Origin of the sequence: Novosphingobium sp. 1529, assembly GCF_040544855.1 — a bacterium.
GTDB classification, from domain to species: domain Bacteria; phylum Pseudomonadota; class Alphaproteobacteria; order Sphingomonadales; family Sphingomonadaceae; genus Novosphingobium; species Novosphingobium capsulatum.
Window position 1 is genome coordinate 112,709 of the sequence record NZ_JBEPKW010000011.1, and the last position, 45,968, is coordinate 158,676.

A 45,968-nucleotide genomic window follows, 5' to 3' on the forward strand; every position below is an offset into this window, starting at 1 on the left:
GCGCGGCGCCTGGTCCTGCTTGATGAGAGTGGGCGCCCTTTGCGCGTCTTCACCGGCATCCAGCTGGGCCCGGCGCCATCCGGCCCCAAGCATTTCGAGGGCGATGGCCGCACGCCCGAGGGGCACTACACCATCGACCACGGCAATCCGGCGAGCGCCTATCATCTCTCGCTGCACATCTCCTATCCCGATGCCGCCGACCGCGCCTATGCCGCGGCGGCCGGCCGCGCGCCGGGCGGGCAGATTTTCCTGCATGGCCAGCCCAACGGCTTTGGCCCCCTGCGCGCGCCGGGCGATTGGACCGAAGGCTGTATCGCGCTCAAAAACTCCGAAATCGAGGAAATCTGGCAGCGCGTGGGCGATGGAACGCCCATAGATATCCTGCCCTGAGTAGCTCTCTCTGGCTCTCTCGCTCCAAAACCGAGGCATCTGGCGTTGACCTGATCCTGCTTTGTTCCGCAAGTGTTCGCATACGCGATTTTACGGAGTGGGGACAATGGGGCAGGCGGCGGCGCGTTTTGACTATGGGTTTTCCGGCGAAAGCGGGGCAACGGGCGACCGGGTGCAAGAGCGTTCTTTCGGCTGGGGCGCCGGGGAAGGGCGCGGGGTTCAGCCGCTTGCCGTGTCGATCTTTGCCGATCGCGGTTATCTGCGCGCTGAAATGGCCGAAGACGCCGCCGCCGCCGGCCTGCGCGTGGCGCAGACCAGCGATCTCGAACGGCTGGTATCCGATGCGGCTGCCCCAGGGCTGGGCGATGTCGTGCTGGTCGATTGCCCGGTGATCGACGGGCTGGAACTGGCCGCGCTGTCGCGGCTCGATAGCTGCGCGGCGCAAAGCGGTTCGCAACTGGTGGTATCCACCAGCATCGGCTCGCTCGATGATGTCTTTGGCTGCCTTGACCAGTCAGAAGCGCAAATCCTGGTCACCCCCAGCCGGGCCGAGCGGGTGATTGCCATGGGCCGGGTGCTCGCTCGCACGGGCAACCGCGTGCGCGAACTGGGTGAGGAAGACCGCCTTACGCTGCTCCGCCTCACCGAGCAGGTCACCAACATCGCCGCTCGACTCGAACAGCTCTCGCCCGGCAACGCGGCCGACGTGGAAAGCGCCTCCGCGTTTCGCTTCAACGGAGAGGGTGGGGAAGCCGGCCCGGCCAAGCTTGATGACGGTACCGATCGCCTGGTGCGCACCGCCCGCCCGCCGCTGCCCGATCCGCGCCTGGTGCGCAAGATCATCCGCCAACGCCAGCTGCGCGCCCGCTTTTTCGAGGGCGACCTGTTCGCCGATCCGGCATGGGACATGCTGCTCGATCTCACCGCCGCGCGCGTCGAACACGTGCGCGTCTCGGTCACTTCGCTGTGCATTGCCTCGGGCGTGCCCCCCACCACCGCGCTGCGCTGGATCGGCCAGATGACCGATGCTGGCTTGCTCCAGCGCGTGGACGACGAAACCGACCGCCGCCGCGCTTTCATCACCCTTACCGACAAGGCCGCCGATGCCATGGCCCGCTACTTCGCCGAACTCGGCTCATCAGCCAACGCGCTGGTCTGATCCCGCCGGCGTTCGTCGCGCGGTGTTGCGATGGCGGCTGAGGCATGCCTCCCGGGCGCCAGCCGCACACCAGTGTTTAGTGACAAGGGCACGTTTCGGCGCTTTGCCGAGAACCTGATGAGTACGTGACAGATTGCGCCACTTTATGGGTAAAACAGTGTTGTCCACGCCGCCTAGTCGCGTCGGCGCACATGGCAGCTGCAACCGCGCTGCCTCCCGCATGATATTGCGAAATGTGATCAATGAATGCTGAATGATGGCATTAACGATCGATGCTTTTCTACCGTTGCGGCGTAACGTTTCGAACAGCAGCAGCTTTCGCTAAACATCTGATATCCTGAAATTCCCCCGCTGGCCGCTGAGCGCGACCGGCTCGGCTTGCTAAATCGCCTGACAGCGCACTCGCCGCTTGCTCCGATCCCGCATCGCCTCCACAAGCCTTCTATCAGCTATGCGGAGAGAGAAATTGCTGTTCCACACAATGGTAGGCTCCAACGACATCGAGCGCTCGCGGCGGTTCTATGACGCGGTTTTGGGTGTTCTCGGCGTGCCAGAGCCGATGATCAACATCGCGGGAAGCGGACATACGCGCCTTTTCTACCCGAACCAGGGCGGAACCAACTTCATCGTCACCCAGCCGATCAACGATGAGCCCGCCACCGTCGCGAACGGGGCCACCGTCGCATTCTCGTGCAATTCGCCCGAGCAAGTTCAACAATTTCATGACGTCGCGGTGGCCAACGGCGGAACGTCAATCGAAGACGCCCCTGGTCCGCGAGCGTCCGCGATGGGGACTATCCACCTGACGTATGTGCGCGATCCAGACGGCAACAAGCTTTGCGGGATTCACATCCCCGGATAACGTGTTCGTATCCGTATCTGCACCGGCCCAACGAGCGATTAGGCGCTCCGCAGGGCCGGGCAGCCCTGTCCCGGCCCGCGCGCGACACGTCGCCATCGGCTTTTCGGCAAGGTGGCATGGCCGGCTCAGACGCATCCAGACGTTCGATCTGGCAATCGTGAACGACTGGTGGTGATCGCAAACTGCCTCCCCGATTACCAGCCGCAGATGATGACTATTTCGCGCAGACGCGCCAAACCTGACGGCGGCAAGCTAGGGTCTGTGGGGATTTAGGCCAGGGTGGCGCGAGAATGGCGGATTTTCAGGGCCCGGAGCGCAGCGTACTTTTGGTACGTGAACCGGAAGCGCGAAAAGCGACCGTTCGCAGCCCGCCATCGGCTCAATCCCCACACACCCTAGGGCATGGGTAAAACGGTAGCAGACGCCCCAACCGCCGGCGTCGCGCATTCATGCCCTGGCAACACGGCCCCGTGTGCAAATCAAGTCCGGGATGAGCGCAAGGCGCGCGCAAATGGAGCTTGGCCTTGGTCCGCCGGCGCCGTCTTGGTGTGGCGGCGGCGTTCGGCGCGGCGTAGCCAGGCCTGGACCGGTGCATCGAACCAGCGGTTGGCGGCCCAGGCGACGGCTATGACGGCCACTGCTTGCACCAGGGCGAGGGCTGCGGCGGGCAGCGGCGCGTGCCGGCCCAGTTCCACGCCGAGGCGCAGCACCGGGCCTTGCAGGATATAGATCGGATAGCTGAGCAGACCGAGCCAGTGCGCCGCGCGCGCCACGCGGCCGTCGAGCGGCACTGCGGCAGCCAGCCAGACCAGCAGCGGAAAGCCGATCAGCGCCAATGCGCCGTCATAGATCGCCGGATCGAGGCCGATCATGCGTTCCGGGACGATGAGCAGCGCGGCGGCAAGGCCGGTGCACAGGGCAATAGCGAGCACGGGGCGGCGGCGCGCGGGTTCGCGGCGCCAGCGGAAGATCAGGATGCCGGCAAAGAACGGATAGACCACCCGCGCCGCGCCAAACGCGAAATCGGCTTTGTCCGTGCCGCCCATCAGGCGGCCGAAATGGGCGATGTCTGTCACCACCAGCACGGCGCCCAGGCCGACCAGCGCCAGCAGCACCCGCTGCGACAGGAAGCGGGCGATAAGGGCATAGGCCAGGTTCACATAGGCTTCGAACGCGAGGGACCATGCCGCCATGTTGAGCGGAAAGGCAGTGGGCCATTGTGGAAACAACGGGCAGGGCAGCAGGGCGAGGGCAAAGCCCAGCGCGAGCAGGGCATCGCGCAACGACACGCTGTGGCGCAGGAACACCGCGCCCAGAAACACGCCGAAGCCCATTACCGTGCCCAGCGCCAGCAGGGGATAGAGCCGCCGCGCCCGCGCCCGGGCAAAGCCGGCCCGCGACAAGCGCCCGTCGCGCACCTGCGCGTCATAGGCAAAGGCGATGACGAAGCCCGACAGCGTGTAGAAGAAGTCGACCGCCAGCCCGGCATGGGGCAGGGCCGAAAGGCTGTGCTGCTGCACCAGGTGATAGGCCAGCACGACCAGCGCCGCCACGCCGCGCAAGGCATCGAGCAGGCCAAACCGCTGTGTAACGTGCTGGCTTTCGCCGATATCCGTCGCGCCAGCGCGCGTGCCATCTGTCATTTGCCAGCGCCCCCTTGCGTCCGCTTCCGGGCAGCCAGGTTGCGGCGCGCCGGGTGTGGCATGGGATCGTGGTTTTGCATCGGCATCGCAACGCGTGGTGGATCGGAAACCGAGCCATTGCCGTGGCGCCGCGCGCCAAGGGGGTTGATGTTGACGCAGGGTCAACCGCTAGATCGCGGTCGTGGATGATTCGCTTGCCATCGATGACGTGGCCCGCCGTACGGGGCTGACTGCCCGCGCCTTGCGCTTTTACGAGGCGCGCGGGCTCTTGGCGCCGCTGCGCACCCAATCCGGGCGGCGCTGGTACGGCCCGGCCGACCTTGAGCGCATCCACCGCATCGTGGCGTTGAAGAAGGCCGGGTTGAGCCTTGCTGAGATCAAGCGCCTGTTCGATCGCAAGCCGATCGATCTGGCCGCCCTGCTGTCGGCGCAGCGCGTGCGCCTGGCGCAGCAGGCCGCCGAGATCACCGAGGCTTTGACGCTGATCGATTCCGCATTGTCGCGCGTCGGCCGAGGCGAGCCGCTCGATGCCGCGACGCTCTGCTCGCTGATCCGCAAGGGAGATACGATGATGACCGATGGAAAGCAGGCGTGGAAAGCGATGCTCGATCGCTACTATACGGCAGAAGAGCAGTCCCACTGGCAGGCGGCGATGCCCGGGGCGGCCGCGTTTGACCAAGCAGCCTATCAGGCGCAGTGGCAGGCAATGGGGCGTCGCATCGCGGCCAAGTTGCCACTTGATCCTGCCAGCGATGCCGCATTGGCGCTGGTGCGGGAATGGCTGGCGTTGCTCGAACCGTTCACGCGCCAGGCCAGCCCGATGATGTGGGAAGGGGCGAGCCGCCTCTATGCCGACATGGACAACTGGCAGGGCGAGGCCGATCCCGGCTTCAGCAAGCAGGTTTGGGATTTCATCGCCGCCGCGGCTGCGGCCGCACGCAAGGCGGGCAAGGATATCGGCCCCTTGCCCGCGTTCATGGCGCCGCCGGCCTGATCAGCAGCCCCATGCGCAAGAGCCTCGCCCCGTGCACGGCGCACGGGACGAGGCTCTCGTTGGCGTGAGGCCTATGCCCTGTTCGGGGCCTTATTCGGCAGCGATGCCGGCCGCGCCGAACATGTCGACGTCTTCTTCGGTCGGTTCTTCAAGCGTGTTGGCTGCCTTGGCGTTGCGGCGGTTGTCGAAGTTCGACCACACATCGTTCCAGTTGCCGCGCGTGGCCGCCTTGGAATATTCGGTGGCGCGCGTTTCGAAGAAGTTGGCGTGTTCCACCCCGTTGAGCAGCGGCGTGAGCCAGGGCAGCGGGTGTTCCTCGATCATGTAGATCGGATCAAAGCCCAGCTGGCCCAGGCGCCAATCGGCGATATAGCGGATGTAGCGCTTGATTTCCTTGGGGCTCATCCCCGGAACGGGGCCCTGCTCGAACGCCAGGTCGATGAAGGCATCTTCCAGGCGCACGGTCTTCTGGCAGCAATCGAGGATGTCTTCCTTCACCGCCTTGGTCAGGCACTGGCGCTCGTTGCAGAATTCCTTGAACAGGCGGGTAATGCCTTCGCAGTGCAGCGATTCATCGCGCACCGACCACGAGACGATCTGCCCCATGCCCTTCATCTTGTTGAAGCGCGGGAAGTTCATCAGCATCGCGAACGAGGCGAACAGCTGCAGGCCTTCGGTGAAGCCGCCGAACATCGCCAGGGTGCGGGCAATGTCTTCGTCGCTGTCCACGCCGAAGTTCTGCATGTAATCATGCTTGTCCTTCATTTCGGCGTATTCGAGGAACATGCCGTATTCGCTTTCCGGCATGCCGATCGTGTCGAGCAGGTGCGAATAGGCCGCGATGTGAATCGTTTCCATGTTGGAGAACGAGGCCAGCATCATCTTCACTTCGGTGGGCTTGAACACCCGGCCATACTTTTCGTGGTAGCAATCCTGCACTTCCACGTCGGCCTGGGTGAAGAAGCGGAAAATCTGGGTGAGCAGGTTGCGCTCGTGGTCCGACAGCTTCTGCGCCCAGTCGCGGCAATCCTCGCCCAGCGGCACTTCTTCCGGCATCCAGTGAATCTGTTGCTGACGCTTCCAGTATTCATAGGCCCAGGGATATTCGAAGGGCTTGTAGGTCTTGCGGGCTTCAAGAAGGGACATGGGTGGCAATCCTGTTGGAATTCGAAAGAATATGGGCTGTTTCAGGCGGCAAGAAAAGCCGGCTTGGAGGGCATGGGCATGGGCATGGGCATGGGCAAGGGGCCAGGGCGGTTTCGCCATCGGCCCGAACGAAGCGGCGGAGCGCCGGCGCGGCGGCACTGCGCAGCGCGGCGGGCGCATTCCGGTTTGCGCCAACCTGCGGTGTCTGCCCATTTGGGCGCGGCATGCGATCGCAGGGTATAATGCCGGGAACGGCCGGCCCGGCGCGGCATTGTGGGCACAGGGGCAGACGGGCGAACAAGGCCCGCATCCCTCATACCACCACACAATGCAGGAGGCTGGGCATGACCGGCAACGACAGCAATCCCATCGCAAGCCAGATTCGCGAGCACATGGCCGTCATCGGCGCAGACGGTGCCCCGGTTGGCACGGTCGATCATGTCGATGGACATCGCATCAAGCTGACCAAGGCCAAGAGCGGGGCCCACGAAGGGCACCACCACTACCTGTCGCTCGGCCTGGTGGCCGGCGTCGAGGGCGAAACGGTGCGTCTTTCGGCCAACGCCGATGTCGCCCTGACCTTTGAGGAAGAGGAAAAGTAGGTTTCCGCTTCCCATATAGGCTGAAGTTTCTCGAAAAGCCGCGTCCCCTTCGCGGCTAGGTCGTCCCTGGCGACCGGAAGGCGCCTCGCTCCACGTCGTAAGTGGCGAGGCGCTTTTTCCGTGGTCACCTACTTCCAGAACCAGCCCGGCTTGAGGTTGCGATCCTTGCGGTTGCGCCACATCTGGATGTACATCCACAGCCCTGAAAAGCTGAAGAAAATCATCGCAAAGCCCGACAGTGTGCTGATCAGCACACCGGCCGGCCCAAAGCTTTCGCCCGAATGCAGATGGTGCAGCAACCCGACGATCGACTTGCCGCCCTTGGGCTTGGGCCGGCACATATAGTCCGGCGGGCAGACGAACGCCGGCTTGGCCGGGGTTGCATCCGCCATGGTCTTGGCCGGCCGGTCGCCGTCCCCGCCGCTGAGCAGCGGAACAACCTGACTGAGCGTGCCCGTCACGGCGATCCACAAAAGGAAGACTCCGAAAAACACCGAAATCCAGCGGTGCCACTTGCGCATTGAACGATCCCCTATGGTCCTGTGGCCCGCTGCCGATACCGGCATTGGCATCGCCGGGCCGTGCCGCCTTGTGACGGTGTGTTGCCGGCCGGGGCAAGCAGCGAAATGTCGCCATCTGTAACATCGGCAGGGTCTTGGCGTGGTCCGGCATGGGTGACGCTCACTGGGTAACGATCACGGGCAGGATAGCGAATGGCGCGATTCCGGCGGGTGGGACCGCTGGGTGGGGCCGGAAGGGGCGATCGTGCCATGCTGGCCGATCGCCCCCTCGTTTCCCAAATGGCCTCGGTGAAGCGCCTCGAGCGATAAATACCTATCGCCAAGCGGTCAGCGGTTGGCCCTTATTGGCAAGCCCTTATTGGCAGGCCAGGCATTCCTCGTAATCGGTCTGCTTGACGTCAAGCTCGATCCGGCGCGCTTCGGCGGTGTTGTCCGCTTCCACGCCACCTGCAAAACCGGCGCGCTGCACCGACTTGGAGCGCAGGTAATAGAGCGACTTGATGCCCTTTTCCCAAGCCTGGAAGTGGAGCATCAGCAAGTCCCACTTGTCGACATCGGCCGGGATATAGAGGTTCAGCGACTGCGCCTGGTCGATATAGGGCGTGCGGTCGGCCGAGAATTCGAGCAGCCAGCGCTGGTCGATTTCGAAGCTGGTCTTGTAGACCGCCTTCTCGTCGGCCGAGAGGAATTCGAGGTGCTGGACCGAGCCGCCGCGTTCCAGGATCGAGTTCCACACATTGGTGGAATCCTTGGACTTTTCGCGCAGCAGCTTTTCCAGGTACGGGTTCTTGACCACGAACGAGCCCGACAGCGTCTTGTGCGTGTAGATGTTCGCCGGGATCGGCTCGATGCAGGCCGAGGTACCGCCGCAGATGATCGAGATCGACGCGGTCGGCGCGATGGCCATCTTGCACGAGAAGCGCTGCATCACGCCCATGTCGGCCGCGTCAGGGCAAGGCCCACGTTCCTGGGCCAGCAGCAGCGAGGCTTCGTCGGCCTTGGCGGCGATATGGCGGAACATCTTGAGATTCCACGCCTTGGCCATGGCGGATTCGAAGGCAATTCCCTTCTTCTGCAGGAACGAGTGGAAGCCCATCACGCCCATGCCGACCGAACGCTCGCGCGCGGCGGAATACTTGGCGCGGGCCATCTCGTCGGGCGCGCGGTCGATGAAGTCCTGCAGCACGTTGTCGAGGAAGCGCAGCACGTCTTCCACGAAGTGCTTGTCTCCCTGCCACTCGTCCCAGGTTTCCAGGTTGAGCGAGGAGAGGCAGCACACCGCGGTGCGATCGTTGCCCAGGTGATCGATCCCGGTGGGCAGCGTGATTTCCGAGCAGAGGTTCGAGGTGGAAACCTTCAGCCCCAGATCGCGGTGATGCTTGGGCATCATGCGGTTCACGGTGTCGGAGAACACGATATAGGGTTCGCCGGTGGCCAGGCGCACTTCGACCAGCTTCTGGAACAGCGAGCGGGCATCGACCTTGCCGCGCACCGACTTGTCCTTGGGGCTCCGCAGCGCGAATTCGGCGCCATCCCGCACGGCTTCCATGAACTCGTCGGTGAGCAGCACGCCGTGGTGCAGGTTCAGCGCCTTGCGGTTGAAATCGCCCGAAGACTTGCGGATTTCGAGGAATTCCTCGATCTCGGGGTGCGAGATGTCGAGATAGCACGCGGCCGAGCCACGGCGCAGCGAGCCCTGGCTGATCGCCAGAGTCAGGCTGTCCATCACGCGGACGAAGGGGATGATCCCGCTGGTCTTGCCGTTGAGGCCGACATTTTCGCCGATCCCGCGCACGTTGCCCCAATAGGTGCCGATGCCGCCCCCGCGCGAGGCGAGCCAGACGTTCTCGTTCCAGGTCTTGACGATGCCTTCCAGGCTGTCTTCCACCGAGTTGAGATAGCACGAGATCGGCAGGCCGCGGCCAGTGCCGCCGTTCGACAGCACGGGCGTGGCGGGCATGAACCACAGCTTGGAGATGTAGTCATAGAGCCGCTGGGCGTGGTCCTGGTCGTCGGCATAGGCATCGGCCACGCGCGCGAACAGATCCTGGTAGGTTTCACCGGGCAGCAGATAGCGATCGTCGAGCGTGTCCTTGCCGAAGATCGTCAGCTTGGCGTCGCGCGCGGCATCGGTGACGATGGTAAAGCGGCGCGGGTTGACCGACTTGGAATCGATTGGCTGGGCCTTTGCGGCATCGCTCGTCGCGCTGGCCATGATCGCGGCCGCGGCCGAAACCAGATCCGCGCTGCCCTTGTCGTCTGCCTGCATGTCCACTGCCTTTGCTTCCGCCGGTTGCGCAGCCTTGCGCGTGGCCTTGGTTGCGGTTGCCGGAGTCTCCGGCGCGGCGTCGCGTTCGAGGGTGGCCAGGCCACCTTCCAGTCCCAGTTCGTCCTGCGCCATCACAGCCGTTCCATCGTTCATTTCCCCGGTCCTGAAATTCACGTTCCATTCCCCGCTTGCACGAGGCCCGCCGCGAGTGACGGACCGGATATTGCTGACACTGCCAATGGCCGCGCGATCCAGCATGTGCTGGCCCTTGCAGCCTGGCTTCGGTGGCAGAACGAGAGACGACTCAACGCGCTCGCGATCATGCCATAAATCGAAACAGAAAGGGAACAAAATCCCTGTCTGCCATGCCGCGACGCCGAAAACCCAAGCAACGTCAAAGGCTCCGCCACGGTGGACGAGCCACATGCACCCTATATGGGGTGCATCCTGACATATAACTAGGTTTGGTTGCCCTCCGTGGCCACGACCACAACCCATAGTGCTTGAACCGGGTCTGGCAGGCAAGTGGCACATGCCCTCAAGGGCTACGCGATTCGTCGCAAGTACGATTCGCTTCGTCGCTGCCCCACTCATGCTGCAGTGCAGCGACGCGCGGGCTTTCCAAGGCTTCAAGGGAAAAATGACGGGTCCGAAATATTTTTCGTACCCGCTGGCTTTGCTGTGGAAAATACGATGTCCAGAGGCACTGGCACGATATCCCCAGCCGCACTACCCATAGGGGGTGTGCCAAGTGGAGGACCCCAGGGCTGGGCGGCACGCCGCTGCCGGGCGCGGCGCCTTCGCACAGGAGGAACGAGTAATGCGCGATATCCTTTCGATGCTGCTGTCGGGGCTGCTGGTCGGCATTGCCGCCCGCTTTCTCTATCCCGGCGCAGTGGAGATTGGCCTTGCCCGCACGATCGCGCTGGGCATCGGCGGCGCGCTGGTGGCCGGCCTGGCATCGAGCCTGGCGGGACGCGGGAGCGTGAGCGAAGGGTTCAACCGCGCCGGTTGCCTCGCCTCGGTGCTGGGCGCGATGCTGTTGATCTATCTGGGCCGCCACTTCTGGTAATAGCGGCGTGATGATGGCGGGGCCGGGCAGGGGCCCCGCCGCCGGTCAGCCCGCCGCCGGTCAGCCGGGCACCAGGATCGTCTCGCGCGCGGCGGGCTGCGCCTGGGGGAAATCCTGGTTGTAATGCAGTCCGCGGCTCTCGCGCCGCGCCCGCGCGCTCTGCACGATCAGGTCTGCGGCCTGAAGCAGGTTGCGCAACTCGATCAGATCGGCCGTGACGCGCACATTGCCATAGTATTCGTTGATCTCGCTCTGCAGCAGGGCAATGCGATGGGCGGCGCGCTCCAGGCGCTTGTTGGTGCGCACGATGCCGACATAGTTCCACATGAACCGGCGCAGCTCGGTCCAGTTCTGCTTGATCACCACGTCTTCGTCGGAATCGGCCACGCGGCTTTCGTCCCAGCCGCGCACTTCGGGCGGGGGGGAAAACTCGTCCCAGCAATCGAGAATGTTGCGCGCGGCAGCATCGCCGAACACGAAGCATTCGAGCAGGCTGTTCGATGCCAGGCGGTTGGCGCCGTGCAGCCCGCTTTCCGAGCATTCGCCGACGGCATAGAGCCCGGTGAGATCGGTGCGCCCGGACAGGTCCACCAGCACGCCGCCGCAGGTATAGTGCTGCGCCGGCACCACCGGGATCGGCTCGCGCGTCATGTCGATGCCCAGACCCAGCAGCCGCTCATAGATATTGGGGAAGTGGCCGCGGACGAATTCGGGGTCCTTGTGGCTGATGTCGAGATGGACATAGTCCAGCCCCAGCCGCTTGATCTCGTGGTCGATGGCGCGGGCCACCACGTCACGCGGGGCCAGTTCCTCGCGCGGGTCGAAGCGCGGCATGAAGCGCTCGCCACCGCCGGGGAAGCCGGGCGGGATCTTGAGGTGCCCACCTTCGCCGCGCACCGCCTCGGTGATCAGGAAGTTCTTGACCTCCAGATTATAAAGGCAGGTGGGGTGGAACTGCATGAATTCCATGTTGGACACGCGGCAGCCCGCGCGCCAGGCCATGGCAATGCCATCGCCGGTTGCCCCGCGCGGGGCGGTGCTGAACAGATAGGTGCGCCCGGCGCCGCCGGTGGCCAGGATCGTGGCGCGCGCGGTCAGGCATTCGACCTTGCCGCTGGCGGTGTTGAGGGCATAGCAGCCCCACACGCGGCGATCGCCCTTGGGGTGGGCGCGGTGCCGGTCGGTCACCAGGTCGATCGCCACCATATCGGGCTTGAGCGTGATATTGGGGTGCGCCATCGCCGCGCGGATCAGCGCCTGCTGCACGGCCGCGCCGGTGGCATCATCGACGTGGACGATGCGGCGGTGCGAATGGCCGCCTTCGCGCGTCAGGTGCAGGCTGCCGGCCTCTTCGTTGAACGGCACGCCGATTTCGCCCAAGCGGGCAATCGCCTCGGGCGCATGCTCCACCACGTATTCCACGGTTTCCCGCCGGTTGAGGCCACATCCCGCGATCATCGTGTCGCGCACGTGATCCTCGAAAGTGTCACCTTCGTCCAATACGGCGGCAATGCCACCCTGGGCCCACGCGGTTGAACCCCCGTCGAGTCGGCCCTTGGCCAGCACCATCACGCGGCAGCGTTCGGCCAGAACCAGCGCGGCGGTAAGCCCGGCTGCGCCCGAGCCGATGATGAGAACGTCGTGCCCGCTCATGGCTGGGCCGTGCGAGGAAAAGGGGTCAGGGTGTTCACGCGCGCCTCTTTGCCCGCGCGGGCCCGGTTTGAAAAGTGATTTGCCGCTGGGTGGGCCGTGCCGATAGCGGGCCTGGACGGGAGATATATAACTTAAGATATAGAAATCTTATAATTTCGCTTCATTTTCATCAGATGGAATGTTAAGAATGCGGCATCTGAAAAGTGCCTTCGGAGTCAGGCGGAAAATGATGTTCGGTCGTGTCCTGTGCCTGTTCAACCGCCATCGCCCGCAGCGGGATAAAGTCGCATGGGATGGCTTCAACTACAATTCCGAATGTGTCGATTGCGGTAAGCGGATCTATCGTCGACAAGGCGGCGGCTGGCGCGCCATGCGGGCGCCAGCGCTGGACGAAAAGGGCGCTGAGGCCCAGTAACGACGGGGTTTTCCCGATGCAAAAAAGGGCGCGCGGCCACAATGGCTGCACCCCCTTTTTGCTGGGCGCACATGGCGCTGCGGCGGCTTCTCAGGCGCCGGCGGTCAGGCTCACGAACACGTCTTCCAGATCGGCCTCGCGGGTCGATACGTCGAGGATCTGCACGCCCATGGCCTGGACCAGGGCCATGACTTCGCCCGCGTTGCTGCGGTCCTTGTCATAGGTGATTTCCACCTGTCTTTCGTTAAGGGTCGCCTTGATGAAGGCGGGATGCTGCGGCGCCTGTGCCAGCGGCTTGTCCAGCGTCAGCACCACGACCTTTTCCCGTGCCATGCCAACCAGTTCGCGCGTCGGCTTGTTGGTGATCAACCGGCCGTGGTTGATGATCGCGATGCGGTCGCACAGCTGCTCGGCCTCTTCCAGGTAATGCGTGGTCAAGACCACGGTCACGCCGCCGGCATTGAGTTCGCCCACCAGTTCCCACAGCTGGCGGCGCAGTTCCACGTCCACCCCCGCGGTCGGTTCGTCCAGCACCAGCACGGGCGGGGTGTGGACCATGGCCTTGGCAATCAACAGGCGGCGCTTCATGCCGCCCGACAGCGAGCGGGAATAGGCCTTGGCCTTGTCGGCCAGGTGCACCGCGCGCAGCAGTTCCATCGAGCGGCGCAAGTGCTTGGGCACGCCATAGAGGCCGGCCTGGATATCGAGCACTTCGATCGGCGTGAAGAACGGGTCGAACACGATTTCCTGCGGCACAATGCCGATCGCCGCCTTGGCATTGCGCCGGTCGGCATCGATATCGTGGCCCCAGATTTCCACCGTGCCCGAGGTTTTCAGCACCAGGCCCGCCAGCGTGTTGATCAGCGTGGACTTGCCCGCGCCATTGGGGCCGAGCAGGCCGAAGATTTCCCCGCGCGGCACATCGAAGCTGACGCCTTCGAGCGCGAGCTTGGCCGGCGCCTTGCCGGTTGCGGCATAGCGCTTGACCAGGTCGCGGATGCGGATGGCGGGTTCGGCGGCGGTTTCGGGGATGGAGGCGGGGGCGTTCATGCCGCGCTTCCTGCCTCCACTTGACGGCAAGGTAAAGGCTTCAATGGGGCAAAACGGCAATTGTGCGGCGCGGTGGCATTTGCTAGGCGGCGGGGCATGATCCAGCCTCCCGAAACGATCTTCACCGATGCCACCCGCGTCAGCTGCGACGGGTCGAGCGGCATCCGCACGACCGGCGCATTCAAGCCTTCCGCTCTTGGCCACCCGCGCGTGTGGCTCGAGATCGACGAGAAGGGCTATGTCGAATGCGGCTATTGCGACAAGCGCTTCGTGCTCAAGGGCGGCCCGGCCGACACCGGCGCCACGCAGGCCGCCTGAACCGGCGCTAACCGGTTGCGCCGCACCAATTGTGGCGCACCGGCAGGTCGCCGCTGGCCAGCGGCCCTGCGCGTGCCTATATCGGCGGGATGACGCTTTCTGCCGACACCCGCTCGCTGCTCTATCGCCCCGGCCTGCTCACCCCCGATGACGCGCAACGCCTGGTGCGCGGCGCGCTGGGCGCGTGCGATGATGGCGAGCTGTTCCTGCAATTCGTGGCCAGCGAAAGCTTTGGCTTTGACGACGGGCGCCTGAAGACGGCCGACTATTCGCGCGATGCCGGCTTTGGCCTGCGCGGCGTTTCGGGCGAGATGACCGGCTTTGCCCATGCCAACGAGGTGTCGGCGGCCGCGATCGCTCGGGCGGGCGAAACGCTCAAGTTGCTCGATCCGGCCAAGGGCCAGCCGGCGCCGCCACCGCGCAACAACAACCGCCATCTCTACACCGATGCCTCGCCGCTCGATGGCGTGCCGTTCGAGGCCAAGGTGCGTCTGCTCGAACAGATCGATGCCGCCGCGCGCGCCCGCGATCCCCGCGTGGTGCAGGTCTCTGCCTCGCTCTCAGGCTCGTGGTCGGTGGTCGAGGTGGTGCGCGCCGACGGCTTTGTCGCGCATGACGTGCGACCGCTGGTGCGGCTCAACGTGTCTGTCGTGGTCGAAGAGCATGGCCGCCGCGAAACCGGCTCGTTCGGGATCGGTGGGCGGCGGCTCTATGACGATCTGTTCCTGCCTGAAACCTGGAACCGCGGTATCGACCAGGCGCTGCACCAGGCGCTGACCAACCTTTCAGCCGTGGCCGCACCGGCGGGCGAGATGACCGTGCTGGTCGGCCCGGGCTGGCCTGGCGTGCTGCTGCACGAGGCGGTCGGCCATGGCCTGGAAGGCGATTTCAACCGCAAGGGCACCAGCGCCTTTTCCGGGCGAATCGGCCAGCGCGTGGCGGCGCCCGGCGTGACCGTGGTGGACGATGGCACGCTGCTCGGCCTGAGCGGTCAAGGCCGGCGCGGCTCGCTCTCGATCGACGATGAAGGCACGCCGACCCAGGAAAACGTGCTGATCGAGGATGGTATTCTCAAGGGCTATATCCAGGATCGGCTCAACGCCCGGCTGATGGGCGTGGCGCCCACCGGCAATGGCCGGCGCGAAAGCTATGCCCATGCGCCGATGCCGCGCATGACCAACACCTTCATGCGCGGCGGCAACGATGATCCGGCCGAACTGCTGTCGCGCGTCAAGGACGGCATCTTTGCTAAGTCGTTCGGTGGCGGCCAGGTGGATATCACCAGCGGCAAGTTCGTGTTTACCTGCACCGAGGCCTATCGCGTCAAGAACGGCAAGCTGGGCGATCCGATCAAGGGTGCCACGCTGATCGGTGATGGCCCCACCGTGCTGACGCGGGTGACCGGGATCGGCAACGATTTCGCGCTGGACGAAGGCGTTGGGGTGTGTGGCAAGGGCGGCCAGAGCGTGCCGGCCGGCGTGGGCCAGCCCACTGTGCTGGTCGATGGGCTGACCGTGGGGGGCACGGCCTGACCTTCCGCATTTTTCAGGTGGAGTTCAGCGCCGGCATGGTATTCTGACTGTCAGCAATTAGAGACACGCAAGACCAAGAGGCGAATCATGATGAAGCAGGCAAAAATGCTGGCTCTTTCGCTCGCCGTGGGCAGCATGGCGCTGGCCGGAACCATGGCCGAAGCCAAGCCGCGGCTGACCCCGCAACAGGAACTGGACAAGCGCCTGGAAGGGCGCGTGCCGGGCAAGCCGGTGGATTGCATCTACATGCCCACCGTTGCCGGATCGCAGGTCTTTGACAAGACCGCGATCGTCTATGATTCGGGCCGCACGCTCTATGTCCAGAAGCCGCGCACCGGCGCCGAATCGCTGCGCAGCGATGATATCCTGGTCACCCGGCTGACCGGTTCGGAACTCTGCGCGATCGACACCGTGCAACTGCGCGATCGCACCAGCGGTTTCTGGCGCGGGTTTGTCGGGCTCGACAAGTTCATTCCCTATACCAAGCCCGACAAAGTGGCGCAGGCGAACTGACGGATAGGCCAATCGATGGTGACGACGCCGCGTTTCTGGGCGCAGGATCTGCTGCATTTCTGGTTCCGTGCGTTGTCACCCCAGGCCCGTTTTGCCAACGATCCCGCAATCGACGCGGCGATCGCCGATCGTTTCGCGCCCCTGCTGGGCCCGATCGCGGCGCAGCCGCTCACCGAATTGGCCAAGGACCGTGACACGCTGCGCGCGGCGGTGCTGCTGTTCGACCAGGTGCCGCGCAATGCCTTTCGCGATAGCGCCCAGGCCTTTGCCTATGACGATCTGGCCCTGGCGCTCACCCGCGTTGCCCTGCACCGGGGCTGGGACCGCGGGCTGGACCGGGATGCGCGGCAATTCCTGCTGATGCCCCTGATGCACAGCGAAGACCGCGTGGTGCAGCGCGAAAGCGTCGCCCGCTTCACCGCGCTGGGTAGCAGCTATATCCGCAGCTTTGCCGTGGCGCACGCGCGCATGGTCTGGCGCTTTGGCCGCTTTCCTCACCGCAACGCCGTGCTCGGCCGGGTGAGTTCGGCGGCGGAAAAGCGCGCCGTGGCAGCAGGCAACCATTGGTAGCAATTGCCGCGCCAGGCCATTATGCAGCCTGGCATGACCACGCTGCGCCTTGCCACCCCCGCTGATGCCCTGCCGCTGGCCGACCTTGCCCGCCGTGCGATTTCGGCCAAGTTCGAGCATCTCTACAAGCCCGAAGACTTTGCCGCTTTCATGGAAGAGGCGCACAGCGATGCCGTCACCGCGCGGCAGATCGCCGATCCGGGCATGCGCATCGCCGTGATCGAGGATGATGGCCGGCTGGTCGCGTTCTGCAAGCTGGTGCTCGATAGCACGCTGCCGCGGGACTATACGCACCCGCAAAGGCCGCTGGAATTGAAGCAGCTCTACACCGATCCCGCCTGCATCGGCGGCGGTTTGGGGCGGCAGCTGATGGATTGGGCGATGGGCACCGCGCGCGATCGTGGCGCCGACGAGATTCAGCTCACGGTCTATAGCGACAACCCCGATGCGCAGCGCTTTTACCATCGCTTTGGCTTTGAAAAGATTGCCGATATCGAATTCTGGGTGGGCACCCACTGCGACCCGGAATTTCTTTACGCCTGCAAGCTCTGATCACCCTTCATGCCGGGTGGCCATGGCGCGGGGCACACGGTATAAGCCGGCAGCATGAGCGAGATCCGTCCCTGGCGCACCATCGTGCGCCGCCAAAGCCGCCAGATCATGGTGGGCAGCGTGCCGGTCGGGGGCGATGCCCCTATCACCGTCCAGACCATGACCAACACGCCCACGGAAGATGCCGTGGCGACGATAGACCAGATCCGCCGCTGCGAGGATGCCGGGGCGGACCTGATCCGCGTGTCCTGCCCCGACGTGGCGAGCACGGCGGCGCTGGGCAAGATCGTGAAGGCATCGCGCATTCCGATCATCGCCGACATCCATTTCCACTACAAGCGCGCGCTCGAAGCGGCTGACGCGGGCGCTGCCTGCCTGCGCATCAACCCCGGCAACATCGGCTCGGCCGATCGCGTGGCCGAAGTGGTGCGCGCGGCCAAGGCCAATGGCTGTGCCATCCGCATCGGCGTCAATGGTGGCAGCCTGGAACGGCACCTGCTGGAAAAGTATGGCGAGCCGTGCCCGGAAGCGCTGGTCGAATCCGCGCTTGATCATATCAAGCTGCTGCAAGACCACGACTTCCACGAATACAAGGTGGCGGTGAAGGCCTCTGACGTGTTCCTGGCGGTATCGGCCTATATGGGCCTGGCTGAAGCGGTCGATTGCCCGCTGCACCTGGGCATTACCGAGGCTGGTGGCTTGATCGGCGGCACGGTCAAATCGGCGATCGGCATCGGCAACCTGCTGTGGGCCGGGATCGGTGACACCCTGCGCGTTTCGCTGTCGGCCGAGCCGGAAGAGGAAGTGCGCGTCGGCTTTGAAATCCTCAAGAGCCTGGGCCTGCGGACCCGCGGCGTGCGCGTGGTCTCGTGCCCCAGCTGCGCGCGCCAGGGCTTTGACGTGATCCGCACGGTCGAGGCGCTGGAAGCCCGGCTGCAGCATATCAAGACGCCGATTTCGCTCTCGGTGCTGGGCTGCGTGGTCAATGGCCCGGGCGAAGCGCGCGAAACCGATATCGGCCTGACCGGCGGCGGCAATGGCAAGCACATGGTCTATCTCTCGGGCGTGACCGATCACACCGTGCAGTCCGAAGAGATGCTCGATCATATCGTCGCCCTGGTCGAGGCCAAGGCGGCCGAGATGGAAGCGGCGGCCGATGCGGCTGCGGCCAAAGTGGGCGAGCCGGCAGAGTGAAGCCGGCCATGGTGCTGCTGGCTGCGCCGCTGATCATCGCGGCCGGGCCAGCCTTGGCGCAGGACGCGTTTCAGGCCGGCCTGGCGCGGTTCGAGCAGGGCGATGCCAGCGTGGATGCACGCGCGCTGCGCTGGCAGAACCGTGCCCGTCTGGGCGGCACCGTGCCCGAATGGGACCAGGCGCAATCGGCCTGGGCCACGATCGAGCGTGATCCCGCGCGCAGCCTGGCCATGGCGCAGGCGCAACGCGCGATCGATCCGCTCAATCTCAATGCGCTCTATCTGGAAGAGCAGGCCCTGCCACGCCTGGGCCGCGCCGATGAGGCGCGCCTGCGCCACGCCCAGATCCTGATCCTCCTGCGCGGCATCACCGGCGGCCAGGACGGCGCAACGCGCGAGCGCGCCTGGAATGTGGTGAGCGCGGCGGAAAAGGACACCGCGCTGGCCCTGCTGGGCTTTACCGTGACGAAGGAAACGACGTTGCGCGACAGTGGCCATGCCTATGCCGTGATCACCGCGACGCCGCCTATGGGCGGCCAGCCAATGACGATCTGGATCGGCGTGGATGCCTTGGTGCCGGCGCCATGACCAGTCTCGTGCGCCCGGCCACCCGCGCTGATCTGCCGCTGGTGGCGCAGCTCATTCGCGATCTGGCCGCCTATGAAAAGCTCTCGCATGCGGTGCGCTTTGACGAAGCCACGCTGGGCGAGCATCTTTTCGGGCCGCGCCCGATGGCCGAAGTGCTGGTGGCCGAGCAGGACGGCGTGGGGCAGGGCTTTGCCTTGTTCTTTCACAACTTTTCCACGTTCGAAGGCAAGCCGGGAATTTATCTGGAAGACCTTTATGTGCGGCCCGAGGCGCGGGGCGCCGGGCTGGGCAAGGCCCTGCTCCAGGCGCTTGCCGGCCTGGCCATCGCGCGCGGCTGTGCGCGGCTGGAATGGTCGGTGCTCGATTGGAATGCGCCGTCGATCGCGTTCTACCGGTCACTGGGCGCACGCATGATGGACGAATGGCGGATCATGCGGGTAGATAGTGCTGCGTTGCAGCAACTGGGGGCTGTGAGCCAAGGTTGATCCGTGGTAACCTTGTTCAGCTTTCACCCATGAAAACCATGGCATGATCGGAATATGAAGCAGCATCTGGCAGACAAGACCGGCACCGCAGCCGGCAGTGCGCGCGCCGAAGGCACGTCACGGCGCGGCCTGCTGCGCGGCATGGTGGCCGCCGGTGGTGCGCTTGCCGGCGTGGCCAGCGCACCGCGCGTGTTTGCTCAGGCATGGTCGATGTCGCAGCAGCATCGCCGCGTGCTCGATGTGGCGGCCCAGCAGCGCGATCGCGTGGCCAATCTCTTGTGGCACACCGATGTGGTCGGCATTGCCGATTTCTCGCTGCCCTCTTCGCTGCCGCGCTTCCACTTTGCCGATCTGCAGGCTGGCCGGGTCGATTCGATCCTGGTAGCCCATGGCCGTGGCTCCGATCCCGAGCACGATGGCTTTCTCAAGTTCTTCTCGAACCAGATCAACAGCCTGGCGACCTCGCGAGGGGCATTCGTGACCAACGAATGGTATCGCGGCAAATATGGCAGCTCGATCCGGCTTACCGGGGTCGATCCCGATAACAACATGGCGCAGGACCGCGCGATCGTGGTGCACCCGGCGTGGTATGCCAACCCGGACATGCTGGCCAAATGGGGCAAGCTCGGGCGCAGTGATGGCTGCTTTGCGCTGCCCGAGGCGGATTTCACCCAGGCGCTGTGGCGTCTGGCCGCCGGTCGGCTGATCTATGCTGATCGCCTGGGCCTGGCCTGAGGCGGCCCGACACTCCGTTCAGAAGTCGATCGCAATCCCGTTCTTTTCCCAATCGCCATAGCGGGTTGGGTCAAGGCCGTCAGGGTCTTGCGTGGGCTCGGCCACGCGCGGCGGCGGGGCCGGCGCATCGGTCCAGTGGGCGGGCTTGGCAAAGGGCGCGGGGCGCTGCGTCGCGCGCTGCCGGTTGGCGGGAAGCGGCTTGTCCATGCCAAGGCCATGCGCCTTTGCGCCCCCGCGCGCAATTGCCAAATGGGGCATAAGGCGCGATAGGCGCGGGGATGGCCCCTAACCGACAGACCGATGAGACCCCCGGCGTGCCCGCACGCCGCGCCGCGCTGCGCCTGCTTGATGCCGTGTTGCGCCGTGGCGACCCGCTCGACCAGGCCGCGCCCCCTGTGCTGCGCGCGATCGAGCGTGGCGATGACCGCGCGCTGGCCATGGCTATCGTGCAAGAGGCGCTGCGCTGGCTGCCCGATCTCGATGCCCTGATCGACAGCGCAACGCAGACCGTGCTGCCCGACGATGCCAAGGCACGCGCGGTGCTGCAACTGATGCTGGCGCAGGCGCTGCGCCTGGGCCTGCCGCCGCATGCGGTGATCGCCACGGGCCTGCCGCTGCTGATGGGCGGTCCGCGCCGCCTGGCCCATGGGGTGTTTTCCGCGCTGCTCAAGCGTGGGGCGGCGCTGCCTGATGCGCCCACCCTGCCGCCGGCCGTGGCCGCGCGCTGGGATCAGGCCTGGCCCGGCCGTACCGCCGCGATCGCCGCCGGCATCGCCACGCCGCCGCCGCTCGATCTCAGCCTGCGCGACGCAGGCGAAACCGCGCGTTGGGTGGAGGAGCTGGGCGGGCTGTCGCTGTTGCCCGGCCATGTTCGCCTGCCGCGCGGCCAGGCGGTGGAGAGCCTGCCCGGTTTTGCCGAGGGCGCGTGGTGGGTGCAGGACCTGGCGGCGAGCCTGCCGGCGCGGCTGCTCGGCGCAGGCGAGGGGCGGCGCGTGCTCGATCTCTGTGCCGCGCCTGGCGGCAAAACCATGCAACTGGCCGCCGCCGGCTGGACCGTCACCGCGCTCGACAAGTCGGCGCGCCGGCTGGAGCGGCTGTCGGCCAACCTGGCGCGCACCAGCTTGACGGCCACGGTGGTGCAGGCCGATGCGCTGAAATGGCAGCCCGATGAACCGTTCGATGCCGTGCTGCTCGATGCGCCGTGCAGCGCCACGGGCACCTGCCGCCGCCATCCCGATGTGCTGCATCGCCTGGCCGCGATGGACGAATTGACCGCGTTGCAGGCGCAGATGCTGGCTCGCAGCGCTGCCTGGCTGCGGCCGGGCGGCACGCTGGTCTATGCCACCTGCTCGCTCGAACCGGCCGAGGGCGAGGCGCAGGCTGCCGCCTTTGCCGGTCTCGATCCGGCGCCGATCCAGGATGGCGAATTGCCTGCGGGTATCGCGCCCACGCCGCAGGGATGGCTGCGCAGCGACCCCGGTATGCTGGCGAGCGAAGGCGGGATCGACGGGTTCTTTGCCGCGCGGTGGCGCCAGGGGTGACGCAAATGGCCGGCAATTCATTTTGCCGGCGCGATTTTTGTGGCTAAGCCGGCGCCATGTCTGCCGGCCATCACCACGATCACCACCACGCCCATGCTCATGACCACGGGCACGACCACGGCCACCACCATGGCCCAGGGCACAGCCATGCGCCGGCCAGTTTCGGCCGCGCCTTTGCCCTGGGGATTGCGCTCAACACCGCGTTCGTGGTGGTCGAGGGTGGCTATGGCATCGTCAGCGGCTCGATGGCGCTGGTCGCCGATGCCGGGCACAACCTGTCCGACGTGCTGAGCCTGTTCATGGCCTGGGGCGCCAGCGTGCTCTCGGCGCGGCCGCCGCAGGGCCGCTTCACCTATGGCTTCAAGTCCAGCTCGATCCTGGCCGCGCTCGGCAATGCCGCGCTGCTGCTGGTGGCGCTGGGCGCGATCCTGGTCGAAAGCGTGCGCCGTCTGATGGAGCCAGAGGCGGTGTCGCCCGGCCCGGTGATGATCGTCGCGGCGATCGGCATCGTCATCAATACCTTCACCGCGCTGCTGTTCATGCGCGGCAGCAAGCACGATATCAACTTGCGCGGCGCCTATCTGCACATGGCCGCCGACGCGGCGGTTTCAGCAGGTGTCGTGCTGGCGGGCCTCGCCATGGCGATGACCGGCTGGACCTGGATCGACCCGCTGACCAGCCTGGTCATCGTGGTGGTGATTGCCGTGGGCACCTGGGGTCTGGCGCGCGACTCGCTCAAGCTGGGTCTTCAGGCCGTGCCCCCGGGGATCGATCCGAACAAGGTCAGTGCCGCGCTGGCCGCCATGCCGGGCGTGGCGCGGGTGCACGATCTGCACATCTGGCCGATGAGCACCACCGAAACCGCGCTGACCGCGCACCTGATCATGCCGCAGGGCCACCCAGGCGACGCATTCCTGGCCCATGTGGCACACGATCTGGAGCATGATTTCGGCATCGGCCACACCACGATCCAGGTCGAAACCGACGATTGCGGCGGTTGCTCGCTGGAGGTTTAAGCGATTTGTCGGTGAGGCGATCCGCACCGACGCAGTTAGCTGGAATTGATGACTGGCGGTTGTTGGCGCGGTGACGACAGACATGGCGCGCGTCATCAAGCTGGACCCCGGATCAAGTCCGGGGTGACGAGAAAATACAGATGAAGTAAAAACTCATCGTCACCCCGGACTTGATCCGGGGTCCAGCTGTTCTGGTTGCGCAAAATGCGAGAACTTACTCGAGCGGGCAATTTCAGACGCATTATTGTTCGCGCGGAGGCGCTGAGGCGCAGAGATAATGGAAATCTCTGCGCCTCAGCGCCTCTGCGCGAAACATCTTCCTAAGGCGTCGCTGATGCCGCGTCGGCCGGTACGGTGGCATCGACCAGCGGCGGCGGGGCCGGGCGGCTGTCGAGCATGGTGGCGGCTTCATCGAGCGCGCGGGCTTCGCCGCGGGTCACGCCGCCGGGGCCGGGGTCGCTGTCTTGCTGGCAGGCCGCCAGCGGCAGCATGAGGGCAAGGGCCAGAAATGCGCGCATGGTCAGATCAGGGGCAGGCTGGCACGAAGGGTGTGAGGCACCGCTTCGCGCCGTTGGCCTGTTACATCTTGGGGTTGCTGTTGGCGCCACCGTTGGCGCCAGCGTCGCCCGCTTCGGCTGCTGCGGCGGCTGCCTTGGCAGCGTCGGCTGCGGCGGCGGCATTGTCGGCGGCGCTGCGTGCGGCGTCTTCGGCGGTTTGCGCGGCCGCGCTGGGATCGGCGGCGGGGGCATCGACCGGGGCCGGGGCGGCAGCCGAAACGTCGGTGGCGGGCAGTTCGTCAGCCGGCATTTCCACGTTGTCGGGCGAGGCTTCCGTCGAGGCATCGTCCGAGCGGCCGCAGGCGGAGAGCGACAGCGCGGCGGCAACCAGGGCAGCGCCAGCAATGGCCGTCGGGAAGAGCTTCTTCATCGTGGGGGCTTCCTTGTTCGTTCCTGTCGGCGCATGGCCGAAACTTGCCCTATGGGTATTACCGGCGCGCCAGTGTCAAGCCAATGGCAAACTTGGCTGGGCATCCTTGGTGGATCAGCGCCGTTCGTAAGGCTTGCTTACGGATATAAAGAACTCTTTATATGGATTGACCGATATAAAGGTTGCTTTATATGGCACTGCTCATGAACCTGCTCGAATCCTTGCGCGCCCTGGCCGATCCCACGCGCCTGCGCATCATGCGCCTCCTGGCCAGCATGGAACTGGCCGTGGGCGAACTCGCGCAGGTCTTGGGGCAAAGCCAGCCGCGCGTTTCGCGCCATGTAAAAATCCTGTGCGATGCGGGCTTGGCCGAGCGGCGGCGCGAGGGTGGCTGGGTGTTCCTGCGCGCGGCCATTGCCGAGGAAACCGCGCGGCGCGGGGCGCCCTCCGCGCTTGGCACGGCACTGGCCCGCGTGCTTGCCGCGGCCGAGGCGGAGGACGCTGATTTCGCCCGCGAAGTGCGCGAGGATCGCCAGCATCTCGACGCGATCCGCGCCACGCGCGAGGCCAGCGCGGCCGAATACTTTGCTCGCCACGCCGCCGATTGGGACCAGCTGCGCAGCCTGCACATCGCCGATGGCCCGGTGGAAGCCGCGCTGATCGGCTTGCTTGATGCGGCCGGCGCGGGCCAGCCGCTCGGCCACCTGCTCGACGTTGGCACCGGCACCGGGCGCATGGCGCAATTGCTCGCCCCGCGTGCTAGCCATGTCACTGCGCTCGACAAGAGCCCGGAAATGCTGCGCTTGGCGCGCACGCGGCTGCAGGGCCTGCCGGCCGGACAGGTCGATCTGGTGCAGGGCGATTTCCTGTCGCTGCCGTTTGCCGATGGCGGGTTCGACACGGTGCTGTTCCACCAGGTGCTGCACTATGCCCTGGCACCCGAGGCCGTGCTGGCCGAGGCCGCGCGCGTCACCGCCCCGGGCGGGCGCATTGCCGTGGTCGATTTTGCCGCGCACGATCGCGAGGAATTGCGCCTGGCCCATGCCCATGCCCGCCTGGGCTTTTCCGATGCGCAGATGGCCAAGCTGCTGGGCGATGCCGGGTTTACCCCGCTCGCCGAACAGGCGCTGGCCGGGCACGAACTGATCGTCAAGCTGTGGACCGCCCGGCGCCGCGATCCCGCTGCCGCTGCGGCGCCCCCCTCTTCCGCCTTTACCAAGAGCTGAGACCCATGACCCGCTACGACCAGCTGCGCGAGGCGCGCACCGCGCTCGATACCCCGCTGTTTGCCGGCCTGCCCGGCGATATCCGGGTGAGCTTCGAATTCTTTCCGCCCAAGACCGATGCGCTGATGGCACAGCTGTGGGACGTGGTGCAGACCCTGGCGCCGCTGCAGCCCGAATTCGTCTCGGTGACGTATGGCGCTGGCGGCTCCACCCGCGATCGCACGCATGACACGGTGGCGCGCATCATCCGCGAGGCGCGCCTGCCGGCCGCCGCGCATCTTACCTGCGTCGATGCCAGCAAGGCCGAGATCCGCGCCGTGGCCGAAGCCTATTGGGAAGCGGGCGTGCGCCATATTGTCGCCCTGCGCGGTGACATGGGCGCGCCTGGCGTGCCGTTTACCCCGCACCCCGATGGCTATGCCAATGCCGCCGAACTGGTGGCCGGGCTCAAGACGATTGCCCCGTTCGATATTTCGGTGGCGGCCTATCCCGAATGCCACCCGGATTCGCCCAGCCAGGAAGCGGATATCGACAATCTCAAGCGCAAGCTGGATGCCGGTGCGAGCCGCGCGATCAGCCAGTTCTTCTTCGAGCCGGAAACCTTCTTCCGTTTCCAGGACAAGCTGGCTGCGGCCGGGATCGATGCGCCGGTACTGCCGGGCATTCTGCCGGTGTCCAACTTTGCCCAGACGCGCAAGTTTGCCGCTGCCTGTGGCGCGGCACTGCCAGCCTGGTTGGAAAGCCTGTTCGCAGGGCTCGACACCCACCCGGCCTCGCGCCAGCTGGTGGCGGCCACGGTTTCGGCCGAGTTCTGCCGCCGCCTCTATGCCGGTGGCGTGCGCGATTTCCACTTCTACACGCTCAACCGTGCCGAGCTGAGCTATGCCATCTGCCATCTGTTGGGCCGCCGCCCGCACGGCGCCGCCGGCCTGGAGAATGCCGCATGACCGATCTTGCCCCCAGCCAGGCGCGCGCCGCGCTGCTCGATCAGGCGCACCAGCGTATCCTGATCACCGATGGCGCCTTTGGCACCGAGATCCAGAACCGCAAGCTGACCGAGGCGGATTATGCCGGCAGCCTGGGCCTGACCCACGACCAGAAGGGCAACAACGATATCCTGGCGCTGACGCGGCCGGACGTGCCCGAGGCGATTCACCGCGCCTATTTCGAGGCCGGTGCCGATATTGCCGAAACCAATACCTTTTCGGCCAACCGCATCAGCCAGGCCGATTATGGCGCTGAACACCTCGTGCGCGAGATCAACCTGCAATCGGCGGCCCTGGCCCGCCGCGTTGCCGATGAATTTGCCGCGCGCGATGGTCGCCCGCGCTTTGTGGCCGGCGCCATCGGCCCGACCAACAAGACGCTGTCGCTTTCGCCCGATGTCAACGATCCCGGATATCGCGAGATCGACTGGGATTTCCTGGTCGAGGTCTATCGCGAGCAGGCCGAGGCGTTGGTCGAAGGCGGTGCCGATTTCATCCTGGTCGAAACCGTGTTCGACACGCTCAACTGCAAGGCCGCGATCATGGCGGTCAAGCAACTGGAGCGGCAACTGGGCCGCGAAGTGCCGATCATGCTGTCGATGACGCTGACCGATCTTTCGGGCCGCAACCTGTCGGGCCACACGGTGGAGGCATTCTGGTATGCCGTGCGCCATGCCCGCCCGGTGACCGTGGGCCTCAACTGCTCGTTCGGCGCCACCCAATTGCGCCCTCATGTCAAAACCCTGGCCGAAACCGCCGACACGCTGATCATGATCTATCCCAACGCCGGCCTGCCCAACGAACTGGGCCAGTATGACGAAGAGCCCGACACGACCGCTGGCCTCGTTGGCGAATGGGCCGTGGCGGGCCAGGTCAACGTACTGGGTGGCTGCTGCGGTTCCACGCCCGCGCATATCGCCGCCATGGCGCGCAAGGTTGCCGGCCTGGCGCCGCGCAGCCTAGCCCAGCCCGAACCGCTCACCCGCCTTGCCGGCCTCGAACCGTTTGTGATGATCAAGTGATGACCGAACAGAACACCACCGGGATGACCAATTCCGGCTCGCGTTTCGTCAATGTGGGCGAGCGCACCAATGTCACCGGCTCGGCCGCGTTCAAGAAGCTGATCCTGGCGGGCGACTATGCCAAGGCGGTGGAAGTCGCGCGCCAGCAGGTGGAAAACGGCGCGCAGATCATCGACGTCAACATGGACGAGGGCCTGCTCGACGCGGTCGAGGCGATGACCACCTACCTCAAGCTGATCGCGGCAGAGCCCGACATCGCGCGGGTGCCGGTGATGATCGACAGCTCCAAGTGGGAGGTGATCGAGGCGGGCCTCAAGTGCGTGTCGGGCAAGCCGATCGTCAATTCGATCTCGATGAAGGAAGGCGAAGACGCGTTCCTCCACCATGCCCGCCTGTGCATGGATTATGGCGCCGCCGTGGTCGTCATGGCCTTTGACGAAAAGGGCCAGGCCGACACGCGCGAGCGCAAGGTGGAAATCTGCTGCCGCGCCTATGATCTGCTCATGGGCATCGGCTTTCCGCCCGAAGACGTGATCTTCGATCCCAACGTCTTTGCCGTGGCCACCGGGATCGAGGAGCACGATCGCTACGCCCTCGATTTCATCGAGGCGACGCGCGAGATCAAGGAACGCTGCCCGCACGTCCATATCTCGGGCGGCCTGTCGAACCTCTCGTTCAGCTTCCGCGGCAACGAGACGGTGCGCCGCGCCATGCACTCGGTGTTCCTCTATCACGCCATTCCCGCCGGCATGGACATGGCCATCGTCAATGCCGGGCAGCTCGACATCTATGACCAGATCGACCCGGTCTTGCGCGATGCCTGCGAAGACGTGCTGCTGATGCGTCACCCTGACGCGACCGAGCGCCTCATCGCGCTGGCCGAAAGCTTCAAGGGCAAGGACAAGGCCGCCGAAAAGGCCGCCGAGGAATGGCGCGGCTGGGACGTGGTGCGCCGCCTGGAACATGCCTTGGTCAAGGGCATGGACCAGTACATCGTGGAAGACACCGAGGAAGCCCGCGCCGCGATTGCCGCGCGCGGCGGGCGCCCGATCGAGGTGATCGAAGGCCCGCTGATGGAGGGCATGAACACGGTCGGCGACCTATTCGGCTCGGGGAAGATGTTCCTGCCGCAGGTGGTGAAATCGGCCCGCGTGATGAAGAAGGCCGTCGCGCACCTGATCCCCTATATCGAGGCGGAAAAGCAGGCCGGCGCGCGCCCCAAGGGCCGCATCGTCATGGCCACGGTCAAGGGCGACGTGCACGATATCGGCAAGAACATTGTCGGCGTCGTGCTCCAGTGCAATGGCTATGAAGTGATTGACCTCGGCGTCATGGTGCCGTGGTCCAAGATCCTCGACACCGCGCGCGAGCAGGACGCCGATATCATCGGCCTGTCCGGCCTGATCACCCCCTCGCTCGACGAGATGGTGACCGTGGCCGAGGAAATGCAACGCGCCGGCATGACCATTCCACTGCTGATCGGCGGCGCCACCACCAGCAAGGTGCACACCGCGCTGCGCATCGATCCGGCCTATGATGGCCCGGTGGTCCACGTGCTCGACGCCAGCCGCGCCGTGGGCGTGGCCAGCCAGCTCTTGTCCGATACCCAGGCCGAAGGTTTCATCGCCGCCACGGCCGACGAATACCAGCACGTGCGCGATGCCCGCGCGGGCAAGGGCGGCTCCAAGCTGCTCAGCCTCGAAGACGCGCGCGCCAATGGCTTTGTCGCCGAATTTGCACACAAGCCAGCGCCGCCGGCGCAGCCCGGGCTGCACGTGTTCTCCGAATGGGATCTGGCCGATCTGGTCGAATGCTTTGACTGGACGCCGTTCTTCCGCGCCTGGGAACTGGCGGGCACCTATCCGGCGATCCTCGACGATGCCGTGGTGGGTGAGAGCGCGCGCAGCCTCTATGCCGATGCCCGCGCCATGCTCGACAAGATCGTTGCCGAAAAGTGGCTGACCGCCAAGGGCGTCTGCGGGTTCTGGCCGGCGGCGCGCCATGGTGACGATGTGGTGCTGCATCCCGACGATGACGAGCAGATGGTGCGCCTGCCATTCCTGCGCCAGCAGTTTGCCAAGAGCCGGGGCCGCGCCAACTATTGCCTGGCGGATTTCATCGATCCGGCGGGCGACTGGCTGGGCGGCTTTGCCGTGGGCATCCATGGGATCGAGCCGCACCTGGCCCGCTTCCAGGCCGGGCATGATGACTATTCCGACATCCTGCTCAAGGCGCTGGCCGATCGCTTTGCCGAGGCCTTTGCCGAACGCCTGCACAGTCACGTTCGTACCACGCTGTGGGGCTATGCGCCGGGCGAGCAGCTGACCAACGAGGCGCTGATCCGCGAGGAATATCGCGGCATCCGCCCCGCGCCCGGCTATCCGGCGTGCCCCGACCACAGCCTCAAGCCGATCCTGTTCGACCTGCTCGATGCGCCGGGCAATGCCGGGATCGTCCTTACCGAAAGCCAGGCCATGCTGCCCACGGCGGCGGTCTCGGGCTTCTATTTCGCCCACCCGGACAGCCAGTATTTCGGCGTGGCCACCATCGGCCGCGATCAACTGGCCGATTATGCCGCGCGGCGCAGGGTGGATCTGGCTGTGGCCGAACGCTGGCTGCGGCCTAACCTGGACTAAGTTTGGGCAAAAAGCCCCCTCCTCTTCAGAGGAGGGGGAGCAAAAGATCAGGGATGCACCGGCTTTTCGTCCGCGTAGATCGCCACTTCGGGCGCCTGCTTGCTGCTGATCGAGCCGCGGAACATGCCGGCGGTGTTGAGGGCAAAGCCCACGTGGCCATCGCGGTCCATCGCGATCAGCCCGCCATCACCGCCGATTTCGGCGATTTCGTCGATCGTGTCCTGCGCCGCTTCGCCCACCTTTTCGTCGCGCCAGGCGATACGGTCGCACACCTGGCGGCCGGCGGATTGGCGGATGAAGTATTCACCCGTGCCGGTGGCAGACACCGCGCAATTGCCATCGATCGCGTAAGTGCCCGCGCCGATCAGCGGGGAATCGCCGATCCGGCCCCAGCGCTTGCCGGTCAGGCCGCCGGTGGACGTGGCAGCAGCAAGGTGGCCGTGGACATCGCGCGCGACCGCGCCAACGGTGCCATAGCGGTGCTCGGGCCGCGGCGTGGCATCGAGCACACGCGGCGACAGCGCGCTGACATGCTCCTTCTTCCATTCCAGATAGTCGTTCCAGCGCTTTTGCGTGAAGAAGTACTTGGGATCGACCTGCTCGATGCCCTGTTCGCGGGCAAACTGGTCGGCGCCCGCGCCGGCCAGCAGCACGTGGCGGGAATGCTCCATCACGGCGCGCGCGGCGCGGATCGGGTTCTTGGTGGTGGTCAGCGCCGCCACGGCGCCGGCTTCGCCAGTGCTGCCGTCCATGATCGCGGCGTCCAGCTGGTTCTTGCCCTCGGCATCGAACACCGCGCCGCGCCCGGCGTTGAACTGCGGATCGTCTTCCATCACGCGCACGGCCGCTTCCACGGCATCCAGGCTCGATCCGCCGGCCTTGAGTACGGCCGATCCGGCGGCCAGCGCGGCCTTGAGCCCGGCGCGATACGAGGCATCTTCGGCCGGCGTGGTTTCCCCGCGCGGCGCGGCGCCCGCGCCACCGTGAATGGCCAGCGACCAGCCGGCATCGGCGGGATAGGGTACGCCGGCCAGCTTGCCCTGCTTGACGCTGGCAGTGCCGGCAAAGGCCGGCGCCGTAACCGCCAGGGTGCCGAGGTCCAGCACGCTGTCAGGGCCAATCCCGGTCACCTTGATCGCCGGCCAATCGAGCGGCTGGCCTGGCTTGGCACCGGGCGCGCCGACCGGCTGCACCAGCCAGGCATAGGTGCCGGCCGGCCCCTTGAGCCGTGCCTTGCCCGCGCCATCGACGATCAGCGAGGCGCCTTCATCCACGCCCAGGCCCACGGCGGCCTTGTCGGCGGTGGTCGCGCGGGTCTTGGCCACAAAGGCGATCAGGCGGCCGAGACGATCACGCCGGGTGAAATGGGTATCGGTGACGACATGGTCCATGCGCGGCAGGTGCAGGAAATCCTCCACCATCGTCACGCCTTCGCCCAGGGGATCGCGCAAGGCCGGGCCCGAGGTGGCGCTGCCGCCGTCCATCGCGCCATAGACATGCGCGCCCAGGATCGCCAAGCCAGCACTGGTGCCGCCGATCGGGTGCCCGCTGGCAGCCAGCCGGTCGAGCGCGGTGGCCAGCGGCGTGCCCTGCCAGAAGCGCACATAGCGTGCCTGGTCACCCCCGGCGATATAGACGCCATCGGCCTTGGCCACGGCGGCGAGCACGGCCGGGTCGCTTGCCGCCTTGCGATCATCGAACACGAAGGTTTCGACCGAAGTGACGCCGCCGATGCTGTGCATGAACTCATCGCCGGCATCGCCTGCGCCCGATGCCCGCAGCACCACGATATGGCCATGCCCGGCCTGCGCCACGAACCAGCGGAAAGCATCGCTGTCCCATTCGCCACCGCCGGCCAGCAGCAGGCCCGGTGCTACCTTGGCCGGGGTAGGGGCGGCAAGATCACCGATGACATAGCGGGTATAGCCTGCTTCCGAGGCGCCTGCCGCGCCGCTGGCCAGCGCCAGTGCGCCTGCCACTGTGATCAATCCCATGCGCCAGAACTGCATTCCCGTGCCCCTTGATATGCCATCTTTTGCTGTGGTTAGCGTGTAACAGTTGCGATTGATACTGTATTGTTTGGCGAATTATGGTTGCAAATAGGATTTGCTTGTAACCATAAGCCCCTATCGAAGCGCGATCACAGGGGGCTGTCAATAATGCGCATTTCCAGGGTTTGGTTGATTGCGGGTGGTGCCATGAGTGCCTTGGCCGTGGCAGGCGCGGGCCATGCGCAGGAAGCGCCAGCGTCTATCACGCAATTGCCGGTCGCGTCCCAGGCGGACGATACCCCGGCTCCCGAAAGCGCGATCGTCGTGCTGGGCAGCCGCATTCCGCGCGTGGAAATGGAAGGGCCCGCGCCGGTCACCGCCGTGACCGCGCAGGACATCCTGCGCAATGGCTATCAGTCGGTACCCGATCTGCTGCGCGCGCTCACGCAAAATGGCGGCGAAACGCAAAGCCAGCAATCGGGCAATGGCGCGGCCTTCACGCCCGGCGCGCAGCAGGTGGACTTGCGCGGGCTTGGTCCCAACCACACCCTGGTGCTGGTCAACGGGCGGCGGATTGCCGATTTTCCCCTGCCTTTCAACGGGCAGAGCAATTTCACCGACATTTCCAACATTCCCGTCGGCCTGATCGAGCGGGTGGAAGTGTTGAGCGGCAGCGCCTCGGCGATCTATGGCTCGGACGCGATTTCGGGCGTGGTCAATTTCCAGCTCAAGAAAAGCGTCGATGGCACGCGGATCGACTATCGCTATGGCGATACGCAGCACGGCGGCGGCGCCTCGCACCGGCTGACCTTGACCACCGGCTGGAATGCCGGCGCGTTTCATGGCGTGATTGGGGTGGAAGGCCTCTATCAAAAGCCGCTGTGGCAGTATCAGCGGGCGCGGCAGGATTCGGTCTTGGACGATCCGGTTGGCGGGCTGGCGCGCCGCACGTTCCTGCGCACCGATGAATATACCGACTATCTCGATCCCGGCGCGGCAACCTGCGCCAGCCTGTCGGGCCTCAACGGCGGCAGCACGTTCCGCGCCAGCCGCCCGCGCTATGGCGCCGATGGCGGGCCGGGCTATTACTGCGGCTCGAACAGCTCGGTCGCCTACGGTACGATGATTTCAGAGCGCAAATCGGTGAACGCCTTTGGCGCGATCGGGCTCGACCTGCCTAATGGCATGGAACTGTTCACCGATTTCCAGGCCAGCTACAGCAAGGTGGCGCTGCTGCCCGATGTGCTGACCTGGTATTACGAAACCGCCGACGGTAACCAGGAGGGCACGTTCTACAACACGCAGATGCCCACCAGCCTCAATCCCACCAAGCTGGACAACTGGTATCGCCAGTTCACGCCCGAGGAAATGGGCGGCCTGCGCAACGGCATGACGCGCAACCGCTCGGTCAGCTTCACGGTCACGCCGGGCCTGCGCGGCAAGTTCGGCAAGAACCAGGCCTGGGCTTATGAGCTGTCGTTCAACCACTCGGAATACCGCAGCAAGGTATCGTTCCCGCAGGTGGTGATCTCCAAGGCCAATGCCTTTTTCCTGGGCCAGCAGCAGGGGGTTGACCCCGATAGCGGCTATGCGGTGTTCTCCGCCGATCCGGCGCGGTTCTACACCCCGCTCACCACATCGCAGTACAATTCGATCACCGAAAACGCGATCTATCACCCGCGTTCCTATACCGACAACCTCGCTTTCAGCCTGACCAACGGCGAAGTCCTGCGCCTGCCGGCAGGGGCTGTGGGCGTGGCGCTGGTGGGCGAATATGGCGGGCAGGGCTATGACCTGCGCCCCGATCCCAAGGCGCTGGAGCACTATTACGTTGGCCTGACCGACAGCGACGGCAAGGGCAGCCGCCGCCACTGGGCGCTGGGCGGCGAACTGCGCGTGCCGGTGCTCTCGTTCCTGCAGCTCTCGGGCGCGGCGCGCTATGACCATTTCCACGTGGTCGACAACAGCTTTGGCAAGGCCACCTGGAACCTCGGGGCAGAACTGCGCCCGACCAGCCGCCTGCTGCTGCGCGGCGCGATGGGCACCGGCTTTCGCGCGCCCGATCTGCACTATGTGTTCTCGGGCAATGGCGATACCCACCCCGACGGCACCGATTACCTGACCTGCCGGCGCGAGAATGCCGGCGCCACCTATAGCCAGTGCGACGATTACGAGGTTGGCATTACCAGCCACCGCAGCGGCAACCGCGCGCTCAAGCCCGAAACCAGCAAGTCGATCAACGCCGGGGTGTTCTGGCAGCCGGATCGCGCGGTCGATGTTTCGGTCGATTACTTCAAGGTCACCCTGGAAAACCAGGTGCTGGATCTCAGCAAGGATGAACTGCTGCGCCGCGAATCCGATTGCGTGCTGGGCGAAACAGCCTCGGGCGCGGCGGTCAATGCCAGTTCACCCACCTGCCTCGATGCCATCGCGCGGGTGCAGCGCTATGGCTCGGGCGCGTTCGCGGGGCAGCTTCAGGGCGTTTACGTCAACCCGATCAACGTGGCGCGTGAACAGACCGACGGCATCGACGTGGCGTTCCACTGGCGCGCTTCGGAAATCCAGGGGCTGGGCTTCCTCAGCTTTGCACTGGGATACACCTATGTGTTCAATCACACGTTCCGCCAGTATGCCGGCGACGCGGTGATCAACAAGCTGGCCTATGACAGCGGCTACGACATCCCGCGTGACAAGGGCACGGCCAGCCTCACCCTGGTCAACGGCAAGTTCACGACCACGCTGCAGGGCCAGATGCTCGGCCGCCTGCCCAATTATGACGAAACGGCGTTCATCAAGCCGACGACCACCTTCAACCTTTCGGCCCAGTACAAAATCACCGACCATGTCCAGGTTTCGGGCACGGTGACCAACCTGTTCGATACCAGCCCCAATGTCGATCGCACTTATGGCAGCTATCCCTATTACGACATCTCGTGGTTCGATGGCGTGGGACGCAGCTTCTATCTACAGCTGACCTGGAAGCTGGGCGGGAAGGGGCTTTAACCGGCGAGCCGCATGCAACAGCGGGCGGCGTGTTGGTACACGCCGCCCGCCTGAATGTGGTCAGGTTTGCGATCCGCGCTTAGCGGCAGATGCGCACGCGTTCGTGGTGGCGCCACACGATGCGGCAATCGCGGGCATAGCCATGGCGCTCCCACCGGCGGTGTTCCCAGCGACGGCGATCACCGCGATGGTCCCAGCCGCGGTTGTTCCAGCCCCGATTGTCCCAGCCGCGGTGATCTCCGCGGTGGCTGTGCTCCCAACCTTGCGGATGCGCCTGCGCGGCAGCGGGGGTAAGCAGCGCGGCGGCCAGGGCCACGCCAGCGATCTTGGTCAGTTTGGCTAGCATCGTGTTCTTCCTGCGTTAGGTCCTCAACGTAGGAAAAAACGTCTGCGCCTTTCAGGATGTTCCCAGTCTGAATGGATCGTATCGGGAGCGTACAGACTTCGCCTGGACCCGTTCAGCCACACTGGCCGCGATGCAGCAGCTTCTGGTCGGCCAGAACCAGCGCCATCATCGCTTCCACCACCGGCACGCCGCGAATGCCCACGCACGGGTCGTGACGGCCCTTGGTGAACAGGTCGGTCGCCTCGCCGTCGCGGGTGATCGTGGGCATGGGGGTTAGGATCGAGGACGTTGGCTTGAACGCCACGCGCACTGTCACCGGCTGGCCGGTGGAAATGCCCCCGGCAATGCCGCCGGCATGGTTGGCCAGGAATTCCGGGCCAGTCACGCGGGTGGGGTTGCCGCCATCGCTGCGCGGGCGCATCGGATCGGCATTGCCTTCGCCGGTATTGGCGGCCGCAGCAAAGCCATCGCCGATTTCTACGCCCTTGACCGCGTTGATGCCCATCATCGCATGGGCGAGTTCGGCGTCCAGCTTGGCATAGAGCGGCGCGCCCCAGCCGGCGGGCACGCCCGTGGCCACGCATTCCACCACCGCGCCCAGCGAAGAGCCGGCCTTGCGCGCCTTGTCCACTAGGGCTTCCCAGCGCGCGGCGGCCTGGGCATCGGGGCAGAAGAACGGATTCTGGCCGATCTGCGCGGCATCGAAATTGGCCATGTCGATGGCATCGCCACCGATCGCGCTGACCCAGGCCAGGATTGTCACTTCCGGGATCACCAGCCGCGCCACGCCGCCCGCAGCCACGCGTGCCGCAGTTTCGCGTGCCGAAGACCGCCCGCCGCCGCGATAGTCGCGAAAGCCGTACTTGGCATCATAGGCATAGTCGGCATGGCCCGGGCGATAGGCCTTGGCCACCTCGGAATAGTCCTTGGAGCGCTGGTCGGTGTTCTCGATCATCAGGCTGATCGGGGTGCCGGTGGTGCGCCCTTCGAACACGCCCGACAGGATCTTGACCTGGTCGGGCTCGTTGCGCTGGGTGGTAAAGCGCGACTGGCCCGGCCGGCGCGCGTCCAGATAGGGTTGGATCATCCCTTCATCGATCGCCAGCCCGGGCGGGCAGCCATCCACCACGGCGCCCAGCGCCGGCCCATGGCTTTCCCCCCAGGTGGTGAAGCGGAACAGGTGTCCGAAGGAATTGATGCTCATGGGGCCAGCGCTCTGTCTTATGGCGCGGGAAATGTCCACTGGTCGATGGCGGCGCGGCGCACTAAGGCGCTTGGCCCATGTACCTCGTCGTCTTTCGCAACCGCAAGCACGCCGGCATCGACGCCGCCGCCTATGCCGCCGATGCCCAGGCGATGGACGACCTGGCGCGCCGCCAGCCCGGCTTCCGCAGCTTCAAATCCTATGTCGCCGACGATGGCGAAGTGATCGCCCTGTCGGAATGGGACAGCGAAGCGGCGGCGCGTGCCTGGCGTACCCAGGCCGATCACGCGCAGGTGCAAGCCCGCGGCCGGTCTGATTACTACGAAAGCTATACCCTGTTCGCCGGCACCCCCAGCCGTATCCACCATTTCGAGAGGACCAAGGCATGAGCCTGACCGTCTATGGCATCCCTAACTGCGACACCGTGAAAAAGGCGCGTACCTGGCTTGATGGGCAGGGGCTGGCCTACACGTTCCACGATTACAAGAAGCAGGGCGCCGATGCAGGCCAGGTGGCGCGCTGGGTGGCGGCGGCCGGGCTGGACAAGGTGCTCAACAAGGCCGGCACCACGTTCCGCAAGCTGCCCGAGGAAGACAAGGCCGACCTTACCACCGCCAAGGCCGTGGCCCTGATGGTGGCGCAGCCCTCGCTGATCAAGCGGCCGATCGTGGAGCATCCCGGCGGCCTGCTTGTGGGCTTCAAGCAGGCCGAATGGGAAGCTGCGCTGAGCCCTATGTGACTCAGGCCGGCGTGACCGTGACGATATAGTTGAGCGCCAGATCGTCTGACAGGTGCAGGCCCTTGGCCGGGTTCCAGGCGATGCCCTGCGGGTTACCCATCTTGAGGCCGGCGGCTTCGAGGAGGTCGTGCAGTTCGAGCGGCGTGATAAAATCGTCCCAGTGGTGCGTACCGCGCGGCACCATGCCCAGGCGCTCGGCCGCTTCGATCATCAACAGGCGCGAGGCGGGGGTGCGGTTGGGGGTGGAGAGCACCATCAACCCGCCCTGGCCCAACGTTGCTGCCAGCGCCGCCACGAAAGCGGGCTTGTCGGCCACATGCTCGATCACTTCCATCGAGGTGACGAGGTCGAACCCGGCCAGGCCGAGGTCACCCAGTTCGCCATGGCGATAGTCGATCGCCAGGCCCGCTCCCTCGGCATGGGCGCGCGCGGCCGCGATGTTTTCCGCCGCTGCATCCACTGCGGTGACATCCGCGCCCATGCGGCACAGCGGCTCTGCCAAGAGGCCCGCGCCGCAGCCCACATCCAGCGCGCGCTTGCCCGCCAGGGGGCGCAAAGCGCGGGGATCGGCGCCGAAATGCGTATCGATCGCGGCGCGGATGAAGGCCAGGCGCACGGGATTGAGACGGTGGAGCATGGCCGATTGGCCCTTCGGGTCCCACCAGTCGGCCGCCAACTTGCCGAAATGGGCGGCTTCTTCCGGGCGGATGGTCTGGGCGTTCAAGGATGTTGCATTGCTCATGCCACCTCCCTAAAGCGCCGCTTTCGCATGGTCCATGGGCTATGCGGGCAAGATTCTTTCTTTTGGCAGGTGGACAGGAGCACAAGCGTTGGCCCGGATCGTGATGAAATTCGGCGGCACCTCGATGGCCGGAACCGAGCGAATCCGCCGCGTCGCGCGGATCGTGCAGCGCCAGCAGGCCGCCGGCCATGAAGTGGCGGTGGTGGTTTCGGCCATGGCCGGGGAAACCGATCGCCTGGTCAACTTCTGCCGCGAAGCCAGCGCGCTCTATGATCCGGCGGAATACGATGTTGTGGTGGCCAGCGGCGAGCAGGTGACCTCGGGCCTTCTGGCCATGCATCTCCAGGCGCTGGGCTGCAAGGCGCGCTCGTGGCTGGGCTGGCAATTGCCGGTGCGCACCGACGATGCTTTCTCCAAGGCGCGCATCGAAGGCATCGATTCGGCCGAACTGCTGGCCAGCATGGGTGCGGGCGAAATCGCCGTGATCCCTGGCTTCCAGGGGCTGACCGAGAGCAACCGCATCACCACGCTGGGCCGTGGCGGATCGGATACCTCGGCCGTGGCCGTGGCCGCCGCGATCGGCGCCGACCGCTGCGATATCTATACCGACGTGGACGGGGTCTATACCACCGACCCGCGCATCGTGGCCAAGGCGCGCAAGCTCAAGGCCGTGACCTATGAAGAAATGCTGGAACTGGCCTCGGTCGGTTCCAAGGTTCTGCAAACCCGCTCCGTCTCGCTTGCGATGAAGGAGAACGTGCGGGTGCAGGTGTTGTCATCCTTCATCGACGACGATGCGCCGGCCGCCGACACCATCCCCGGCACGATGATCGTCGCGGACGAGGAACTGGAAGGGTACGAAATGGAACGCCAGCTGATCACCGGCATCGCCGCCGACAAGAACGAGGCCAAGGTCACTCTCACGCGGATCGCGGATCGCCCCGGCGCGGTCGCCTCGATCTTTGCGCCGCTGGCCGAAGCCAACATCAACGTCGACATGATTATCCAGAACATCGCCAAGGACAAGGGCGAGACGGATGTGACTTTCACCTGCCCGCAGGCTGATCTTGCCCGCACCCAGGCCCTGCTGGAAGAGCGCAAGGACCAGATTGGCTGGTATCGCCTGATTGCCGACAGCAAGGTCGCCAAGGTTTCCGTGGTGGGCGTGGGCATGCGCAGCCACGCTGGCGTTGCCAGCACGATGTTCAAGTCGCTGGCCGATCGCGGCATCAATATCCAGGCGATCTCGACCAGCGAAATCAAGGTTTCGGTGCTGATCGATGCCGACGAGGTGGAACTGGCCGTGCGCATCCTGCACACCGCCTACGGCCTCGACGCCCAGTAACCCGCTAAAAACTAGCCCCCTCCTCTTCGCAAGGAGGGGGTTGGGGGTGGTGGAAACCTTGCTCCACCCTACGCGATTACCCCTTCACCTTCGCGGCAAAGCTCTTGCGCAGCTTCATCAGCTTGGGCGGGATCACTGCCAGGCAATAGGGGTTGCGCTGGCCTTCGCCTTCCCAATACTCCTGGTGGTAATCCTCGGCCGGATACCACGGAGCCACCGGCTCGATGCTGGTGACGATCGGCGCATCGCGCTCGGCCTGCGCGCGGGCGATCCCTGCCTTGGCTTCCTCCTCCTGCACGGCATCGAGCGGAAACAACGCCGAGCGGTATTGCGTGCCGACATCGTTGCCCTGGCGGTTGAGCTGCGTCGGATCATGGGTGGCAAAGAAGATGTCGAGCAGCTGGCTATAGTCGATCATGGCGGGATCGAACGTCACGCGAATCGCTTCGGCATGACCGGTCGTGCCGCTGCACACCTGCTTGTACGTGGGATTTTCGCTCGTGCCGCCGATATAGCCGCTTTCCACGTTCGAAACACCGATCACGTCGCGGAACACCGCTTCGGTGCACCAGAAGCAGCCACCGGCCAGAATGGCCTGGTTGGCGGCGGAGGGGGTGGCGGAGGACGTCGCCATTGCGGGGGAACCCTTTCTGCAAGATTTGCCGCCCAGATAGGAACGGGCAGGGCGCCTGTCATCCTCTGGCGCGCGAATTGCCCGCTGGGGTACCCCGCTGTCGTTGAATTGACACGCCCGAGGGCATAGATGCACGGCCATGACCCAGCTTTCCGTGGCCGCGCTCCAGCTTGCGCTCAACTCGCCCGATGCGGCAGACAATATCGCCGCCGTTTCCGCCCTGGTGGAACAGGCTGCCGCGCAAGGCGCGCAGGTGGTGCTGCCGCCCGAACTGTTTGCGGGCCCCTATTTCTGCGTGACCGAGGACGAGGCGCGCTTTGCCCTGGCCCACCCGCTCGACCAGGACCCGTCGGTCAAGGCGATGCAGAAGCTGGCCAAGGGCCTGGGCATTGCCATCCCCACCAGCTTTTTCGAGCGGGAAGGGCCGCACTACTACAATACCCTGGCGATGATCGACGCCGATGGCGAGATCATGGGCACCTATCGCAAGAGCCATATTCCCGATGGCCCGGGCTATGAGGAAAAGTACTATTTCCGCCCCGGCAACACCGGTTTCAAGGTGTGGGACGTGTTCGGCACGCGCATCGGCGTGGGTGTGTGCTGGGACCAGTGGTATCCCGAATGCGCGCGGGCGATGGCGCTGATGGGCGCGCAGGTCCTGTTCTATCCCACCGCGATCGGCAGCGAGCCTTATGACGCCGATCTCGACACCAGCCGCGTGTGGCGCCGCGCCATGCTCGGCCATGCCGCATCCAACTGCATGCCGGTGGTCGCTGCCAACCGCATCGGCGTGGAGGAAAACGACCAGGCGTTCTACGGGCACAGCTTCATCGCCAACGAATGGGGCGATTTCCTGGCGGAATATGGCGCGGCGGAAACCGGCGTGCTGGCCGCCACGCTCGATCTCGCTGCCGCCGCGCGGCACCGCGCCGGCATGGGCTTCTTCCGCGATCGTCGCCCGCAGCTTTACACCCGCCTGTCGCAGGATATCTGACCGGGCATGCCCGCCACCGCGCCGCACCGGTATCTGATCGCCCTGGGCTCCAACGTGCGCCACCCGCACCACGGGGCCCCGGCGCAGGTGCTGCGCGCGGCGGCGCGTGCGCTCGATGATGCGGGACTGGCGTTGCAGGCCTTCTCGCCGATCATCGCCAGCGCGCCGCTCGGTCCATCGCGGCGGCGCTATGCCAATGCCTGCGCGGTGATCGCCACCCGGCTCGATCCGCCACAGCTGTTGGCCCAGTTGCAGGGCCTGGAGCACCGCTTCGGCCGCGTGCGCCGCGGCGCTCCGTGGCGGGCGCGCACGCTCGATCTCGATATCGTGTTGTGGTCGGGCGGGGCGCTGGCGGATATTCACGCCAACCTGGTCATTCCCCATCCCGCGTTCCGCCAGCGCCCGTTCGTGATCGGCCCGGCGCTGCACGTCGCCCGCGATTGGCGCGACCCACTCACAGGTTTGGCGACAAAACACCTGGCTTCCCGCTTGACCCGCCGCCGCCCCGCCCCTAGGTGAGCGCACCAACCAAGCGCCAAGCCGCGCCTCGGGGGCCCTTAGCTCAGTCGGTAGAGCAACTGACTTTTAATCAGTAGGTCGCTGGTTCGAACCCAGCAGGGCTCACCATTTCGGTTGCGTCGGAAAATGTGGAGATGCGGGCGAGGATCGCTCGTCGGATGATCGGCCTTTGTCGCAGGCCGACCGGCGCACAGTTCAGATCGGGAAATCCGTAGGCGCCTGCTCGAGGTCGAGCGGGGCATCAGCCAGCTTTTGGGCGTCATTGGCGGCCTTGGCCGCGGCGGTCTTGCCGGCGCGGTCTGCCAGGGCTTGCCAGGCGGCCTGGGAGCGCAGGTATTTGTCGCGCTGGTTGGCCAGGCCGCTGTCGCTGGCAGCCTTGGCGCTGAGGGCAACCTGCCTGAGGTAGAAGTCCTGTACTTCGGACATGGTCTTTTCCTTCGGGCGAGGTTGCCGGTTTGGCGTTCAGCCTACCATCTGGGCGACGATGTCGCGCAGTTGCTGCCGGCTCAACCCACAAGGGGCAGGTTGCGGGCGCTGGGCGCCGCGCGGAGAGGGCAGGGGGTAGGTGGTATGCAGATTGGAAGTAGAGAACGTATATTGCGTATTCATGATAGTCCCGGGCGCCTGTTTGGCGCCTTTTATAATTGTTGGGCGTCTACCGCCGTTTGCGCATGGCGGCCGGGCCGCCTGCAATCTTTTCACGATAGACGATACGACCCTTGGTAAGGTCGTAGGGGGTCATCTCGACCCGGACCCGGTCGCCGACGATCGAGCGGATGCGGAATTTGCGCATCTTGCCCGCGGTGTAGGCGATGATCCGGTGATCGTTTTCCAGAAGGACGCCGAAGCGTCCATCTGGAAGGATCTCGTCGATTTGGCCTTCAAGGGTCAGGAGATCCTCTTTGGCCATGGGCTTAAACCGACTGAAGGTTGACCGCTGCTTCCTTGCCGCGGCGATCGGTTTCCAGTTCGAAGCGGACGCGCTGGTCCTTGGACAGCGTGGCCATGCCCGAGCGCTCAACGGCGCTGATGTGGACGAAGCTGTCTGCGCCGCCGCCATCGGGGGCGATGAAGCCATAGCCCTTGTCGGTATTGAAGAACTTTACGGTGCCGGTCAGCATGGGTGTTTCCTTTTCACGAAACAGGGGATCCCGCCAGCAACAGCGCTGGCGGAGCTTGTAGCGAGAGAAAGGAAGGATCGGCTTGCCCGTATGAATGACGCGCTTGGCGCCAGGCGTGAGCTTCAAAATCCGTCGCAGGCGACGTTAGCAAAGCAGCATATGGCAAATGGTTGGCGATTTGTCAATGTCGGGCCGGAATGCGCCAATCTACTTGGCGCCTGCCAAGTAATACCGGCGGTTTTGTAGCGGTGCCGGGCTGCATTTCATCGCGAACAGCCCGGCCCACGCCGCTCAGACGATTCGCCGGCCGGTTCAATCGGCCAGCATGCCGGCCAGGCGCGCGGTGATGATCGCCTTGGCGTCACTCATGATGCGGTCCACCAATTCGGCCACAGTCGGCACATCGTGGATCAGGCCCTGGACCATGCCGGCGGTCCAGATGCCGTGTTCGGGATCGCCCGAGATCAGCCCCTCGCGCCCGCGCGCGCCCTTTACCAGATGCGCAATCGCCTCGAACGGCTTGCCCTCGCGCTCGATCCGCACGGCTTCTTCGGCCACGCTGTTGCGCGCCACGCGCGCGGTGTTGCGATAGCTGCGGAACAGGAGCGCGGTGGCGCGTTCGTCGTTGGCCACGATCGCCTGCTTGATGCCGTCGTGGATCGGCGCTTCCTGCGTGGCGCAGAACCGCGTGCCCATGTTGATGCCTTCGGCGCCCAGGGCCAGCGCAGCGGCGAGGCCGCGCCCATCGCCAAACCCGCCCGAGGCAATGATCGGAATCTTCACCTTGTCGGCCGTGGCGGGGATCAGGATCAGGCCGGGCACGTCGTCCTCGCCGGGGTGGCCGGCGCATTCGAAGCCGTCGATCGAAATGGCATCCACGCCCATGCGCTCGGCCGAAAGCGCGTGGCGCACTGCCGTGCACTTGTGGATCACCTTGACCCCGGCCGCCTTGAATGCGGCGACGTGTTCATCGGGGCGATAGCCGGCGGTTTCCACCGCAGTGATTCCGCTTTCGATGATCGCCTGGCGATATTCGGCATAGGGCGGGGGGGTGATCGCCGGCAGGATCGTCAAGTTCACGCCAAAGGGCTTGTCAGTCATCGTGCGGCAGCGCGCGATTTCCTTGGCCAGCGTTTCGGGAGTGGGTTGGGTCAACGCGGTGAGAAAGCCCAGCGCACCGGCGTTGGCGACGGCCGCCACCAGTTCGGCGGTGCCCACCCATTGCATGCCGCCTTGGGCGATCGGGTGTTCCACGCCGAACAGTTCGGTAAAGCGGGTCTTGATCATGGCGGCAGGCAATCCTCTTGGCATGTTTGCCGGGTAATCTGCCAGCCTTGCGGCACCCTTGTCAATTAACCAACCAACTAAACGGGGTGTGTGGAAACGGCGGCGCGCTCGGCCAATAGTCCAATATCGGCATGGCCGGCATCATGGCAGGGCTGGTGCAAACAGACTGTGGAGTGGAGGAGTTATGTCGAAACGCCTGATTGCCCCGGCACTTGCTGCCGCGTTCCTGATCGCTGGCAGCGCCCATGCCGCCCCGCCGCCGGCCCCGGCCAGCTGGGCCCGCTGCGCCGTATGCCATGACAACACCAAGGGCGGCCCCAACAAGATCGGGCCCAACCTCTATGGCGTGGTCGGCAAGAAAGCCGGCACGCACGCGGCCAACTTCCGCTATTCCGATGGCCTCAAGAAATCGGGCCTGACGTGGAACGCCGCCACGCTCGACAAGTGGATCGAAAACCCCCGCGCGCTGGTGCCGGGCACGATGATGTCGTTCCCGGGCCTGAAGGATCCGGCCAAGCGGGCTGAACTGGTCGGCTATCTCACCAGCCTCAAGTAAACGTCGCCTTTCCGGGTCGCAACCGGACCGGGCCGGGTAGCAAGCCGCTACCCGGCCTTTTTCGTGCGCATCGTCAGAGGAAAAGCGGGGCGGAAAAAGGGACGGGCACAAAAAAGGCCGGACAGGCCCGGGGAACTGGGCTGTCCGGCCAATGTCCCGGCGCCTGGAGAGCAAGCGCCGGGGCGGTGATGATCGGTACCGGGTAAAGGCCGATCAGAAGAAGAGGATGCCGCCCAGGGCGACCGTGTCGGACTTGGCGCTGTTGCCATTGTGGGCCTGGGCCTTGGCCGAGACATACTCGCCGATCAGGGTGACCCAGCTGGTCAGGCCATAGCGGACCTGGCCGACATAGCTGCTGTTCTTCTTCACCAGCGTGGGCGTGGTGGCAGCGTCGACCGCGTTGGCAAAGTCGAGCCTGCTTTCGCCATAGCTGCCGCCGACCGAGACCTTGCCGAACGTGGCCAGGGCCTGGGCATAGAAGCCGTGGCTGTCGCGGGCATGGCCCTGGCCATCGCTGTCGAGCAGGTTGAGCACCGTGGTGCCCAGGCCCTGCGCGGTGTAGTAATAGCCCACCGCCGTAACCGGGCCGACCGTCAGCTTGGCGCCCACGTCGAGGCCCTTGCCGGTGTAGCTATAGGCGCTGGCCACGGTATCGTGCTTTTGCGTAATGCCCGAGAGCCACAGGTGCGCACCCACGGGGCCCAGCTTGCCATCATAGGTCAGCTTGGCCTGGAAGCCGGGGCTGCCGTTCTGTTCGGCCGGGCCGGTAAGCGAGCTTAACGGCTGGAACACGCCGAAGGCGGCCTTGAAGCCCGAGAATCCGGGCGTGGTATAGGTGATCTGGGGCTGGAAATCGGTGTAGATATAGCCCGATCCGATGCGGCCCAGCGTGGTGTTGGCGGGCGCCACGTTGCCACCGGGCGCGCCGGAGGACAGCAGCGTGATATCGTTGAGAATGGCGTCAGAGCCGAACAGGCCGATATCGCGGCCGATCTTGATTTCGCCAAAGCCGGCGCGGCCAAACGTGAGATAGGTCTGGCGGAAATCGATGCCCGAGGTGGCGAGCGCGGTGGGCTGGCCGCCGTTGTTGGCGCCCAGCGTGCCCCAGGCGGCGCTGTTGATGCCCGGATACATGCCAAAGTGCGCGCCCACATCCCAGCCGCCCTGGTGCGTGGTGGCTTCCACCTTGAGGAAGCCCGGCAGCAGGCCGTTGCGCACCGAAGAGGTGCTGTTGCCGCCGACATTGGCGATGCCACCGGCCACTGCCGTGCGGGCCGAGGGCGTCTGCGGATTGTCGTGCACGTAAAAGCCGTTGACCGAGCCCGAGAAGCTGAGCGTTACATCGCCCACTTCCAGGCCTACGCCGCTGGCGGTGCGGCGCACGAAGCGGTCGCTGTCAGGTGCGGCAGCGGCGGCTACCGGTGCCGCAGCAGGTGCCGGCGCGGCATTTTCGGCTTCGTCTTCGCGCAGCAGCTGCTGGTATTCCTCGTCAGAGAGGATGCCCTTTTCGTGCAGCCGCTTGAGCAGCGCGGCCGATGTGCCGGCCATGGCGGGCGCAGCGCCCAACGTCATCCCAAGCGCGGTCGTCGCGACGAGCAACGCGCGCGCCAGCCCCTTTTTTGCCTTCATTGGTCCATCCCCTGCCATCGTTTTCTTGCCCCAAAGGGCAGGCAGAACGATGCGCCGGGGCGGCCGGCAGCGAAATTGGACTATGGTTCTCGTTCCAAGGAACTACGCAAGTTTGCGGTACAAGATCCTCCCCTACCCCGTGGGGGAGGTGCCAGCCCGCAGGGCTGGCGGAGGGGGCTTGTAGGATTTCGCGCAGAGGCGCTGAGGCGCAGAGAACATAGAATCTCTGCGCCTCAGCGCCT

At 65.5% G+C, this 45,968-nt stretch carries 48 protein-coding genes and 1 tRNA gene (1 of these 49 cut by a window edge); 30 read left to right on the forward strand and 19 right to left on the reverse strand.

The window, feature by feature from the left end:
• The 3 genes from ABIC78_RS17770 to ABIC78_RS17780 form a co-directional block, all read left to right on the forward strand.
• A protein-coding gene (locus ABIC78_RS17770; protein ID WP_171795529.1) for a L,D-transpeptidase family protein crosses the window boundary here: on the forward strand, positions 1-390 show its 3' portion. 159 nt of this gene lie to the left of the window's left edge; the window shows 390 of its 549 coding nt (coding positions 160-549); its start codon lies beyond the left edge, outside the window; it ends in the stop codon at positions 388-390.
• Positions 391-496: 106 nt separating this feature from the next.
• Entirely contained in the window at positions 497-1,549 is a 1,053-nt protein-coding gene (locus tag ABIC78_RS17775) for a winged helix DNA-binding protein (RefSeq protein ID WP_171795530.1), read from the forward strand.
• A gap of 466 nt (positions 1,550-2,015) precedes the next feature.
• Positions 2,016-2,411: a VOC family protein gene (locus tag ABIC78_RS17780; protein ID WP_028658347.1), complete on the forward strand. Its 396-nt coding sequence runs from the start codon at positions 2,016-2,018 to the stop codon at positions 2,409-2,411.
• A 479-nt stretch (positions 2,412-2,890) separates the two neighbouring features.
• Here ABIC78_RS17780 and ABIC78_RS17785 read toward each other — a convergent pair whose 3' ends face one another.
• The gene (locus ABIC78_RS17785) at positions 2,891-4,054 is read right to left on the reverse strand and encodes an acyltransferase family protein (RefSeq protein ID WP_171795531.1); all 1,164 of its coding nucleotides are present in this window, start codon (positions 4,052-4,054) and stop codon (positions 2,891-2,893) included.
• A 181-nt stretch (positions 4,055-4,235) separates the two neighbouring features.
• On the opposite strand from ABIC78_RS17785, the gene ABIC78_RS17790 reads away from it, so the two are divergent.
• The gene (locus ABIC78_RS17790) at positions 4,236-5,048 is read left to right on the forward strand and encodes a MerR family transcriptional regulator (protein WP_171795532.1); all 813 of its coding nucleotides are present in this window, start codon (positions 4,236-4,238) and stop codon (positions 5,046-5,048) included.
• Between the two features lie 90 nt (positions 5,049-5,138).
• Here ABIC78_RS17790 and ABIC78_RS17795 read toward each other — a convergent pair whose 3' ends face one another.
• Positions 5,139-6,194, reverse strand: a complete 1,056-nt coding sequence (locus ABIC78_RS17795; protein ID WP_169041691.1) for a ribonucleotide-diphosphate reductase subunit beta — start codon at positions 6,192-6,194, stop codon at positions 5,139-5,141.
• 344 nt (positions 6,195-6,538) lie between these two features.
• Here ABIC78_RS17795 and ABIC78_RS17800 point away from each other — a divergent pair, with 344 nt between their 5' ends.
• Entirely contained in the window at positions 6,539-6,796 is a 258-nt protein-coding gene (locus ABIC78_RS17800; RefSeq protein ID WP_171795533.1) for a DUF2171 domain-containing protein, read from the forward strand.
• A gap of 128 nt (positions 6,797-6,924) precedes the next feature.
• On the opposite strand, the gene ABIC78_RS17805 is transcribed toward ABIC78_RS17800, so the two are convergent.
• Both ABIC78_RS17805 and ABIC78_RS17810 read right to left on the reverse strand, forming a co-directional pair.
• Positions 6,925-7,317, reverse strand: a complete 393-nt coding sequence (locus ABIC78_RS17805) for a PepSY-associated TM helix domain-containing protein (protein WP_171795534.1) — start codon at positions 7,315-7,317, stop codon at positions 6,925-6,927.
• A 355-nt stretch (positions 7,318-7,672) separates the two neighbouring features.
• The gene (locus ABIC78_RS17810; RefSeq protein WP_233251065.1) at positions 7,673-9,739 is read right to left on the reverse strand and encodes a ribonucleoside-diphosphate reductase subunit alpha; all 2,067 of its coding nucleotides are present in this window, start codon (positions 9,737-9,739) and stop codon (positions 7,673-7,675) included.
• Between the two features lie 667 nt (positions 9,740-10,406).
• Here ABIC78_RS17810 and ABIC78_RS17815 point away from each other — a divergent pair.
• Positions 10,407-10,658, forward strand: a complete 252-nt coding sequence (locus ABIC78_RS17815) for a GlsB/YeaQ/YmgE family stress response membrane protein (protein WP_022678136.1) — start codon at positions 10,407-10,409, stop codon at positions 10,656-10,658.
• 60 nt (positions 10,659-10,718) lie between these two features.
• Here the strand turns inward: ABIC78_RS17815 and nadB are convergent, their stop codons facing one another.
• Positions 10,719-12,311 (reverse strand): L-aspartate oxidase, encoded by a 1,593-nt coding sequence (gene nadB / locus ABIC78_RS17820; protein ID WP_022678137.1) that lies wholly within the window; start codon positions 12,309-12,311, stop codon positions 10,719-10,721.
• Between the two features lie 187 nt (positions 12,312-12,498).
• Between nadB and ABIC78_RS17825 the strand changes: the two genes are divergently transcribed.
• On the forward strand, positions 12,499-12,726 hold the full coding sequence (locus tag ABIC78_RS17825; RefSeq protein ID WP_133726808.1) for a hypothetical protein: 228 nt from the start codon (positions 12,499-12,501) through the stop codon (positions 12,724-12,726).
• A 90-nt stretch (positions 12,727-12,816) separates the two neighbouring features.
• Here the strand turns inward: ABIC78_RS17825 and ABIC78_RS17830 are convergent, their stop codons facing one another.
• Positions 12,817-13,776, reverse strand: a complete 960-nt coding sequence (locus tag ABIC78_RS17830) for an ABC transporter ATP-binding protein (protein WP_054132697.1) — start codon at positions 13,774-13,776, stop codon at positions 12,817-12,819.
• 96 nt (positions 13,777-13,872) lie between these two features.
• Here ABIC78_RS17830 and ABIC78_RS17835 point away from each other — a divergent pair, with 96 nt between their 5' ends.
• The 9 genes from ABIC78_RS17835 to ABIC78_RS17875 all read left to right on the forward strand — a co-directional run bounded on the left by ABIC78_RS17835 (position 13,873) and on the right by ABIC78_RS17875 (position 20,262).
• The gene (locus ABIC78_RS17835) at positions 13,873-14,094 is read left to right on the forward strand and encodes a zinc-finger domain-containing protein (protein ID WP_022678140.1); all 222 of its coding nucleotides are present in this window, start codon (positions 13,873-13,875) and stop codon (positions 14,092-14,094) included.
• 89 nt (positions 14,095-14,183) lie between these two features.
• Positions 14,184-15,626, forward strand: coding sequence for a metalloprotease TldD (tldD, locus tag ABIC78_RS17840; protein WP_309805936.1), 1,443 nt, complete (start codon positions 14,184-14,186; stop codon positions 15,624-15,626).
• Between the two features lie 90 nt (positions 15,627-15,716).
• Positions 15,717-16,139, forward strand: coding sequence for a hypothetical protein (locus tag ABIC78_RS17845; RefSeq protein ID WP_022678142.1), 423 nt, complete (start codon positions 15,717-15,719; stop codon positions 16,137-16,139).
• 15 nt (positions 16,140-16,154) lie between these two features.
• Positions 16,155-16,709, forward strand: coding sequence for a DUF924 family protein (locus ABIC78_RS17850; RefSeq protein WP_054132698.1), 555 nt, complete (start codon positions 16,155-16,157; stop codon positions 16,707-16,709).
• Positions 16,710-16,742: 33 nt separating this feature from the next.
• Entirely contained in the window at positions 16,743-17,261 is a 519-nt protein-coding gene (locus ABIC78_RS17855) for a GNAT family N-acetyltransferase (RefSeq protein WP_354491078.1), read from the forward strand.
• A 54-nt stretch (positions 17,262-17,315) separates the two neighbouring features.
• Complete coding sequence (gene ispG / locus ABIC78_RS17860; RefSeq protein ID WP_062786895.1) at positions 17,316-18,455, forward strand: flavodoxin-dependent (E)-4-hydroxy-3-methylbut-2-enyl-diphosphate synthase; 1,140 nt, start codon at positions 17,316-17,318, stop codon at positions 18,453-18,455.
• Positions 18,456-18,463: 8 nt separating this feature from the next.
• A complete protein-coding gene (locus ABIC78_RS17865; protein ID WP_167542908.1) occupies positions 18,464-19,042 on the forward strand; it encodes a DUF4919 domain-containing protein in 579 nt (192 codons plus the stop codon).
• Complete coding sequence (locus ABIC78_RS17870) at positions 19,039-19,527, forward strand: GNAT family N-acetyltransferase (protein WP_354491081.1); 489 nt, start codon at positions 19,039-19,041, stop codon at positions 19,525-19,527. The genes ABIC78_RS17865 and ABIC78_RS17870 overlap by 4 nt, the downstream gene beginning before the upstream one ends.
• 54 nt (positions 19,528-19,581) lie before the next feature.
• Entirely contained in the window at positions 19,582-20,262 is a 681-nt protein-coding gene (locus ABIC78_RS17875) for a murein L,D-transpeptidase catalytic domain-containing protein (RefSeq protein WP_354491083.1), read from the forward strand.
• 18 nt (positions 20,263-20,280) lie between these two features.
• Here ABIC78_RS17875 and ABIC78_RS17880 read toward each other — a convergent pair whose 3' ends face one another.
• Complete coding sequence (locus tag ABIC78_RS17880; protein WP_028658353.1) at positions 20,281-20,469, reverse strand: DUF1674 domain-containing protein; 189 nt, start codon at positions 20,467-20,469, stop codon at positions 20,281-20,283.
• A gap of 71 nt (positions 20,470-20,540) precedes the next feature.
• Here ABIC78_RS17880 and ABIC78_RS17885 point away from each other — a divergent pair, with 71 nt between their 5' ends.
• Together ABIC78_RS17885 and ABIC78_RS17890 are read left to right on the forward strand one after the other, a co-directional pair.
• Positions 20,541-21,803, forward strand: coding sequence for an RsmB/NOP family class I SAM-dependent RNA methyltransferase (locus tag ABIC78_RS17885; protein ID WP_171795543.1), 1,263 nt, complete (start codon positions 20,541-20,543; stop codon positions 21,801-21,803).
• Positions 21,804-21,859: 56 nt separating this feature from the next.
• Complete coding sequence (locus ABIC78_RS17890) at positions 21,860-22,819, forward strand: cation diffusion facilitator family transporter (RefSeq protein ID WP_062786881.1); 960 nt, start codon at positions 21,860-21,862, stop codon at positions 22,817-22,819.
• A gap of 320 nt (positions 22,820-23,139) precedes the next feature.
• Here ABIC78_RS17890 and ABIC78_RS17895 read toward each other — a convergent pair whose 3' ends face one another.
• A complete protein-coding gene (locus ABIC78_RS17895; protein WP_054132702.1) occupies positions 23,140-23,337 on the reverse strand; it encodes a hypothetical protein in 198 nt (65 codons plus the stop codon).
• A 61-nt stretch (positions 23,338-23,398) separates the two neighbouring features.
• On the reverse strand, positions 23,399-23,746 hold the full coding sequence (locus ABIC78_RS17900; RefSeq protein ID WP_171795167.1) for a hypothetical protein: 348 nt from the start codon (positions 23,744-23,746) through the stop codon (positions 23,399-23,401).
• 191 nt (positions 23,747-23,937) lie between these two features.
• Here ABIC78_RS17900 and ABIC78_RS17905 point away from each other — a divergent pair, with 191 nt between their 5' ends.
• Genes ABIC78_RS17905 through metH form a run of 4 tightly spaced genes read left to right on the forward strand, consistent with a single transcriptional unit; the run spans position 23,938 to position 29,616 of the window.
• Positions 23,938-24,972, forward strand: a complete 1,035-nt coding sequence (locus ABIC78_RS17905; protein WP_354491087.1) for an ArsR/SmtB family transcription factor — start codon at positions 23,938-23,940, stop codon at positions 24,970-24,972.
• Positions 24,973-24,977: 5 nt separating this feature from the next.
• Positions 24,978-25,919, forward strand: coding sequence for a methylenetetrahydrofolate reductase [NAD(P)H] (metF, locus tag ABIC78_RS17910; RefSeq protein ID WP_354491089.1), 942 nt, complete (start codon positions 24,978-24,980; stop codon positions 25,917-25,919).
• Complete coding sequence (locus ABIC78_RS17915; protein WP_354491091.1) at positions 25,916-26,980, forward strand: homocysteine S-methyltransferase family protein; 1,065 nt, start codon at positions 25,916-25,918, stop codon at positions 26,978-26,980. Before metF ends, ABIC78_RS17915 begins: the two co-directional genes overlap by 4 nt.
• Entirely contained in the window at positions 26,980-29,616 is a 2,637-nt protein-coding gene (gene metH / locus ABIC78_RS17920; RefSeq protein WP_502915690.1) for a methionine synthase, read from the forward strand. Before ABIC78_RS17915 ends, metH begins: the two co-directional genes overlap by 1 nt.
• A 47-nt stretch (positions 29,617-29,663) precedes the next feature.
• Here metH and ABIC78_RS17925 read toward each other — a convergent pair whose 3' ends face one another.
• The gene (locus ABIC78_RS17925; protein WP_354491093.1) at positions 29,664-31,610 is read right to left on the reverse strand and encodes an isoaspartyl peptidase/L-asparaginase; all 1,947 of its coding nucleotides are present in this window, start codon (positions 31,608-31,610) and stop codon (positions 29,664-29,666) included.
• Between the two features lie 204 nt (positions 31,611-31,814).
• Here ABIC78_RS17925 and ABIC78_RS17930 point away from each other — a divergent pair, with 204 nt between their 5' ends.
• Positions 31,815-34,610, forward strand: coding sequence for a TonB-dependent receptor plug domain-containing protein (locus tag ABIC78_RS17930; RefSeq protein ID WP_354491095.1), 2,796 nt, complete (start codon positions 31,815-31,817; stop codon positions 34,608-34,610).
• A 79-nt stretch (positions 34,611-34,689) separates the two neighbouring features.
• Here ABIC78_RS17930 and ABIC78_RS17935 read toward each other — a convergent pair whose 3' ends face one another.
• The gene (locus tag ABIC78_RS17935) at positions 34,690-34,956 is read right to left on the reverse strand and encodes a hypothetical protein (protein ID WP_354491097.1); all 267 of its coding nucleotides are present in this window, start codon (positions 34,954-34,956) and stop codon (positions 34,690-34,692) included.
• Positions 34,957-35,068: 112 nt separating this feature from the next.
• On the reverse strand, positions 35,069-36,160 hold the full coding sequence (aroC, locus tag ABIC78_RS17940) for a chorismate synthase (protein WP_169049531.1): 1,092 nt from the start codon (positions 36,158-36,160) through the stop codon (positions 35,069-35,071).
• 77 nt (positions 36,161-36,237) lie between these two features.
• Here aroC and ABIC78_RS17945 point away from each other — a divergent pair, with 77 nt between their 5' ends.
• Positions 36,238-36,549 (forward strand): antibiotic biosynthesis monooxygenase family protein, encoded by a 312-nt coding sequence (locus tag ABIC78_RS17945; RefSeq protein ID WP_354491099.1) that lies wholly within the window; start codon positions 36,238-36,240, stop codon positions 36,547-36,549.
• Positions 36,546-36,899: an arsenate reductase gene (locus tag ABIC78_RS17950; RefSeq protein ID WP_354491101.1), complete on the forward strand. Its 354-nt coding sequence runs from the start codon at positions 36,546-36,548 to the stop codon at positions 36,897-36,899. Before ABIC78_RS17945 ends, ABIC78_RS17950 begins: the two co-directional genes overlap by 4 nt.
• Position 36,900: 1 nt before the next feature.
• Here the strand turns inward: ABIC78_RS17950 and ubiG are convergent, their stop codons facing one another.
• Positions 36,901-37,641 carry a bifunctional 2-polyprenyl-6-hydroxyphenol methylase/3-demethylubiquinol 3-O-methyltransferase UbiG gene (gene ubiG, locus ABIC78_RS17955; RefSeq protein WP_354491103.1) on the reverse strand — a complete coding sequence of 247 codons (741 nt, stop codon included), beginning with the start codon at positions 37,639-37,641 and terminating at the stop codon, positions 36,901-36,903.
• Positions 37,642-37,729: 88 nt separating this feature from the next.
• On the opposite strand from ubiG, the gene ABIC78_RS17960 reads away from it, so the two are divergent.
• The gene (locus tag ABIC78_RS17960; protein WP_028657945.1) at positions 37,730-38,986 is read left to right on the forward strand and encodes an aspartate kinase; all 1,257 of its coding nucleotides are present in this window, start codon (positions 37,730-37,732) and stop codon (positions 38,984-38,986) included.
• 76 nt (positions 38,987-39,062) lie between these two features.
• On the opposite strand, the gene msrA is transcribed toward ABIC78_RS17960, so the two are convergent.
• Positions 39,063-39,620, reverse strand: coding sequence for a peptide-methionine (S)-S-oxide reductase MsrA (gene msrA / locus ABIC78_RS17965; protein ID WP_354491105.1), 558 nt, complete (start codon positions 39,618-39,620; stop codon positions 39,063-39,065).
• 139 nt (positions 39,621-39,759) lie between these two features.
• On the opposite strand from msrA, the gene aguB reads away from it, so the two are divergent.
• From aguB to ABIC78_RS17980, 3 genes are all read left to right on the forward strand, one after another.
• A complete protein-coding gene (aguB, locus tag ABIC78_RS17970; protein WP_354491107.1) occupies positions 39,760-40,614 on the forward strand; it encodes an N-carbamoylputrescine amidase in 855 nt (284 codons plus the stop codon).
• Positions 40,615-40,620: 6 nt separating this feature from the next.
• Positions 40,621-41,133 (forward strand): 2-amino-4-hydroxy-6-hydroxymethyldihydropteridine diphosphokinase, encoded by a 513-nt coding sequence (gene folK, locus ABIC78_RS17975; RefSeq protein ID WP_354491109.1) that lies wholly within the window; start codon positions 40,621-40,623, stop codon positions 41,131-41,133.
• A gap of 32 nt (positions 41,134-41,165) precedes the next feature.
• Positions 41,166-41,241, forward strand: a tRNA-Lys gene (locus ABIC78_RS17980).
• An 87-nt stretch (positions 41,242-41,328) separates the two neighbouring features.
• Here the strand turns inward: ABIC78_RS17980 and ABIC78_RS17985 are convergent.
• From ABIC78_RS17985 to ABIC78_RS18000, 4 genes are all read right to left on the reverse strand, one after another.
• On the reverse strand, positions 41,329-41,559 hold the full coding sequence (locus ABIC78_RS17985) for a hypothetical protein (RefSeq protein ID WP_022676634.1): 231 nt from the start codon (positions 41,557-41,559) through the stop codon (positions 41,329-41,331).
• Positions 41,560-41,788: 229 nt separating this feature from the next.
• Positions 41,789-42,043 carry a translation initiation factor IF-1 gene (infA, locus tag ABIC78_RS17990; RefSeq protein WP_022676633.1) on the reverse strand — a complete coding sequence of 85 codons (255 nt, stop codon included), beginning with the start codon at positions 42,041-42,043 and terminating at the stop codon, positions 41,789-41,791.
• Positions 42,044-42,047: 4 nt separating this feature from the next.
• Complete coding sequence (locus tag ABIC78_RS17995) at positions 42,048-42,254, reverse strand: cold-shock protein (RefSeq protein ID WP_028657943.1); 207 nt, start codon at positions 42,252-42,254, stop codon at positions 42,048-42,050.
• Between the two features lie 312 nt (positions 42,255-42,566).
• Positions 42,567-43,541 (reverse strand): NAD(P)H-dependent flavin oxidoreductase, encoded by a 975-nt coding sequence (locus tag ABIC78_RS18000; protein WP_354491112.1) that lies wholly within the window; start codon positions 43,539-43,541, stop codon positions 42,567-42,569.
• A gap of 184 nt (positions 43,542-43,725) precedes the next feature.
• On the opposite strand from ABIC78_RS18000, the gene ABIC78_RS18005 reads away from it, so the two are divergent.
• Positions 43,726-44,097, forward strand: coding sequence for a c-type cytochrome (locus ABIC78_RS18005; RefSeq protein WP_354491114.1), 372 nt, complete (start codon positions 43,726-43,728; stop codon positions 44,095-44,097).
• A 213-nt stretch (positions 44,098-44,310) separates the two neighbouring features.
• Here the strand turns inward: ABIC78_RS18005 and ABIC78_RS18010 are convergent, their stop codons facing one another.
• Positions 44,311-45,726, reverse strand: a complete 1,416-nt coding sequence (locus ABIC78_RS18010; protein WP_502915692.1) for a porin — start codon at positions 45,724-45,726, stop codon at positions 44,311-44,313.
• Positions 45,727-45,968 lie beyond the last annotated feature (242 nt).

Coding starts and splice junctions, on each gene's coding strand:
- ABIC78_RS17775 (WP_171795530.1), top strand. CDS start 497: ATGGGGCAGGCGGCGGCGCGTTTTGACTATGGGTTTTCCGGCGAAAGC.
- ABIC78_RS17785 (WP_171795531.1), bottom strand. CDS start 4,054: ATGACAGATGGCACGCGCGCTGGCGCGACGGATATCGGCGAAAGCCAG.
- ABIC78_RS17795 (WP_169041691.1), bottom strand. CDS start 6,194: ATGTCCCTTCTTGAAGCCCGCAAGACCTACAAGCCCTTCGAATATCCC.
- ABIC78_RS17800 (WP_171795533.1), top strand. CDS start 6,539: ATGACCGGCAACGACAGCAATCCCATCGCAAGCCAGATTCGCGAGCAC.
- ABIC78_RS17805 (WP_171795534.1), bottom strand. CDS start 7,317: ATGCGCAAGTGGCACCGCTGGATTTCGGTGTTTTTCGGAGTCTTCCTT.
- ABIC78_RS17810 (WP_233251065.1), bottom strand. CDS start 9,739: ATGAACGATGGAACGGCTGTGATGGCGCAGGACGAACTGGGACTGGAA.
- ABIC78_RS17815 (WP_022678136.1), top strand. CDS start 10,407: ATGCGCGATATCCTTTCGATGCTGCTGTCGGGGCTGCTGGTCGGCATT.
- nadB (WP_022678137.1), bottom strand. CDS start 12,311: ATGAGCGGGCACGACGTTCTCATCATCGGCTCGGGCGCAGCCGGGCTT.
- ABIC78_RS17825 (WP_133726808.1), top strand. CDS start 12,499: ATGCGGCATCTGAAAAGTGCCTTCGGAGTCAGGCGGAAAATGATGTTC.
- ABIC78_RS17830 (WP_054132697.1), bottom strand. CDS start 13,776: ATGAACGCCCCCGCCTCCATCCCCGAAACCGCCGCCGAACCCGCCATC.
- ABIC78_RS17835 (WP_022678140.1), top strand. CDS start 13,873: ATGATCCAGCCTCCCGAAACGATCTTCACCGATGCCACCCGCGTCAGC.
- tldD (WP_309805936.1), top strand. CDS start 14,184: ATGACGCTTTCTGCCGACACCCGCTCGCTGCTCTATCGCCCCGGCCTG.
- ABIC78_RS17845 (WP_022678142.1), top strand. CDS start 15,717: ATGAAGCAGGCAAAAATGCTGGCTCTTTCGCTCGCCGTGGGCAGCATG.
- ABIC78_RS17850 (WP_054132698.1), top strand. CDS start 16,155: ATGGTGACGACGCCGCGTTTCTGGGCGCAGGATCTGCTGCATTTCTGG.
- ABIC78_RS17855 (WP_354491078.1), top strand. CDS start 16,743: ATGACCACGCTGCGCCTTGCCACCCCCGCTGATGCCCTGCCGCTGGCC.
- ispG (WP_062786895.1), top strand. CDS start 17,316: ATGAGCGAGATCCGTCCCTGGCGCACCATCGTGCGCCGCCAAAGCCGC.
- ABIC78_RS17865 (WP_167542908.1), top strand. CDS start 18,464: ATGGTGCTGCTGGCTGCGCCGCTGATCATCGCGGCCGGGCCAGCCTTG.
- ABIC78_RS17870 (WP_354491081.1), top strand. CDS start 19,039: ATGACCAGTCTCGTGCGCCCGGCCACCCGCGCTGATCTGCCGCTGGTG.
- ABIC78_RS17875 (WP_354491083.1), top strand. CDS start 19,582: ATGAAGCAGCATCTGGCAGACAAGACCGGCACCGCAGCCGGCAGTGCG.
- ABIC78_RS17880 (WP_028658353.1), bottom strand. CDS start 20,469: ATGGACAAGCCGCTTCCCGCCAACCGGCAGCGCGCGACGCAGCGCCCC.
- ABIC78_RS17885 (WP_171795543.1), top strand. CDS start 20,541: ATGGCCCCTAACCGACAGACCGATGAGACCCCCGGCGTGCCCGCACGC.
- ABIC78_RS17890 (WP_062786881.1), top strand. CDS start 21,860: ATGTCTGCCGGCCATCACCACGATCACCACCACGCCCATGCTCATGAC.
- ABIC78_RS17895 (WP_054132702.1), bottom strand. CDS start 23,337: ATGCGCGCATTTCTGGCCCTTGCCCTCATGCTGCCGCTGGCGGCCTGC.
- ABIC78_RS17900 (WP_171795167.1), bottom strand. CDS start 23,746: ATGAAGAAGCTCTTCCCGACGGCCATTGCTGGCGCTGCCCTGGTTGCC.
- ABIC78_RS17905 (WP_354491087.1), top strand. CDS start 23,938: ATGGCACTGCTCATGAACCTGCTCGAATCCTTGCGCGCCCTGGCCGAT.
- metF (WP_354491089.1), top strand. CDS start 24,978: ATGACCCGCTACGACCAGCTGCGCGAGGCGCGCACCGCGCTCGATACC.
- ABIC78_RS17915 (WP_354491091.1), top strand. CDS start 25,916: ATGACCGATCTTGCCCCCAGCCAGGCGCGCGCCGCGCTGCTCGATCAG.
- metH (WP_502915690.1), top strand. CDS start 26,980: ATGACCGAACAGAACACCACCGGGATGACCAATTCCGGCTCGCGTTTC.
- ABIC78_RS17925 (WP_354491093.1), bottom strand. CDS start 31,610: ATGGGATTGATCACAGTGGCAGGCGCACTGGCGCTGGCCAGCGGCGCG.
- ABIC78_RS17930 (WP_354491095.1), top strand. CDS start 31,815: ATGAGTGCCTTGGCCGTGGCAGGCGCGGGCCATGCGCAGGAAGCGCCA.
- ABIC78_RS17935 (WP_354491097.1), bottom strand. CDS start 34,956: ATGCTAGCCAAACTGACCAAGATCGCTGGCGTGGCCCTGGCCGCCGCG.
- aroC (WP_169049531.1), bottom strand. CDS start 36,160: ATGAGCATCAATTCCTTCGGACACCTGTTCCGCTTCACCACCTGGGGG.
- ABIC78_RS17945 (WP_354491099.1), top strand. CDS start 36,238: ATGTACCTCGTCGTCTTTCGCAACCGCAAGCACGCCGGCATCGACGCC.
- ABIC78_RS17950 (WP_354491101.1), top strand. CDS start 36,546: ATGAGCCTGACCGTCTATGGCATCCCTAACTGCGACACCGTGAAAAAG.
- ubiG (WP_354491103.1), bottom strand. CDS start 37,641: ATGAGCAATGCAACATCCTTGAACGCCCAGACCATCCGCCCGGAAGAA.
- msrA (WP_354491105.1), bottom strand. CDS start 39,620: ATGGCGACGTCCTCCGCCACCCCCTCCGCCGCCAACCAGGCCATTCTG.
- aguB (WP_354491107.1), top strand. CDS start 39,760: ATGACCCAGCTTTCCGTGGCCGCGCTCCAGCTTGCGCTCAACTCGCCC.
- folK (WP_354491109.1), top strand. CDS start 40,621: ATGCCCGCCACCGCGCCGCACCGGTATCTGATCGCCCTGGGCTCCAAC.
- ABIC78_RS17985 (WP_022676634.1), bottom strand. CDS start 41,559: ATGTCCGAAGTACAGGACTTCTACCTCAGGCAGGTTGCCCTCAGCGCC.
- infA (WP_022676633.1), bottom strand. CDS start 42,043: ATGGCCAAAGAGGATCTCCTGACCCTTGAAGGCCAAATCGACGAGATC.
- ABIC78_RS17995 (WP_028657943.1), bottom strand. CDS start 42,254: ATGCTGACCGGCACCGTAAAGTTCTTCAATACCGACAAGGGCTATGGC.
- ABIC78_RS18000 (WP_354491112.1), bottom strand. CDS start 43,541: ATGATCAAGACCCGCTTTACCGAACTGTTCGGCGTGGAACACCCGATC.
- ABIC78_RS18005 (WP_354491114.1), top strand. CDS start 43,726: ATGTCGAAACGCCTGATTGCCCCGGCACTTGCTGCCGCGTTCCTGATC.
- ABIC78_RS18010 (WP_502915692.1), bottom strand. CDS start 45,726: ATGAAGGCAAAAAAGGGGCTGGCGCGCGCGTTGCTCGTCGCGACGACC.